General features: G+C 71.9%; 58 protein-coding genes (2 of these 58 cut by a window edge). 29 read left to right on the top strand and 29 right to left on the bottom strand.

All coding sequences use genetic code 11. The annotated features are described in order from the left end of the window. Together ASD16_RS05480 and pknB are read left to right on the top strand one after the other, a co-directional pair. A protein-coding gene (locus tag ASD16_RS05480) for a LysM peptidoglycan-binding domain-containing protein (RefSeq protein ID WP_055913851.1) crosses the window boundary here: on the top strand, positions 1-199 show its 3' end. The gene continues 941 nt to the left of window position 1, outside the view; 199 of the gene's 1140 nt are visible here — the last part of the coding sequence; its start codon lies beyond the left edge, outside the window; it ends in the stop codon at positions 197-199. 48 nt (positions 200-247) lie between these two features. Continuing rightward, entirely contained in the window at positions 248-2284 is a 2037-nt protein-coding gene (pknB, locus tag ASD16_RS05475; RefSeq protein ID WP_055913848.1) for a Stk1 family PASTA domain-containing Ser/Thr kinase, read from the top strand. A 55-nt stretch (positions 2285-2339) separates the two neighbouring features. On the opposite strand, the gene ASD16_RS05470 is transcribed toward pknB, so the two are convergent. The 3 genes from ASD16_RS05470 to ASD16_RS05460 form a co-directional block, all read right to left on the bottom strand. Continuing rightward, positions 2340-3692, bottom strand: coding sequence for a class II 3-deoxy-7-phosphoheptulonate synthase (locus tag ASD16_RS05470; RefSeq protein ID WP_055913844.1), 1353 nt, complete (start codon positions 3690-3692; stop codon positions 2340-2342). Beyond that, positions 3689-4909 (bottom strand): pyrophosphate--fructose-6-phosphate 1-phosphotransferase, encoded by a 1221-nt coding sequence (locus ASD16_RS05465; RefSeq protein ID WP_055913841.1) that lies wholly within the window; start codon positions 4907-4909, stop codon positions 3689-3691. Before ASD16_RS05465 ends, ASD16_RS05470 begins: the two co-directional genes overlap by 4 nt. A gap of 79 nt (positions 4910-4988) precedes the next feature. After that, complete coding sequence (locus ASD16_RS05460; RefSeq protein WP_235523116.1) at positions 4989-5789, bottom strand: 1-acyl-sn-glycerol-3-phosphate acyltransferase; 801 nt, start codon at positions 5787-5789, stop codon at positions 4989-4991. 134 nt (positions 5790-5923) lie between these two features. Between ASD16_RS05460 and ASD16_RS05455 the strand changes: the two genes are divergently transcribed. Next, entirely contained in the window at positions 5924-6562 is a 639-nt protein-coding gene (locus tag ASD16_RS05455; protein WP_055913835.1) for a hypothetical protein, read from the top strand. 36 nt (positions 6563-6598) lie between these two features. Here the strand turns inward: ASD16_RS05455 and ASD16_RS05450 are convergent, their stop codons facing one another. Further along, a complete protein-coding gene (locus tag ASD16_RS05450; protein ID WP_055913832.1) occupies positions 6599-7546 on the bottom strand; it encodes an ROK family glucokinase in 948 nt (315 codons plus the stop codon). Positions 7547-7755: 209 nt separating this feature from the next. Here ASD16_RS05450 and ASD16_RS05445 point away from each other — a divergent pair, with 209 nt between their 5' ends. Next, positions 7756-9570 (top strand): long-chain fatty acid--CoA ligase, encoded by a 1815-nt coding sequence (locus ASD16_RS05445; protein WP_055913829.1) that lies wholly within the window; start codon positions 7756-7758, stop codon positions 9568-9570. Positions 9571-9574: 4 nt separating this feature from the next. On the opposite strand, the gene ASD16_RS05440 is transcribed toward ASD16_RS05445, so the two are convergent. The 4 genes from ASD16_RS05440 to ASD16_RS05425 all read right to left on the bottom strand — a co-directional run bounded on the left by ASD16_RS05440 (position 9575) and on the right by ASD16_RS05425 (position 13757). Then, positions 9575-9805, bottom strand: coding sequence for a hypothetical protein (locus ASD16_RS05440; RefSeq protein ID WP_055913826.1), 231 nt, complete (start codon positions 9803-9805; stop codon positions 9575-9577). Positions 9806-9840: 35 nt separating this feature from the next. Next, positions 9841-11133, bottom strand: coding sequence for an NYN domain-containing protein (locus ASD16_RS05435; RefSeq protein WP_055913823.1), 1293 nt, complete (start codon positions 11131-11133; stop codon positions 9841-9843). 87 nt (positions 11134-11220) lie between these two features. Beyond that, complete coding sequence (locus ASD16_RS05430; RefSeq protein ID WP_055913820.1) at positions 11221-12714, bottom strand: S1 family peptidase; 1494 nt, start codon at positions 12712-12714, stop codon at positions 11221-11223. A gap of 77 nt (positions 12715-12791) precedes the next feature. Further along, positions 12792-13757, bottom strand: a complete 966-nt coding sequence (locus tag ASD16_RS05425; RefSeq protein WP_055913817.1) for a LysR family transcriptional regulator — start codon at positions 13755-13757, stop codon at positions 12792-12794. Positions 13758-13863: 106 nt separating this feature from the next. On the opposite strand from ASD16_RS05425, the gene ASD16_RS05420 reads away from it, so the two are divergent. Continuing rightward, positions 13864-15789: a DEDD exonuclease domain-containing protein gene (locus tag ASD16_RS05420; RefSeq protein WP_082570702.1), complete on the top strand. Its 1926-nt coding sequence runs from the start codon at positions 13864-13866 to the stop codon at positions 15787-15789. 8 nt (positions 15790-15797) lie between these two features. Beyond that, positions 15798-16079 (top strand): Lrp/AsnC family transcriptional regulator, encoded by a 282-nt coding sequence (locus tag ASD16_RS05415; protein WP_055915755.1) that lies wholly within the window; start codon positions 15798-15800, stop codon positions 16077-16079. A gap of 278 nt (positions 16080-16357) precedes the next feature. Here the strand turns inward: ASD16_RS05415 and trpD are convergent, their stop codons facing one another. Both trpD and ASD16_RS05405 read right to left on the bottom strand, forming a co-directional pair. Continuing rightward, entirely contained in the window at positions 16358-17425 is a 1068-nt protein-coding gene (gene trpD, locus ASD16_RS05410; RefSeq protein WP_055913814.1) for an anthranilate phosphoribosyltransferase, read from the bottom strand. Beyond that, a complete protein-coding gene (locus ASD16_RS05405; protein WP_055913811.1) occupies positions 17422-17853 on the bottom strand; it encodes a response regulator transcription factor in 432 nt (143 codons plus the stop codon). Before ASD16_RS05405 ends, trpD begins: the two co-directional genes overlap by 4 nt. 301 nt (positions 17854-18154) lie before the next feature. On the opposite strand from ASD16_RS05405, the gene ASD16_RS05400 reads away from it, so the two are divergent. The 5 genes from ASD16_RS05400 (at position 18155) to ASD16_RS05380 (ending at position 23175) form a co-directional block, all read left to right on the top strand. Further along, the gene (locus ASD16_RS05400) at positions 18155-18802 is read left to right on the top strand and encodes a heme-copper oxidase subunit III (protein ID WP_082570603.1); all 648 of its coding nucleotides are present in this window, start codon (positions 18155-18157) and stop codon (positions 18800-18802) included. 69 nt (positions 18803-18871) lie between these two features. Further along, positions 18872-19657 carry a cytochrome c gene (locus ASD16_RS05395; RefSeq protein WP_055913808.1) on the top strand — a complete coding sequence of 262 codons (786 nt, stop codon included), beginning with the start codon at positions 18872-18874 and terminating at the stop codon, positions 19655-19657. After that, entirely contained in the window at positions 19654-20694 is a 1041-nt protein-coding gene (locus ASD16_RS05390) for a ubiquinol-cytochrome c reductase iron-sulfur subunit (RefSeq protein WP_055913805.1), read from the top strand. Before ASD16_RS05395 ends, ASD16_RS05390 begins: the two co-directional genes overlap by 4 nt. Beyond that, positions 20691-22427, top strand: coding sequence for a cytochrome bc complex cytochrome b subunit (locus ASD16_RS05385; protein ID WP_055913802.1), 1737 nt, complete (start codon positions 20691-20693; stop codon positions 22425-22427). Before ASD16_RS05390 ends, ASD16_RS05385 begins: the two co-directional genes overlap by 4 nt. Before the next feature lie 121 nt (positions 22428-22548). Beyond that, positions 22549-23175, top strand: a complete 627-nt coding sequence (locus ASD16_RS05380; RefSeq protein WP_055913800.1) for a superoxide dismutase — start codon at positions 22549-22551, stop codon at positions 23173-23175. Positions 23176-23243: 68 nt separating this feature from the next. Here the strand turns inward: ASD16_RS05380 and ASD16_RS05375 are convergent, their stop codons facing one another. The 5 genes from ASD16_RS05375 to coxB form a co-directional block, all read right to left on the bottom strand. After that, positions 23244-23630, bottom strand: a complete 387-nt coding sequence (locus tag ASD16_RS05375; protein WP_055913796.1) for an META domain-containing protein — start codon at positions 23628-23630, stop codon at positions 23244-23246. Continuing rightward, entirely contained in the window at positions 23627-24004 is a 378-nt protein-coding gene (locus ASD16_RS05370; protein WP_162250281.1) for an META domain-containing protein, read from the bottom strand. The genes ASD16_RS05375 and ASD16_RS05370 overlap by 4 nt, the downstream gene beginning before the upstream one ends. Positions 24005-24095: 91 nt before the next feature. Next, on the bottom strand, positions 24096-24494 hold the full coding sequence (locus tag ASD16_RS05365) for a cytochrome c oxidase subunit 4 (protein WP_055913790.1): 399 nt from the start codon (positions 24492-24494) through the stop codon (positions 24096-24098). Then, positions 24491-26299 carry a cytochrome c oxidase subunit I gene (gene ctaD, locus ASD16_RS05360; RefSeq protein ID WP_055913787.1) on the bottom strand — a complete coding sequence of 603 codons (1809 nt, stop codon included), beginning with the start codon at positions 26297-26299 and terminating at the stop codon, positions 24491-24493. The genes ASD16_RS05365 and ctaD overlap by 4 nt, the downstream gene beginning before the upstream one ends. Then, positions 26299-27180 (bottom strand): cytochrome c oxidase subunit II, encoded by an 882-nt coding sequence (gene coxB, locus ASD16_RS05355; protein ID WP_055913784.1) that lies wholly within the window; start codon positions 27178-27180, stop codon positions 26299-26301. Before coxB ends, ctaD begins: the two co-directional genes overlap by 1 nt. Positions 27181-27426: 246 nt before the next feature. Between coxB and ASD16_RS05350 the strand changes: the two genes are divergently transcribed. Then, positions 27427-28620 carry a cysteine desulfurase family protein gene (locus ASD16_RS05350; RefSeq protein WP_369817918.1) on the top strand — a complete coding sequence of 398 codons (1194 nt, stop codon included), beginning with the start codon at positions 27427-27429 and terminating at the stop codon, positions 28618-28620. Beyond that, a complete protein-coding gene (locus ASD16_RS05345) occupies positions 28617-28838 on the top strand; it encodes a sulfurtransferase TusA family protein (RefSeq protein ID WP_235523115.1) in 222 nt (73 codons plus the stop codon). The genes ASD16_RS05350 and ASD16_RS05345 overlap by 4 nt, the downstream gene beginning before the upstream one ends. A gap of 46 nt (positions 28839-28884) precedes the next feature. Here the strand turns inward: ASD16_RS05345 and erpA are convergent, their stop codons facing one another. Next, positions 28885-29247, bottom strand: a complete 363-nt coding sequence (gene erpA / locus ASD16_RS05340) for an iron-sulfur cluster insertion protein ErpA (RefSeq protein WP_055913781.1) — start codon at positions 29245-29247, stop codon at positions 28885-28887. Between the two features lie 112 nt (positions 29248-29359). Next, positions 29360-30550 carry a glycerate kinase gene (locus ASD16_RS05335; RefSeq protein WP_055913778.1) on the bottom strand — a complete coding sequence of 397 codons (1191 nt, stop codon included), beginning with the start codon at positions 30548-30550 and terminating at the stop codon, positions 29360-29362. A 54-nt stretch (positions 30551-30604) separates the two neighbouring features. Here ASD16_RS05335 and nadA point away from each other — a divergent pair, with 54 nt between their 5' ends. From nadA to ASD16_RS05315, 4 genes are read left to right on the top strand one after another with little or no spacing between them, the layout of a single operon-like run. Then, positions 30605-31795, top strand: a complete 1191-nt coding sequence (nadA, locus tag ASD16_RS05330) for a quinolinate synthase NadA (protein ID WP_055913775.1) — start codon at positions 30605-30607, stop codon at positions 31793-31795. Between the two features lie 2 nt (positions 31796-31797). After that, positions 31798-32397: a DJ-1/PfpI family protein gene (locus tag ASD16_RS05325; protein WP_235523114.1), complete on the top strand. Its 600-nt coding sequence runs from the start codon at positions 31798-31800 to the stop codon at positions 32395-32397. Beyond that, entirely contained in the window at positions 32394-32723 is a 330-nt protein-coding gene (locus ASD16_RS05320) for an antibiotic biosynthesis monooxygenase (RefSeq protein ID WP_055913772.1), read from the top strand. The genes ASD16_RS05325 and ASD16_RS05320 overlap by 4 nt, the downstream gene beginning before the upstream one ends. Positions 32724-32733: 10 nt before the next feature. Continuing rightward, positions 32734-33276: a thioesterase family protein gene (locus ASD16_RS05315; protein ID WP_055913769.1), complete on the top strand. Its 543-nt coding sequence runs from the start codon at positions 32734-32736 to the stop codon at positions 33274-33276. A gap of 38 nt (positions 33277-33314) precedes the next feature. Here the strand turns inward: ASD16_RS05315 and ASD16_RS05310 are convergent, their stop codons facing one another. Then, entirely contained in the window at positions 33315-34697 is a 1383-nt protein-coding gene (locus ASD16_RS05310) for a dipeptidase (protein ID WP_055913766.1), read from the bottom strand. Positions 34698-34729: 32 nt separating this feature from the next. Between ASD16_RS05310 and ASD16_RS05305 the strand changes: the two genes are divergently transcribed. Together ASD16_RS05305 and ASD16_RS05300 are read left to right on the top strand one after the other, a co-directional pair. Then, positions 34730-35311, top strand: coding sequence for a DUF3043 domain-containing protein (locus ASD16_RS05305; RefSeq protein WP_055913763.1), 582 nt, complete (start codon positions 34730-34732; stop codon positions 35309-35311). 21 nt (positions 35312-35332) lie between these two features. Continuing rightward, positions 35333-36343, top strand: a complete 1011-nt coding sequence (locus ASD16_RS05300) for an aldo/keto reductase family protein (RefSeq protein ID WP_055915745.1) — start codon at positions 35333-35335, stop codon at positions 36341-36343. Between the two features lie 37 nt (positions 36344-36380). Here ASD16_RS05300 and ASD16_RS05295 read toward each other — a convergent pair whose 3' ends face one another. Next, positions 36381-37019, bottom strand: a complete 639-nt coding sequence (locus tag ASD16_RS05295; RefSeq protein ID WP_369817916.1) for a YitT family protein — start codon at positions 37017-37019, stop codon at positions 36381-36383. Between the two features lie 32 nt (positions 37020-37051). Further along, the gene (locus ASD16_RS22010) at positions 37052-37204 is read right to left on the bottom strand and encodes a hypothetical protein (RefSeq protein WP_200942847.1); all 153 of its coding nucleotides are present in this window, start codon (positions 37202-37204) and stop codon (positions 37052-37054) included. Between the two features lie 63 nt (positions 37205-37267). Here ASD16_RS22010 and ASD16_RS05290 point away from each other — a divergent pair, with 63 nt between their 5' ends. Then, positions 37268-38728, top strand: coding sequence for a PLP-dependent aminotransferase family protein (locus ASD16_RS05290; RefSeq protein WP_055913760.1), 1461 nt, complete (start codon positions 37268-37270; stop codon positions 38726-38728). 3 nt (positions 38729-38731) lie between these two features. Here the strand turns inward: ASD16_RS05290 and ASD16_RS05285 are convergent, their stop codons facing one another. The 4 genes from ASD16_RS05285 to ASD16_RS05270 are packed head-to-tail and all read right to left on the bottom strand — an operon-like array spanning position 38732 to position 40807. Continuing rightward, positions 38732-38944: a hypothetical protein gene (locus ASD16_RS05285; RefSeq protein ID WP_055913757.1), complete on the bottom strand. Its 213-nt coding sequence runs from the start codon at positions 38942-38944 to the stop codon at positions 38732-38734. Beyond that, positions 38944-40008 carry a quinone-dependent dihydroorotate dehydrogenase gene (locus tag ASD16_RS05280; RefSeq protein ID WP_055915742.1) on the bottom strand — a complete coding sequence of 355 codons (1065 nt, stop codon included), beginning with the start codon at positions 40006-40008 and terminating at the stop codon, positions 38944-38946. The genes ASD16_RS05285 and ASD16_RS05280 overlap by 1 nt, the downstream gene beginning before the upstream one ends. Positions 40009-40013: 5 nt before the next feature. Beyond that, entirely contained in the window at positions 40014-40451 is a 438-nt protein-coding gene (locus ASD16_RS05275) for a hypothetical protein (protein WP_055913754.1), read from the bottom strand. Continuing rightward, complete coding sequence (locus ASD16_RS05270) at positions 40448-40807, bottom strand: hypothetical protein (RefSeq protein ID WP_055913751.1); 360 nt, start codon at positions 40805-40807, stop codon at positions 40448-40450. Before ASD16_RS05270 ends, ASD16_RS05275 begins: the two co-directional genes overlap by 4 nt. Positions 40808-40878: 71 nt before the next feature. On the opposite strand from ASD16_RS05270, the gene ASD16_RS05265 reads away from it, so the two are divergent. Then, a complete protein-coding gene (locus ASD16_RS05265; protein ID WP_055913749.1) occupies positions 40879-42363 on the top strand; it encodes a leucyl aminopeptidase in 1485 nt (494 codons plus the stop codon). A gap of 4 nt (positions 42364-42367) precedes the next feature. Here ASD16_RS05265 and ASD16_RS05260 read toward each other — a convergent pair whose 3' ends face one another. Then, a complete protein-coding gene (locus ASD16_RS05260) occupies positions 42368-42706 on the bottom strand; it encodes a hypothetical protein (RefSeq protein ID WP_055913746.1) in 339 nt (112 codons plus the stop codon). A 201-nt stretch (positions 42707-42907) separates the two neighbouring features. Between ASD16_RS05260 and lpdA the strand changes: the two genes are divergently transcribed. From lpdA to ASD16_RS05245, 3 genes are all read left to right on the top strand, one after another. Then, the gene (lpdA, locus tag ASD16_RS05255) at positions 42908-44293 is read left to right on the top strand and encodes a dihydrolipoyl dehydrogenase (RefSeq protein ID WP_082570601.1); all 1386 of its coding nucleotides are present in this window, start codon (positions 42908-42910) and stop codon (positions 44291-44293) included. 30 nt (positions 44294-44323) lie between these two features. Next, the gene (sucB, locus tag ASD16_RS05250) at positions 44324-46168 is read left to right on the top strand and encodes a 2-oxoglutarate dehydrogenase, E2 component, dihydrolipoamide succinyltransferase (protein ID WP_055913740.1); all 1845 of its coding nucleotides are present in this window, start codon (positions 44324-44326) and stop codon (positions 46166-46168) included. 110 nt (positions 46169-46278) lie between these two features. Next, positions 46279-47169, top strand: a complete 891-nt coding sequence (locus ASD16_RS05245) for a TIGR01777 family oxidoreductase (protein ID WP_055915741.1) — start codon at positions 46279-46281, stop codon at positions 47167-47169. A gap of 2 nt (positions 47170-47171) precedes the next feature. Here ASD16_RS05245 and ASD16_RS05240 read toward each other — a convergent pair whose 3' ends face one another. The 3 genes from ASD16_RS05240 to ASD16_RS05230 are packed head-to-tail and all read right to left on the bottom strand — an operon-like array spanning position 47172 to position 51815. Continuing rightward, complete coding sequence (locus tag ASD16_RS05240) at positions 47172-48452, bottom strand: hypothetical protein (RefSeq protein ID WP_055913736.1); 1281 nt, start codon at positions 48450-48452, stop codon at positions 47172-47174. A 55-nt stretch (positions 48453-48507) separates the two neighbouring features. Next, positions 48508-49533, bottom strand: coding sequence for a Gfo/Idh/MocA family protein (locus ASD16_RS05235; protein ID WP_055913733.1), 1026 nt, complete (start codon positions 49531-49533; stop codon positions 48508-48510). A 5-nt stretch (positions 49534-49538) separates the two neighbouring features. After that, the gene (locus tag ASD16_RS05230; protein ID WP_235523113.1) at positions 49539-51815 is read right to left on the bottom strand and encodes an MMPL family transporter; all 2277 of its coding nucleotides are present in this window, start codon (positions 51813-51815) and stop codon (positions 49539-49541) included. 50 nt (positions 51816-51865) lie between these two features. Here ASD16_RS05230 and ASD16_RS05225 point away from each other — a divergent pair, with 50 nt between their 5' ends. The 5 genes from ASD16_RS05225 to ASD16_RS05205 are packed head-to-tail and all read left to right on the top strand — an operon-like array spanning position 51866 to position 55441. Beyond that, on the top strand, positions 51866-52366 hold the full coding sequence (locus ASD16_RS05225) for a MarR family winged helix-turn-helix transcriptional regulator (protein WP_055913727.1): 501 nt from the start codon (positions 51866-51868) through the stop codon (positions 52364-52366). Positions 52367-52375: 9 nt separating this feature from the next. After that, positions 52376-53035 (top strand): lipoyl(octanoyl) transferase LipB, encoded by a 660-nt coding sequence (gene lipB / locus ASD16_RS05220; protein ID WP_055913724.1) that lies wholly within the window; start codon positions 52376-52378, stop codon positions 53033-53035. Positions 53036-53086: 51 nt separating this feature from the next. Further along, positions 53087-54088, top strand: coding sequence for a lipoyl synthase (gene lipA / locus ASD16_RS05215; RefSeq protein ID WP_055913721.1), 1002 nt, complete (start codon positions 53087-53089; stop codon positions 54086-54088). Between the two features lie 41 nt (positions 54089-54129). Then, positions 54130-54846 carry a DUF4191 domain-containing protein gene (locus ASD16_RS05210; protein ID WP_055913718.1) on the top strand — a complete coding sequence of 239 codons (717 nt, stop codon included), beginning with the start codon at positions 54130-54132 and terminating at the stop codon, positions 54844-54846. A 7-nt stretch (positions 54847-54853) separates the two neighbouring features. Further along, positions 54854-55441: a bifunctional 2-polyprenyl-6-hydroxyphenol methylase/3-demethylubiquinol 3-O-methyltransferase UbiG gene (locus ASD16_RS05205; RefSeq protein WP_055913715.1), complete on the top strand. Its 588-nt coding sequence runs from the start codon at positions 54854-54856 to the stop codon at positions 55439-55441. Positions 55442-55445: 4 nt separating this feature from the next. Here ASD16_RS05205 and ASD16_RS05200 read toward each other — a convergent pair whose 3' ends face one another. Continuing rightward, positions 55446-55615: the final stretch of an RDD family protein gene (locus ASD16_RS05200; protein WP_055913712.1), read on the bottom strand. The gene runs 331 nt beyond the window's last position; only the last 170 of its 501 coding nucleotides appear in the window; its start codon lies off the right edge, out of view — the gene reads right to left on this strand; its stop codon occupies positions 55446-55448.

Below are 55615 nucleotides of genomic sequence, written 5' to 3'. Positions count from 1 at the left end.
GCTCAACCTGGTGAACCCGGACGACAACGTCACCGCGGGCGTCGCCATCCTGCGCGCACTCGTCGGCAACGCCCCGGACCTGCCCACCGCGATCGCCGGCTACTACCAGGGCGCAGCGTCCGTGAAGAAGAACGGCATGTTCGCGGACACCCGGCGCTATGTCGCGAACGTCCAGACGCACATGACGCGGTTCCGCTGAGGCCCTGCCTGCCGCATCTGCGACATCTGCGACCGTAGACTCCCTGGCGTGGGAGCCACCATCACCGATCCGTTCGTCGGCCGCCTGGTCGACAGCCGGTACGAGGTCGTGTCCCGCATCGCCCGCGGCGGCATGGCCACCGTGTACCTGGCCGTCGACCGGCGCCTGGACCGGGACGTAGCGCTGAAGGTGATGCACGCCCACCTCGCCGAGGGCACGTCCGGCTCCGACTTCGTGGCCCGGTTCCGGCGCGAGGCCCGCACGGCCGCCCGGCTCACGCATCCTGGCCTCGTCGGCGTGTACGACCAGGGCGTCGACGGCGAGACCAGCTACCTGACGATGGAGTACATCGACGGGTGCAACCTGCGACGGCACATCGGCGAGCGCGGCGCGCTGACGGTCGGTGACGCGCTGCGCATCGGCGAGAGCGTGCTGGACGCGCTGGCGGCCGCGCACCGCGTCGGACTGGTGCACCGGGACATCAAGCCCGAGAACGTCCTGCTCGCCACCGACGGACGCGTGAAGCTCGCCGACTTCGGGCTGGCGCGCGCGGTCACCGAGGTCACCTCGACGACGACGGGCACCGTGCTCGGCACGGTCGCCTACCTGGCGCCGGAGCTCGTCGTCCGCGGGCTCAGCGACGCGCGCACCGACGTCTACGCCAGCGGGATCCTGCTCTACGAGATGCTCACCGGGAGGCAGCCCTTCACGGGCGAGACCCCCATCCAGGTCGCGTTCCAGCACGTCAACAACGACGTCCCGGCGCCCTCGGAGCTGGTCGACTGGCTCCCCATCGAGATCGACGACGCCGTGCGCGCCCTCGCCGCGCGGGACCCGGAGGACCGCCCGGTCGACGCCGCGGCCGCCCTCGCCCTGCTGCGTCGCACCCGCGCAGCGCTGGACGACGAGACGCTGGCACGTCACGCCTCCGTCACCCCGTCGATCGTGCTCCCCGCGGCCACCGACCCGGCCGAGACCGACCTGGACGCGGACGCCGACGAGTCGGACGACGACATCGACGCGTCGGGCGACGACGAGTCGGCGAGCGACGGCGACGAGACCACCCTCATCGAGACCGGAGACGCCCGGGGCACGACGGTCGCCCTGCCCATCGGCCTCGGCGTCGGTGTGGAGGTACTGACCACTCCCCCCGCCGAGCCCCCGCGGCGGCGCCACCGCGCCCGCTGGATCGTCCTGCTCGCCCTGCTGGCCGCGCTCGTCGGCGGCGGCATCTGGTGGTACCAGCAGATCGGACCGGGCGCCTACACGACCGTCCCGACGATCATCGGTCAGACCGAGGCGGAGGCGACGGCGATCCTCGCGCGCGCCGGGCTCGGCGCCGACCCGTCCTCCGCGTTCGACGGCGAGGCACCCATCGGCGAGGTCTTCGCGACGGACCCCGGCCAGCGTGACCGCATCCGCAAGGACGGCACCGTCGCGTTCACGATCTCCAAGGGCCCCGACTACGTGGCGTTCCCCGAGGGGGTCGTCGGCGCGGTCCAGGCCGACGCCGAGGCCACGCTCGTCGCCGCCGGGCTCACGGCCACCTATGCCGAGCCCGAGTACAGCGACACGGTGGGGAACACCAGGATCATCAGCGCGACGCTCCCCGACGGCACCCCCGCCGAGCCCGGGAACCAGACGATCCGGGACACCGAGGTCAGGCTCACGGTCTCGAAGGGCCCGGAGCCCGTCACGATCACGTCCGTCGTCGGGACGACGCTCGAGGACGCCACCGGTCAGCTGGAGCCGGACAACCTCACGCTCGCACCGACCGAGGTCTTCAGCGACACCGTCGCCGCCGGCCTGATCATCGACCAGAGTCCTGTCGCGGGCGCGGAGGGACACCGCGGCGACACGATCGCGGTCAACGTCTCCAAGGGCCCGGAGATGCTCCCCCTGCCCAGCACCTACGGCCAGAACGTCAAGACGGCAGAAGCCGCCCTGCAGGCTGCGGGATTCATCGTGAAGGTCGAGCACCCGCAGGGGATCTCGCCGCTCAACATCGTCTACTCACAGAAGCCCGAGGGCGGCGAGGGCAAGACGGCCCCCCGGGGCAGCACGATCGTCATCAACGTCTTCTGACAGCGCCGCCGCCCCGCCCGCGTGAGCGGACCAGGGCGGCGGCCGTCGTCAGTCGTCAGGACGCGCGGAGCAGCTCCACGACCTGGAACGCCATCTCCAGCGACTGCTGGTGGTTCAGGCGCGGGTCGACGAGCGTCTCGTACCGTCGCGCCAGGCCCTCGTCGTCGATCTCCTCGGACCCGCCCAGCACCTCGGTGACGTCGTCGCCCGTGAGCTCGATGTGCAGTCCGCCCGGGACGGTGCCCAGCCCGCGGTGCACCTCGAAGAAGCCGGCGACCTCGTCCATCACGTCGGAGAACCGTCGCGTCTTGTAGCCGGACGCCGACGTGATCCCGTTGCCGTGCATCGGGTCGCACACCCACGTGACGGGCCGGCCGTCCGCGGTCACCTTCTCGACGAGCGCGGGCAGCAGGTCGCGGACCTTGCCGGCGCCCATGCGGGTGATGAACGTGATGCGGCCGGCCTCGCCCTGCGGGTTCAGCTTGTCGATGAGCGCGAGCGCGTCGTCGCCCGACGTCGTCGGCCCCAGCTTGATGCCGAGCGGGTTCTGGACGCGCGAGAAGTAGTCGACGTGCGCCCCGCCGAGCTGACGCGTGCGCTCACCGATCCACACGAAGTGCGCCGAGCAGTCGTATGGCAGCCCCGTGCGCGAGTCGATGCGGGTCAGCGGGCGCTCGTAGTCGAGCAGCAGACCCTCGTGGCTCGAGAAGAAGTCGACTGACCGCAGCGCGTCGAAGTCGGCGCCGCACGCCGCCATGAAGCGGATGGCCCGGTCGATCTCGGCCGCGATCTCCTCGTAGCGCGAGTACGACGGGTTGGCCATGAAGCCGCGGTTCCACTCGTGCACCCGAAGGAGCGACGCGAAGCCGCCCGTGGTGAACGCCCGGATGAGGTTCAGCGTCGAGGCGGACGTGTGGTACGCCTCGAGCAGCCGCTGCGGGTCCGGCGTCCGGGCCTCGGTGGTGAACTCGTAGTCGTTGATGATGTCGCCGCGGAACGCAGGCAACGTCACGCCGTCGCGGGTCTCGGTGTCCGAGCTGCGGGGCTTGGCGTACTGCCCGGCCATGCGGCCCATCTTGATCACAGGCAGGCTCGCGCCGTAGGTCAGCACGACGGCCATCTGCAGGATCGTCTTGATCTTGTTGCGGATGTTGTCCGCCGTCGCGGTGCTGAACGTCTCCGCACAGTCCCCGCCCTGGAGCAGGAACGCCTCACCCCGACCGGCCGCGGCGAGCTGCGCGCGCAGGTGGTCGGCCTCGCCGGCGAACACGAGCGGCGGGAGCGTGGACAGCTTCGACGTCACGGCGTCGAGCGCGGTCGCGTCCGGCCACTGGGGCTGCTGGAGCGCCCCCATCGACCGCCAGGCGTCCAGGCCGGCGACGACCTGCGGGTCCGGCTCGACGCTCATGAGTGGCTCGCAGGGACCAGGGGCTGACCGATGTCCGCCAGGAGCGCGCCGAACCACGGCTGCGAGACGTCGAACGCCTTGCCGCCCGCGATCCGCGGGAACTCGATGGCACGCAGCACGTCGCCCTGCTCCTCGTCGTGACCGATGACGCCCGACTCGCCGCGCAGGGCGGAGTCGACGGCGAGGTCGGTCATCGACTTGATGAGCCGCAGGTCCTCGGCGTTCGCGGCCGCGGCGCGCGAGTAGTACCCGGACTTCTGCACCATCGTCTTCTCGGCGCCCAGCTTCTCGCCGAACTGCTTGGCGAACCACTGCCCCGGGTTCACGGTGTCGAGCTTCACGTGCCCGAACGGGTCGCGCTCGACGGGCGTGCCGGCGGCCTCGAGCTGCTCGACGATCTCGTGCATGCCGGCGCCCTCGGACAAGAAGATGTTGACGTTGCCCTGCTCGTCCATGATCGCCTTGAGGCGCGCCGCCTCGGCGTCGATGTCGAGCGCGAGCTCGGGCACGAAGACGGCGTGGATGTCCCAGCGCTCGCGCGTGAGACCGATCCCCGGGACCCACTCCTGCGTGTCGAGCCACTTGCGGTACTCCGCCGCTGCGGCTGCCGTGAGCCACCCGCAGTGCCGGCCCATGACCTCGTGCACGATCAGCATGCGCGGGCCGGACCGGTGCTCGCCGATGATGTTCGCGGCGAACCCGGCGGCCTCCTCGGCGGCGGTCCACGCGCCCAGGGACTGCTTGATGGGCACCACGTCGTTGTCGATCGTCTTGGGCAGGCCGACGACCGTCAGGTCGTAGCCGTTCTCGTGCAGGTAGGCGGCGAGGTCCGCGGCCGTCGTGTTCGTGTCGTCGCCACCGATGGTGTGCAGCACGTCGACGCCGTCGGCCTTGAGCTGCTCGGCGGCCACCTGCAGCGGGTCCTGACCCTCCTGGACGAGGCCGCGCTTGACGCAGTCCTTCGCGTTGGTGAGCTTGACGCGCGAGTTGCCGATGGGCGAGCCGCCGAACTTGTGCAGGATGCCGGCCTTCGCGCGGGTCTCGGCGTCGACGACGATCTTGTCGCCACGCAGCAGGCCGTAGTAGCCGTGCTGGTACGCGATGATCTCGATGTCGGGAGCGATCTCCGTGTACCGCTCGATGAGCCCGCCGACGGCGGACGACAGGCACGGGGCGAAGCCACCTGCGGTCAGGAGGGCGACGCGACGAACCGACATGAGACACACCTCTCGTAGACAACCTTCGGCGCGCACGCATCGGCGGCGCGCCACGATGTCGGCGCTGAGGCCGACCGCGTCATCCTACTGACGTCCCGCTCTCGTCCTGCGGCGGTACCGGCACCTGGACGTCGGGCACGGGACGACCGCCCGGTGCGGCCGGCAGGTGGTCGGCCGCGTCGCCCGCGACGGCCGGGTGACCGGTCGCGATGCGGGCCTTCTGCGTCGCCGCGTAGACGTCGACGTACTCCTGGCCGGACAGGCTCATCACCGCGTACATGATCTCGTCGGTCACCGACCGCAGGATGAACCGGTCGTTCTCCATGCCCTGGTAGCGGCTGAAGTCGAGCGGCTCTCCGATGACGACGCCGATCCGCATGACCTTCGGGATCCGTCGACCGGGAGGCTGCGCCTCGTCGGTGCCGACCATCGCGACCGGGATCACCGGGGCGCCGGACTCCAGAGCCAGACGCGCGATGCCCGTCTTGCCGCGGTACAGCCGCCCGTCGGGGCTGCGCGTGCCCTCCGGGTAGATGCCGAAGAGGTCCCCGTCCGCCAGGCGGCGCAGACCGGTGCGCAGCGCGGCCTCGCTGGCCTTGCCGCCCCCACGGTCGACGGGGATGGTGCCGACGCCGCGCATGAACCCCGCGGTGAGCCGGCCCTTGATCCCTGCACCGGTGAAGTACTCCTGCTTGCCGATGAACACGAGCTCACGGTCGAGGACCAGGGGCAGGAAGAACGAGTCGATCACCGCGAGGTGGTTGCTCGCCAGGATCGCGGCACCCTCCTCCGGCACGTTCTCGGCGCCGCGCACCCACGGCCGGTAGACCAGGTGCAGCAGCGGGCCCACGAACACCCGCTTCATCAACCAGTAGAACAACGGCTCACCTCTCGACCCGACACACGGACTGTCCGTCCACCCGAGCCCGGCGCTCGCTCCCGACGACACCTTGCGGCACACCTGGGCCGAGCGCGAACCACCCCGACTGCTCGGTCCGACTCTAGAGTGCTCTTATGGCACCCCGCCCTGACGACCCCGACGACGGCGTCCAGCCGACCGGCGCGGACGTCCCGCCGTCCTCGCCTGACGCGGCCGAGGACCTGCCCGACGGGCTGCCCGATCATGCCGCACCCTCGGAGCCCACCGACGACGAGGTGTGGGCCGCGATCGTCGCCGAGCTCGGCGAGCTCGACGGGTACGACGGCGCCGAGCCGTCCCCGGAGCCGGAGAGCGTCCCGCCCGCGGGTGCGAGCACGGAGCAGGCGTCGGGACTGTCGTTCCCCGTCGCGCCCTGGGTCGCCGACCGCCGCGTCGTGCGGCCCGCCGCGGACGCGTCGCCGGAGCTGAGCGGCCGGGACTGGGACGGCACCTCGCAGATCGACGACGCCGAGGCGAGCATCGACGCGGAGGAGCACTTCGTGCCGCCCGACCCGGGTCCTGTCCTCGGTGGCGACCCGTTGCTCACGATGGCGTGGTGCGCGGCCGCGGGCGTGCCCATCTTCCTGCTGATCGTGCTCGTCGTCTGGCGTGATGCTCCCCCGGCCCTCGTGCAGGCGGCCGCGGCGCTCTTCGTGGTCGGCGTCGGTGTGCTGCTGTGGCGGATGCCGCACCGTCGGGACCCCGACGATGACGACACCGGTGCGGTGGTCTGACCGGCGCAGGCGCCCGTCGTGTTCGGCACCCCGTCGTCAGCCGCGTGCGAGGTCGGCCGCGCCGACCAGGCCCGCGTCGTTGCCCATCGACGCCACGACGATCGCTGCCTCCGGCCGGTGGCCCCGGCCCGAGAGCTGCTCGGCGAAGCTCTTACGAGCCGGTGCCAGGAGCAGGTCCCCCGCGTCCGCCACGCCGCCGCCGACGACGATCAGCGCAGGGTCGAGGAGCGCCGCGGCCGAGGCGGCGCCTTCGCCGACCCACCGACCGAGCTCCGTGAGCAGCTCGACGGCGAGCGGGTCGCCCTCCTGTGCGGCCTGCGTGACCTGCGGGCCGGTCAGCTTCTCGGCGTTGCCGCCGGCCAGCTCGAGCAGCCGCGTCGCGCGCTCCGGGTGGATGATCACGGTCGCCTGGGCGTCCCGGACCAGTGCGCTGCCCGAGGCGTACTGCTCCCAGCAGCCCTCGTGCCCGCACCCGCAGTAGTGCCCGCCGGGGACCACGCGCATGTGCCCGACCTCGGCGGCAACGCCCCACGCCCCGCGCACGAGCTTCCCGTTGGACACGATCGCGCCGCCGAGCCCGGTGCCCACCGTGAGCATGAGCATGTCGTCGACGTCGCGCGCCGCCCCGAACTGGAACTCGGCCCAGCCGGCCGCGTTGGCGTCGTTCTCGACGACGATCACGACGTCGTCGTCCCCGAGGATCGCCTGGACCTTCTGCCGCAGCGGGTAGTCGCGCCACGCGATGTTCGGGGCGAAGAGCACCGAGGACCGGTCCGCGGAGACGAACCCCGCCGCGGCCACGCCGACGGCCCCGACCTCGTAGGACCCGCTGAGCTCCAGGTAGACCTCGGCGATCGCCTTGTCGATGCCCGCGACGTCGTCGGGCGACGTGTCGCGGCGCGTCTGGGCAAGGATCGTGCCGTCCTCGTCGACGACGCCCGCCGCGATCTTCGTCCCGCCGATGTCCACACCGATGGCGTGCATGTTCGTGTGTGCTCCTACGCGCTCGTACCCGTGCTCGCTACCGTTCGGTGCGGGCTCCCACGCTATCCGCCTGCGCGGCCCCGGGCTCACACGCCCGGCGACGCCGCCACCTGTCCGCCGCAGAGCGGACCCATTCGGGTGCTCCCGGCGTCGGGCCACACGTCCCGTATCCTCAGGGCACACTTCGCCCCTCTGTCACTGGAGCCAGCATGGACGAGTTCCACCTCCCGTTGCGCGTCGAGGTCGATCCCTCGAAGAACCTCAACGACCTGTTCGCCGAGCGCGTCGCCACCACGCCCGACGGAGTGCTCGTCGAGCACAAGTCGCAGCAGGACGGGCCCTGGATCCCCCTGACCGCGCGCGAGTTCGACGCGGAGGTCGTGGCGGTCGCCAAGGGCCTGGTCGCGCGCGGCGTGCAGGCCGGGGACCGCGTCGGCATCATGTCGCGGACCCGCTACGAGTGGTCCCTGCTCGACTGGGCCGTCTGGGCCGCAGGCGCCGTGCCCGTCCCGCTCTACGAGACGTCGTCGGCCGAGCAGGTCCTGTGGATCCTCACCGACGCGGACGTCTCGCTGCTGGTCGTCGAGTCCGCCGCGCACGCGGCTGTCGTCGACGAGGTCCGCGCCGACACGCCCCACCTGCGCGAGCTGCTGGTCATCGACGACGGCGCGATCGACGCGCTCGTCACCGGCGGCGCCGAGGTGGGCGACGACGAGATCGCCCGTCGGCGGGAGCTGGCCTCGTTGACCGACGTCGCGACGATCATCTACACGTCGGGCACCACCGGTCGTCCCAAGGGCGTCGAGCTCACGCACGGCAACTTCTACGAGCTCACGGTGAACGCCGTCGCCGACCTGCACGAGGTGTTCAGCGAGCCCGGCGCGCGCACCCTGCTCTTCATGCCCCTCGCGCACGTCTTCGCGCGGTTCATCGAGGTGCTGTGCATCCCCGCCGGCGCGGTCCTCGGGCACAGCCCCAGCACCGTGACCCTGATCGAGGACCTCGGCACGTTCCGGCCGACGTTCATCCTCGCGGTGCCCCGCGTGTTCGAGAAGGTCTACAACTCCGCGGAGCAGAAGGCCGCCGCCGCCGGCAAGGGCTCGATCTTCCAGCGGGCCGCCAAGACCTCGATCGTCTACTCGCGTGCCCTCGACAACCCGCGCGGACCGAGCCCGTGGCTGCGTCTCCAGCACAAGGTGGCGGACGTCCTCGTGCTGCACAAGCTGCGCAACGCGCTGGGCGGACAGGCACGCTGGGCCGTCTCGGGTGGCGCACCCCTCGGTGAGCGCCTCGGTCACTTCTACCGCGGCCTCGGCCTGAACGTGCTCGAGGGCTACGGCCTCACCGAGACCACCGCTCCCGCGACGGTCAACCGGCCCGGCCGGGGCACCAAGATCGGCACCGTCGGGCTCCCCCTGCCCGGCAGCGGGGTCCGGATCGCCGCCGACGGCGAGGTCGAGCTCCAGGGTGTCCAGGTGTTCCGCGGCTACCACAACAACGACGCGGCGACCGCCGAGGCCGTGCACGACGGCTGGTTCCGGACCGGTGACCTCGGGTCGCTCGACGACGACGGCTACCTGCGGATCACCGGACGCAAGAAGGAGATCATCGTCACGGCCGGCGGCAAGAACGTCGCGCCCGCCGTGCTCGAGGACCGCATCCGTGCGCACCCCCTGGTCAGCCAGGTGGTCGTGGTCGGCGACCAGCGGCCCTTCATCGGCGCGCTCATCACGCTCGACCCCGAGGGCGTGCCGGGCTGGCTCGCCGCGCACGGGAAGCCGGAGATGACCCTGGCGGAGGCGAGCAAGGACGCCGACGTCCTCGCGTCGCTCGACAAGGCCGTCGAGAAGGCCAACAAGGCCGTGTCCCGTGCCGAGTCGGTGCGCAAGTACCGGATCCTCGACACGGACCTCACCATCGCGAACGGCTACCTGACGCCGAAGCTCAGCATCCGTCGCAACGAGGTGCTGAAGGACTACGCGGGCGAGGTCGACGCGCTCTACGACGGCCCGGCGCAGGACTGACGGCTCACACCGCGCGCACCAGACGCAGGGGCGGGACGAGACCCGACGCCGCGAGGACGCCGATGGCGTGCTGCTCCGCGGCATCGAGCTCGACCGCCCCTGCTGCTGTGCCCGGCCCGGTGTCGGCGAGGACCGGCGCGGGTGCCGACGCGCGCACGGGGATGGTCAGGAACGTCACGACGCAGTCCGCGCACGCGGTGGCGCGCGCCGTGCAGGTGTCGCAGTCGATGATCATGCGTCGGACGCTAGCCACGACCACCGACAACGGCGTCAGAGGCGCTGCAGGCGGGCGACCAGCGTGCTCGACGGCACCACCCACGCTCCGGCAGCCTCGACGTCCCGGGCGACCTCCCGGTCGCTGGTGACGACGACGAGCACCCGCCCGGGCGGCTCCGCCTGGACGAGCCGGCGGATCAGGTCGTCGGCGATCTCCCCCACCGCGAACAGCACCCGCACGACGCGCGAGTATCCGCCGCCGGACGGCTGGGCCTGACCTTCCTGGCCGTCGAAGCAGCACGTCACCTCGGCTCCGGTCCGGGCCACGATGCCGGCGAGCCCGTCGACGAGACGGCGACGCTGCTCCGCCAGGGACAGGTCCCCGAAGCCGGTCTTGGAGACGTTGTAGCCGTCGACGACCAGGTGCGCCCAGGGCTGGCGCAGCAGCTCGTCGAGGAGAGCCGGGTCGTCCACCGAGCGGCCGCGCGACCCGGGGCGCACCGCGGCGCGCTCGGTCGGCGGGCTGACCAGGTCGGCGGGCAGGTCCGCGACGGGCGGCAGGGCCAGCTCGGACCGCAGACCGCTCGCGGCGTCGACGATGGTGTCGAGCAGCAGGCGCACGCGGACGTCGGCAAGCTTGCGGGCCGCACGGAGCTCGGCGCGCGCCGCCGTCCGCTCCGCCTGGGCGGACCGTCGCTCGTCGTGCGCCTGTCGCAGGTCGTCCTCGGCGCGCGCCCGCGCGAGCTCGGCTGCATCGAGCGACGCGCGTGCCTCGTCGGCCGCACGCCTGCCCTCGCTGCGGGCACGGTCAGCGTCCGACCGGAGCCGGCGCAGCTCGCGCTGCAGGGCACCGAGCTCGTCCTGGGCTGCTCGCGCCTCCTCGCGCGCCACGGCGGCGTCCGACCGGAACCGTTCCACCTCGTTCTGGGCGCGCTCGAGCCGCGCCTGCACCTGCGCGGCGCCGGCACCCTCGCCGGCCTCGTCCGGGGGCAGCAGGTCGCGCCACCGTGCGGTCCCGAGCAGCCAGCCGCCGACGGCAGCCTGCACCGACGGCGGAACCGGCTCCGACGCGTCGGGTGCGACGGAGGCGGCGAGCTCCGGGTGGGACTGCGCCCACACGCGGGCGACCTTGGCCCGGAAGGCATCGTCCTGCAGGGCCAGCCACAGCGGCCCGGCGCCGGCGGTGGCCCGACGCCGGGGGGCGAACCTGTGCACGGCCCGTAGCGACGGAGGCACGTCGACCGGATCCGTGGCGCCCAGGACATCCGAGGCGACCTGCACGAGCGCCGACCGCAGCGCCGTCGGCACCTCGCCGGCGTCGTCGCCGGTCCCCGCGTCACCACCCATGTCCAGCACCCTAGGTGGCGGCTGGACGAGACGCGGCCCGACACCCACCCGTGAGGGTGAGCGTCGGGCCGCGTGTGTCGTCCGACGTCAGGGCGTCGTCGCGCCCAGGACGTAGGAGCCGGAACCGGAGTACGCCAGCACGACGTACCGGTAGGTGCCGGCCGTGCCGTTGTAGGTGAACGCCTCGTTGTTCGACGAGGACGTGCCCTGCGCGACGGTCGACCACGCCGACCCGTTGCGCTTCTGCAGGTACAGGTCGAAGTCGGCGCCCGACGGACCTGCGAGGCACAGCCGGAAGGTGCCGCTGCGCGTCACGCTCACCGAGCCGCCGGACGGCTGCGCGACCGCTGCCCCGGAGCTCAGGGAGCCCTGGTAGCTGGCGGCGTAGCCCGAGCACGCGGTCGTCGGGGGCGGTGTGGTGCCGCCTCCCGTGGTCAGCGTGAGGCCGTAGGCGGACAGGATCTCGTTGACCGGCTGGAAGTACGTGGTGCCGCCCGAGGAGCAGTTGCCGGACCCACCGGACGTCACACCCTGCGCCTGGGTGCCCGCGATGAGCGAGCCGCCGGAGTCACCGGGCTCCGCGCACACGTTCGTGCGGATGAGCCCGCTGACCGTGCCCTGCGCGTAGGTGACGCTCGCGTTGCGGGCCTGGATGGTGCCGCAGTGCCAGCCCGTCGTCGAGCCGGACCGGCAGACCGAGGCACCGATGGCCGCGTCGGTCGACCCGGCCACGGTCACCCGGGTCCCGTCGTAGCGGTTCACCGCACCGACCGGCGTGTTCCCCGAGGCCGCGGCGATCCAGGAGTAGTCGTTGCCGGGGAAGCTCGACCCGCGGAAGGTCCCGCTCGGCGACGTCGTCGTCGCGCCCGTCGTGCCGCAGTGCCCGGCGGAGACGAACCCGCCGGTCACGGCGAACCCGACGGAGCACCGCGCGCCGCTCCCGATGTAGTAGGCGTTCCCGCCGACGATGTCGATGTACGTCCGAGGCGCCTCCTGCGTGGCCTCGAACGTCACGGACGTGGCCGGCACGCCCGCCTGCTCGATCAGTGCCTGGGCCGTGGCCTCGCCGCCGGGACGCACCGAGACGACGACGGAGTTGGTGGCGACGTCCACGAACCAGCTGGGCACCTGGTCGGCCGCGACGGGGCTCGCCGCGTCGAGCGACGCCTGCCAGCCCTGGAGCTCGGCCAGCGTGTCGTCGACGACGACCGCCTTCGCGCCCGCGGCCTGGACCGCGGCGGCGGCGCCCTGGTCGGCCACGCCGACATACAGCACGTTCTTCGTGGGATCGACCCACGCCCCCGCGAAGGAGGCACCGAGGCGCCGCTCGAGGGCGTCCTCGATGCCTGCCGCACGGGCCTGGAAGGTCAGGCGCGCGGCTGCGTCGGTGCGACTGATGCCGAGGTCGCGCTCCAGGGCTCGGGCGATGCCGGGGTCGACCTTCTGCTCGATGCCGAGCTCGTGCGGGCTGGTGGATCCGGGGTCGGATGCTGCGGCAGTCGATCCGACCGCCAGCGGTCCGACGAGGAGCGCGCCGGCCGCACAGGCCGTCACCGCCCCTCTCCAGGTGTGTCGCGTCATGTCTGTCGTCCCTCCGTCGTCACATCGGCCGGGTAGGCCGCTTGTCACGATAGGGATGACAGGTGTCGAGCAACAGATCACTCGCGGGGCATAGCACCGCGGTTATGCCCCGGGGCCAGCCAGTCGACGAAGCGCGGGCTGCTCCGGCTGACCGCCTCGGCATGCGCCCCGGCCGCGGCGTCGACGAGGCCCTCCACCGGCAGCGCTGCACGCTCCTCGTGCCACCCGACGTGGTGCGCCCACTGCAACGGTGCGCCCGCGAGCGGGACCACGGAGACCCCCGGCGTGTCCGGGAAGGTGGGCTGCACCAGCGCCACGCCGTGGCCGGCACGCACCAGGTCGACGCACGCCGCCCGGTCCGCCTCGCTCACCTTGACCGGCGTGAACCCCGCCCGCGCGCAAGCGGTGACGAAGCAGCGCTGGAAGCAGCCCGCGCCGGTGACCCCGAACCACTCGGCGTCCGCGAGGTCGCCGAGCGTCACGACGGCACGCGCAGCGAGCGGATGGTCGTCCGGCACCAGGAGGAACACGGGGTCGGTGCTCACCCGCGACCACCGGACCCCGTCCGCGGCGGGCGGCTCAGCGTTGCCGCACAGCCCCACGAGCGCGACGTCGAGCGCCCCGGTCGCCAGCTGGTCGGTGACCCCGTCGACGTCGGGCAGCGTCACGCTCGTCACCTCGACATCGAGCTCCGAGATCAGCCGGTTGACGAAGAGGCCGCCCAGCGCGGTGCTCGCCGTGCCGACGCGCACCGAGCGCGTCCGCAGGTCAGTGCCCGCCACGATGCGGTGCGCGTCCTCGACCAGCGCCGCCATCGCCGGGAGCAGGACCTTGGCCCGCCCGAGGACGAACTCGCCCAGCGCCGTGGGTCGCGCCCCGCGCTGGTCGCGGGTGAACACCGCGGCCCCGAATGCCCTGTCGATGCGGTTGAGCTGGGCGGTCAGGGCAGGCTGCGTGAGGCCGAGAGCTGTAGCCGCACGCGTGACCGAGCCCTGCTCCGCGACGGTGACGATGAGGCGCAGGTGACGCAGCTCGAGCTCCATCAGTCGAAACTATCGACCTGCCGCGCCCCAGGGGAGGTTGGCGGGGGCGGCGACGCACCGGGCGGAGATCCCGGTCGTGTGGGTGGCCGTGGGTAGCGTCCGCGTCATGTCGACCGTCCGCCGCCTGCGCCCCGTCTGGGCGGACGCCACCCCGGACCCGGCCGGCCGACCGGTCCAGCTGACCCTGGAGGACCTGGGGACGCCGCTGTCGGACGTCACGTTCGTCGTCGTCGACCTGGAGACCACCGGCGGCACCCCTGCGGACTGCGCGATCACCGAGATCGGGGCGGTCAAGGTGCGCGGTGGGGAGGTCCTCGGCGAGTTCCAGACGCTCGTGGACCCCGGAGGCCCGGTCCCGCCGTTCATCCAGGTGCTGACCGGGATCACCACCACCATGCTGATCGGTGCCCCGCCGATCGAGCAGGTGCTGCCCAGCTTCCTCGAGTTCTCCCGCGGCGCGGTGCTCGTCGCGCACAACGCCCCGTTCGACATCGGCTTCCTCAAGGCGGCCGCCGCGCGGACGGGTCACGCGTGGCCGGGCAACCAGGTGGTGGACACGGTCCGGCTCGCCCGGCGCGTCGTCACCCGCGACGAGGCACCGAACCACAAGCTCTCGTCGCTCGCCAACCTGTTCCACGCCACCGTGACGCCCAACCACCGGGCGCTGTCGGACGCGCAGGCGACGGTTGACGTGCTGCACGCCCTCCTGGCGCGGCTCGCGCCCCTGGGCGTCACCCACCTGGAGGATCTCGCCACGGCGACGGACCCCGTGCCACAGGACGTGCGCCGCAAGCGCACCCTGGCGGACGGGCTGCCGGACACCCCTGGCGTCTACCTGTTCCGCGGACCCGGCGACGAGGTCCTGTACGTCGGGACCTCCACCACGTCGCTGCGCCAGCGCGTGCGGTCGTACTTCACGTCCGCCGAGAAGCGCAGCCGGATGATCGAGATGGTCCGTGTCGCCCACCGCGTCGACCCCGTCCCGTGCGCCACACCGCTCGAAGCGCGCATCCGGGAGCTGCGGCTCATCGCCGCCCACTCCCCCCGGTACAACCGCCGCTCCCGGTTCCCCGAGCGCATGCCGTGGGTCCGGCTCACCTCCGAGCCGTACCCGCGGCTGTCCGTCGTCCGGGAGGTCAAGGACGAGGACGGCGCCACCTACATCGGCCCGTTCTCCTCGGCCTCCACCGCGCAGCTGGCCGTCGAGGCGCTGCACGAGAGCTTCCCGATCCGGCAGTGCACCCGCCGGCTCCCCCTGGTGGCTCTGGCAGGCTCCTCCGCCTGCGTGCTCGCCGAGATGGGCAAGTGCGGAGCGCCCTGCACGGGTCACCAGGGCGTCGTCGACTACGGGGACGTGGTCGACCGGGTCCGGCACGCGATGCTCGCCGACCCGGCCGCGGTGGTCGAGGCCCACGCCGACCGGATCGCGTGGCTCGCAGCGCAAGAACGCTTCGAGGAGGCTGCGACCGTCCGGGACAGGCTCGGCGGATTCCTGCGCGGCGCAGCACGCGCCCAGCGGTTCGCTCCGCTCGCCACCTGTCCCGAGCTCGTGGCCGCGCGTCGCAGCGACGACGGCGGGTGGGAGATCGTGCTCGTGCGCTACGGGCGCCTCGCGGGGACCGCACGCGTCGACCGCCGCACGGATCCTCGCCCGACGATCGCCACCCTCCAGGCCACCGGCGAGCAGGTCGAGCCTGCGGTGGCGCCCGCGACGGCGGCGCACCCGGAGGAGACCGACCTGATCCTCGCGTGGCTCGAGAAGCCGGGCGTGCGGCTCGTCGCCGTGGACGTGCCCTGGGCGTGCCCCGTGCGGTCGGCGGAGTCGCTCGGGGACGCCACCACGGCCGTCGCCACCCTGGTCCGCCCTCGTCTCGCGACCGCCGACGACGGCCGCGTCGTGCAGCTGGTGCCGGCGTCCGACGGCTCCGCCGGGGAGCGTGAGCTCGACATCACCGAGGCTCGGCCGGTGACGCTCGACCTCGACGACGCGCGGGTCATCCCGATCAGCGTTCGCCCTCCGCGCACGGCATGATGGCGAGCATGCTGACCGCCATCGTGCTCATCGACTCGGACGCCGCGAGGATCCCGGAGGTCGCCGCCGCGATCGCCGACCTGCCCGGCGTCAGCGAGGTCTACTCCGTCACCGGAGAGGTCGACCTGATCGCCATGGTCCGCGTGCGCGAGCACGACGACCTCGCGGACGTCATCGCGGACAAGGTGAGCAAGATCGAGGGCGTCCTGCGCACCCAGACCTACATCGCGTTCCGCACGTACTCCCAGCACGACCTGGAACAGGCGTTCGCGCTCGGGTTGGAGGACTGACCTGGAGCGGAGCGCAGGCTGAGGGGCGCGGAGCGTCACTCGGCCGGAGCGGAGCGCAAGGTCAGTCCGACCAGAGGGGCGCGGAGCGTCACTCGGCCGGAGCGGAGCGCAAGGTCAGTCCGACCACAAGCACAGGGACTGACCTGGAGCGGAGCGCAGGCTGAGGGCGCGGAGCGTCACTCGGCCGGAGCACAGCGCAAGGTCAGTCCGACCACAAGCACAGGGACGTCCGGTGACGTGCCCAGGCAGCCCGACCACGAGGAACCGGGACTGACCCCTCAGCGCTCGCTGGCTGCCCGCCAGCGCGCCAGCGCGTCCGCGGCCGCGCCGCTGTCCAGCGCCGCGCGCGCATGCTCGCTCCCGGCAGCCAGGCGCTCGACGAGCGTGCCGTCCGAAGTGCCGGGCAGCGTCCCGTCCGCCACGAGAGCGGCCGCCACGTTGAGCACGACGGTCTCGCGCACGGGGCCCGTCTGTCCGTCGAGCAGACGCCGGGCGACGTCGGCGTTGTAGTCCGCCTTCGCGCCCCGCAGTGACTCGAGCGAGATCCGCTCGACCCCGAGGTCCGTCTCCCAGTCGATCACCGACTCGGTGACGCCGCCGCCCCGGACCTCCCAGATGCGGGTGGGACCGGTCGGGGCGATCTCGTCGAGACCGTCCTCGCCGCGGAACACGAGCGCGCTGGCGCCCCGTCCGGCGAGCACGCCGGCGAGGAGCGGTGCCATCCGGGCCTCGGCGACGCCGATGGCGGCGGACCTCGGCTGGGCCGGGTTGGTGAGCGGCCCGAGGAAGTTGAAGGCCGTCCCGATGCCCAGCTCGGTGCGAGCCGCGGCGGTGTGCCGGAACGAGGGGTGGAACACCTGCGCGAAGCAGAAGGTGATGCCGACCTCGGTGGCGAGCTCGGCGATGCGAGCGGGCGAGTGGTCCAGCCGGATCCCGAGCGCCTCGAGCACGTCTGCCGACCCGGAGGACGACGATGCGGCGCGGTTGCCGTGCTTGACGACGGTCAGCCCGGCTCCTGCGATGACGAGGGCGGACATCGTCGAGATGTTCACGGTGTGGGACCGGTCGCCGCCGGTGCCGACGATGTCGAGCGTGCGGCCGGGAACCTCGATCCGGACGGCGTGCGCGAGCATCGTGTCGGCCAGCGCCGTGAGCTCACCGACGGACTCACCCTTGGTCTTCAGCCCGAGGAGGAACGCGGCGATCTTCGGGGTCGACGCCGCGCCGGTCATGATCTCGGACATGGCCCACGACGTCTGGTCGGACGAGAGGTCCCGCCGGGACGCGAGCGTGGCGAACAGGTCGGGCCACGTGGGCGAGGTCGGTGCGGTGGGGGCGTCCGTCATCGGGTGACGGCCGACGACTCGACGATCGCGGCGACGGCCCCGTGCAGCTCGACCGGGTCGAGGGGGCGGCTGACCACGGCGTCGGCGTTCGACCAGGACGCGAGCCAGGCGTCCTGCGGGCGTCCGGTCAGGACGAGTGTCGGCGGGCACCGGAAGATCTCGTCCTTGAGCTGGCGCGCGAGACCGAGGCCACCGACCTTGTCGGCCTCGCCGTCGAGGATCAGCAGGTCCAGCCCGCCCGACTCGGTCTGCGCGATGACGGCGGCGGCGGTGGCCACCTCGACCCACTCGATGTCCGGGGCGCCGCGCCGGAGCCGACGACCGACCGCGAGCCGCACCTGCGCGCGGGCGTCGACGTCGTCGCTGTACAGAAGGATCCGCGGGCCGGGGGTGGCGGCTCCTGCGTTCTCGGGCTGCGCCGTGCTCATGGAAGGTCCCTCACTCGTCGTCGACGTGCGTCCGTGGGGATTCTGGCACGGCTCGTCCCACCGGCGTGGGCAGGCCCGCCATCGGGTCGCCGGAGCGCATAGCACGGGCCGTGCGGCGCGCCCGCGCACGACGATCTGGTGGACCTCCTGCGACCCCGTCCGCACTCCCCCGACGGCGCGCCAGATCCGCATGATCTCCCTGTCTCTGCTCGCGCGCGAGGGTCCGGATCATGACGGTGTGACATTTACCTGAGGCCACGCTGAGCGTCCGACGTCCCACAGGGGTGCGTCATCAGCCATAATGACGATCGTGTCGACCGCAACGGCTGCCCCGCGCACCAGCCCCCACGTGAGCGTCAACCGACCCAACCCCGTGTCGGTAGGGACGATCGTCTGGCTGGCCAGCGAGCTCATGTTCTTCGCCGGCCTCTTCGCCATGTACTTCACGCTGCGTGGCGCAGACCCTGAGGCCTGGGCGGAGAACACGCCGAAGCTCAACATCACCTTCGCCGCGATCAACACCACGGTGCTGGTGCTGTCCTCGGTGACGTGCCAGATGGGCGTGTGGGCCGCGGAGCGGTTCCAGCCCGTGCGCACCGGTTCGCTGATCCAGGTGAACCGGTGGGGCATGAACGAGTGGATGGCCCTCACGTACCTCATGGGCGCCTTCTTCATCGGCGGCCAGATCTACGAGTACGCCGCGCTCGTCCAGGAGGGCCTGACCATCGCGTCGAGCCCGTACGGCTCTGTCTTCTACCTGACGACCGGGTTCCACGGTCTGCACGTCGTCGGCGGTCTGCTCGCCTTCCTGTTCCTGCTGGGCCGCTCGTTCAGCGCCAAGCGCTTCGGCCATCACGAGGCCACCACCGCGATCGTCACGTCGTACTACTGGCACTTCGTCGACGTCGTGTGGATCGCGCTCTTCGCCATCATCTATCTCCTGAAGTAGCGGCGGCGGGCGCCCCCGCCCAACGCTTCGTAGTCCCCTATCCCCCATGTGCGAGACGAGGATCGATCCGTGAAGGCACTCGCAGCCCGCAGGCAGGATCGGCGTGCGCCGATCGTGCTGCTCCTGCTGGCGCTGCTGCTCACCGGTGGCCTGTACGCGGTGCTGGCACCGACGTCGGCCGACGCGACGCCTGTGCAGGCGAGCACGAACGACATCGCGACCGGCGAGAAGCTGTTCCAGGCCAACTGCGCCTCCTGCCACGGACCGGCCGCGTCCGGCACGGCGAGCGGCCCGTCCCTCATCGGGGTGGGTGCTGCCGCCGTGGACTTCCAGGTCGGCACCGGTCGGATGCCCATGCAGATGAGCGGACCGCAGGCGCAGGTCAAGCCGGTCCAGTTCGACCAGGAGCAGATCAACCAGCTCGCCGCGTTCGTCGCGTCGCTGGGTGCCGGGCCGGCCATCCCGACCGCGGAGCAGGTCGACCCCGCCCTCGGTGACGTGTCCAACGGGATGCTGATCTTCCGCACCAACTGCGCGATGTGCCACAACGCCGTCGGCGCGGGCGGTGCGCTCTCCCAGGGCAAGTTCGCGCCCAACCTGTGGGAGACCACCCCCACCCACCTGTACGAGGCCATGCTGACCGGCCCGCAGTCGATGCCCGTGTTCAACGACGCGAACATCACCCCCGAGGAGAAGCGCGACATCATCGCGTTCATCGACAAGCAGGGCGGCACCTCGCCCGGCGGTCTCGACCTCGGCGCCCTCGGTCCGGTGAGCGAGGGCCTGTGGGCCTGGGTCGTCGGCATGGGCCTGCTCATCGGCGCAGCAGTCTGGATCGGAGCGAAGTCCTCGTGAGCAACCACGACACGGGCCACGAGGCCGGGAACGAGATCGTCACGCACGCGCCGGGCGCGCTGCCCGACCGGTTCGAGGACCCGGGCCACCCGGAGCACCACGACCGCATGGGCGACAACGACCCGAAGGCGAACAAGCGGGCCGAGCGTCAGGTCGTCGCCCTGTTCGCCGTCTCGGTGCTCGCCACGCTCGGCTTCCTGGTCGCGTACTTCGCGCTCCCGCCGGGCGACACGCCGGAGTCGATGCTCCGCTCCAACCTCGCGCTGGGCCTCGGGCTCGCGCTCAGCCTGCTGGGCATCGGCTTCGCCGCCGTCCACTGGGCCAAGGCGCTCATGAACGACCACGAGAAGTCCGAGGACCGGCACCTGCAGCGCAGCTCGGACGAGAACCGCGAAGCCGCGGTGACCGTCCTCAAGGAAGGCGCTGCGGACTCGGCCATCGGTCGGCGCGGCGTGCTCCAGGGCGCGATGATCTCGGCCCTCGCACTCTTCCCGCTCGCGATCGTCGTGCCGTTCGTGGGCAACATCGGTGACGACTGGAACGTCTCGAAGTTCCGGCACACGATGTGGAAGAAGGGCACCAAGCTCGCCACGGACCCGTCGGGACGGCCGATCAAGGCCGCCGACGTGACTATCGGCTCGGTGTTCCACGTCATCCCGGAGGACCTCCACGAGGCGGAGCACCCGCTCGACGAGAAGGCCAAGGCCGTCGTCCTGCTGGTCCGCCTCGACCCGGCCGACCTCACCGAGGCCGAGGACCGCAAGGGTTGGTCCTATGACGGGATCGTCGCATACTCGAAGATCTGCACCCACGTGGGTTGTCCGGTCGCGCTGTACGAGCAGCAGACTCACCACCTCCTGTGCCCGTGCCACCAGTCGACGTTCGACGTGGCGGACGGAGCAAAGGTCGTGTTCGGACCGGCGAAGCGGCCCCTGCCGCAGCTGCCGATCACTGTCGATGACGAGGGCTACCTGATCGCGCAGAGCGACTTCACCGAGCCCGTCGGCCCGAGCTACTGGGAGCGTCTGGCCCGATGACGACCACAGCCACCCCGACCCCCGTCGAGAAGATCGCCGCGGGTACAGCGGACTACCTGGACCAGCGCACCGGCATCGGGACGTTCGTCAAGACGTTCGCGCGGAAGATCTTCCCGGACCACTGGTCCTTCCTGCTCGGCGAGATCGCACTGTTCAGCTTCATCACGATCCTGATCTCGGGTGTCTTCCTCACGATCTTCTTCGTGCCGAGCATGACCGAGGTGCACTACGAGGGCCCCTGGGCCGCCATGAACGGCGTCGAGATGTCCGAGGCGTTCGCCTCGACCCTGCGGCTGTCGTTCGAGGTGCGCGGCGGTCTGCTCATGCGGCAGATCCACCACTGGGCCGCCCTGATCTTCATGGCCGCGATCGTCACGCACATGATGCGCGTGTTCTTCACGGGCGCGTTCCGCAAGCCGCGCGAGGTCAACTGGGTGGTCGGCTTCCTGCTGCTCATCCTCGGCCTGGCCGCCGGCTTCTCGGGCTACTCGCTCCCTGACGACGTCCTGTCGGGCAACGGTCTGCGGATCACCGACGGTGTCGTGCGAGCCATCCCGATCATCGGCAGCTACACGTCGTACTTCATCTTCGGCGGCGAGTTCCCGGGCCAGGACCTCATCCCCCGCCTGTTCACGGTGCACATCCTGCTGGTGCCGGGCATCATCCTGGCGCTCATCGGGCTGCACCTGTTCTTCGTCGTGCTGCACAAGCACACGCAGTACCCGGGCTCGGGTCGGTCCGACAAGAACGTCGTCGGCTACCCGCTCTTCCCCATCTACGTGGCGAAGGCGGGCGGCTACTTCTTCACCGTCTTCGGCGTCATCGCGCTCATGGCGGCGACGATGTCGATCAACCCGGTGTGGAACTACGGTCCGTACGACCCGTCACCGATCTCGGCGGGAGCCCAGCCGGACTGGTACATGCTCTTCCTCGAGGGATCCCTGCGCCTGATGCCAGGGTTCACCGAGATCGTCATCGGGCACTACACGCTGTCGCTCAACGTGATCATCCCGGCGATGGTCGTGCCGGGCATCCTGTTCACGCTGCTCGCGGCGTACCCGTTCATCGAGGCGTTCGCCACGGGCGACAAGCGTGAGCACCACGTCCTGGACCGCCCCCGCAACCGGCCGTTCCGGACCGCGTTCGGCGTCTCGCTCCTGACCGCGTTCTTCATCCTGATCCTCGCGGGCTCCAACGACCTGATCGCGACGCACTTCCACATGTCGCTCAACGACATCACGTGGGCGTTCCGTGTGCTGATCTTCCTCGGCCCCTGGTTCGCGTTCTGGGTGACCAAGCGCATCTGCCTCGGGCTGCAGCGCAAGGACCGTGAGCTGGTCCTGCACGGCCACGAGACGGGCCGCATCGTGCGGTTCGCCAACGGTGAGTACATCGAGGTGCACAAGCCGCTGGACGCCCACGAGCGCTGGCTGAGGGTGCAGCACGACGCGATCCGCCCGCTGGAGATCGAGCCGGCGGAGGACTCGCGTGGCGTCCGCCGCAAGGGCTACGGGCTGGACCGGATGCGGCAGCGCCTCTCGCAGACGTTCTACGAGGACCGCATCGAGCCGGTCACGCCCGCTGAGCTGGCCGCATCGCACTCGCACGGGGAGCACGACGCGATCGCGCCCACGGGCGAGCACGCGCCGGCCGAGCTGACCAGTGCCGTGGGCGGCGGGCAGCACCTGGTCGATCCGCAGGATGAGACGGCCCCCGACGGGCGGAATCGCTGATCCTGAGCAAGAGTTGACCGTGGAGTCGGGCGGCTCGCCGTAACGGCGAGCCGCCCGTTCCTTTGTACAGAGCGGACCGCGACAGTGGTCCCAGACCGACGCAGGAGAGGTGTACTCACGCATGGCTGACTACTCGCTTCCGGATCTGCCCTACGACTACGCGGCACTCGAGCCGCACATCTCGGGCCGGATCATGGAGCTGCACCATGACAAGCACCACGCCGCGTACGTGACCGGCGCCAACACCGCGCTCGAGAAGCTCGCGGCCGCCCGTGCCGCCGACGACTTCGCCGCCGTGAACCTCCACGAGAAGAACCTCGCGTTCAACCTCGGCGGTCACGTCAACCACTCCGTGTTCTGGCAGAACCTCTCCCCCGACGGCGGCGACAAGCCGACCGGTGAGCTGGGCGCCGCGATCGACGAGTTCTTCGGCTCGTTCGAGGCGTACCAGAAGCACTTCGCCGCCAACGCGCTCGGGATCCAGGGCTCCGGCTGGTCCATCCTCGCGTGGGACTCGATCGGCCAGAAGCTCGTGATCGTGCAGCTGTACGACCAGCAGAGCAACATCGCGCTCGGCCTCGTGCCGGTCGTCGTCCTGGACATGTGGGAGCACGCCTTCTACCTCGACTACGTCAACGTCAAGGCGGACTACGTCAAGGCGTGGTGGAACATCGTGAACTGGGCCGACGCCGCCGCACGCTTCGACCGTGCGCGGACGCAGACGGCGGGACTCATCGTCGCCGTCTGACACGCTGCCTGAACGCCTGAGGGCCGCCTCCCCGTCCGGGAGGCGGCCCTCAGGCGTTTCGCGCGCCCTCAGGAGTTCGGCTGCAGGGTGCCGATCTCGATGCCGTTCTCGTCGACGAAGATGAGGTTCTCGCCCTCGAGCGTCGCCTTCACCGACAGCGACAGCCAGGTGTCGACGCTCTGGCAGGCCATTCGTGTCGTCGCCCACTCCCCGAACGCCACCTGGGTGTCGTTCTGCTCCCAGGTGCCGACCATCTGGTTGCACCCGTCGGTCCCGGTCGCCGTCCCGTCCTCGGCGAGCTCGAGCGAGGCGATCCCCTCGGTGTCCTGCATGCCCCAGACACCCGCGACGTCGTCGACAGGCGCACTGCTCGCGGCGTCGTCGGCGCACGCCCCCAGCGACGCACAAGCGACCGTGACGAGCACGAGCGCCGCGGTCACCCGGATCCGGTTCACTCAGACTTCTCCAGGGTCCCGATCTCCTTGTCGCCCGAGCCCAGGACCGTCATCTCGTCGCCGTCGACGGTCGCCGACTCGGCGCCGGAGAGCCAGGTGTCGACGTCCTCGCAGGCCATCATGGTCGCCGCCAGGTCGCTGAAGGCGACCTCGGTCCCGTCGACCTCCCACGACCCTGTGAGCTGGTTGCAGCCGTCGCTGCCGGTGAGGCCGCCGTCCTCGGCGAGCTCCAGGTAGACCCGCGGCTCCGAGTCCCCCTGCGCCCACTCGCCTGCGACGTCGGTCGGGGAGAGCTCAGCGCCTGAGCCGGAGCTGCTCGCACATCCGGCGAGCACACCCCCGGCGGCGAGAACGAGCACGAAGGATCGAGCCACGGAGGTGCGCGAAAGCCTCATAACGGCGACGTTATCGCAGAGCACACAAGAAAACCCCCACCTGTCGGCAGGGGCTCTCTCGACGTGTCGGTCAGTGGGCGTGCTGGCCGCGGGAGAACTCGAACACCCAGCCGACCAGGCCGATGACGCCGAGGGCGATGCCGATGTACGACAGCCACCAGCCGATCGCCAGGCCGGCGAAGGTGATCGCGCCGGAGACGCCGAGCACCAGCGGCCACCAGCTCCACGGGCTGTACACGCCTTGGTCGCCGGCCCCCTGCTCGATCTCGCCGAGCGGGTCGTCCTCCGGGCGGTCGTCGATCCGGCGGGACAGCAGGGCGAAGTAGGCGCCGATCATGCCGACGAGACCACCGACGAGCGGGATCCCGACGGTGCCGACCGCCTCACCACCGCTCCACGCCGCGTAGATCAGCCCGACGGGGACGAAGAACAGGACGCCGTACAGGAAGAGCTTCGTCTCGAGCTTCATCGGGTGCCCTCCTCGTCCGTGCCCGGGCGCTCCTCGACGATCGTCGCGGTCGACTGCTCCGGCTCACCCTTGTCGTTCACGACGCGGTCGGCCGCGACCTCGCTCTCGCCGCGGCGGTCCGCCTCCCAGTCGAGCGGCCCAGGGTTGGGCTCGACGTGGTCCATGGCGGCGACCTCGGGGTGGTGCAGGTCGAACGCGGGGCGCTCGGAGCGGATGCGGGGCAGCGACGTGAAGTTGTGCCGCGGCGGCGGGCAGCTGGTGGCCCACTCGAGCGAGGCACCGTAGCCCCACGGGTCGTCGACGGTGACCAGGGGCGCGTTGCGCCACGTGGTGTAGACGTTCCAGAGGAATGGCAGGGTCGACGCGGCGAGGATGACCGCACCGATCGTGGAGAGCTGGTTCATCCACGTGAAGCCGTCGTCGGGCGAGTAGTCCGCGTACCGACGCGGCATGCCCTTGACGCCCAGCCAGTGCTGGATGAGGAACGTCGTGTGGAAGCCGATGAACAGCATCCAGAAGTGCACCTTGCCCAGGCGCTCGTCGAGCATCCGGCCCGTCATCTTGGGCCACCAGAAGTAGAAGCCCGCGAACATCGCGAACACCACGGTGCCGAACACCACGTAGTGGAAGTGCGCGACGACGAAGTACGAGTCGGACAGCGGGAAGTCGAGGGCCGGGCTGGACAGGATGATGCCCGTCAGACCACCGAACAGGAACGTGACGAGGAAGCCGATGGTCCACAGCATCGGCGTCTCGAAGGTGAGCTTGCCGCGCCACATCGTGCCGATCCAGTTGAAGAACTTCACGCCGGTCGGGACCGCGATGAGCATCGTCATGAAGGCGAAGAACGGCAGGAGCACCGAACCGGTGACGTACATGTGGTGCGCCCACACGGTGACCGACAGGGCCGCGATCGCGATCGTCGCGTACACCAGACCCTTGTAGCCGAAGATCGGCTTGCGGCTGAAGACCGGCAGGATCTCCGTGATGATGCCGAAGAACGGCAGCGCGATGATGTAGACCTCGGGGTGCCCGAAGAACCAGAACAGGTGCTGCCAGAGGATGGCTCCCCCGTTTTCGGGGTTGAACACCTGGGCACCGAGGCGCCGGTCCGCGCCGAGGGCGAACAGGGCCGAGGCCAGCGGCGGGAACGCCATGAGCACCAGCAGCGACGTCACCAGGGTGTTCCAGGTGAAGATCGGCATGCGGAACATCGTCATGCCGGGCGCGCGCATGGTGACGATCGTGGTGATGAAGTTGACGGCACCGAGGATGGTGCCGAAGCCGGCGAGCGCGAGGCCGAAGACCCACAGGTCACCGCCGACACCCGGTGAGTACACGGTGTTCGACAGCGGTGCGTAGGCGAACCAGCCGAACGACGCGGCGCCCTGCGGTGTGAAGAACCCGGCGCCCGCGATGGTGCCGCCGAAGAAGAACATCCAGTACGCGAGCATGTTCAGCCGCGGGAACGCGACGTCGGGCGCGCCGATCTGCAACGGCATGATCACGTTGGCGAAGCCCGCGAACAGGGGTGTCGCGAACAGCAGCAGCATGATCGTGCCGTGCATGGTGAACGCCTGGTTGTACTGCTCGCGGGACTGGAAGATGTCCATCCCCGGCGCGAAGAGCTCGGCACGGATGAGCAGCGCCAGGACGCCGCCGATGGCGAACCAGACGAACGACGTGATCAGGTACAGGTACCCGATCGTCTTGTGGTCGGTCGAGGTGATCCACTTGATCACCGTGCGCCCGAGGGTCTGACGCGAGGGCGCCAGGCCGGGGATGTGCTCCGCGACGGCGGCCATCAGTTCTCACCCTCCTGCGGAGTGCTGTCCAGGTCCTGCTGGCGGCTGTACTCGAGCCCGAGCGAGCCTTCCTGGCCCTTGGCCTTCAGCTCCTCGATGTGTGCCTCGTACTCCTCGCGCGACACGACCTTCACGTTGAACAGCATCGACGAGTGGTACTCGCCGCAGAGCTCAGCGCACTTGCCCAGGTACTCGCCCTCTTCGTTGGGGGTGACCTGGAACGTGTTCGTCTTGCCCGGGATCATGTCCATCTTGAAGAGGAACGCGGGCACCCAGAACGAGTGGATGACGTCGCGCGAGTCGAGCGTGAACTCGACCCGCTCGTCGACCGGCAGGTACAGGGTGACCTGGTCGCGCAGCACGCCGGTGCCGGCGGAGCCGACGTCCTGCGCGTGCTGGCCGGTGTCGTACGCGTCGTCGTCGAGGTAGTTGAAGTCCCAGCTCCACTGCTTGCCGATGACCTGCACATGGACGTCCGCCTCGGCGGAGGTGTCGACGATCGCGGAGGTGTCGCGGTTCGTGTAGTAGAAGAGCACCCCGACCATGATGATCGGCAGGATCACGTACATGACCTCGAGCGGAACGTGGTACCGCAGCTGCACGGGGAGGGTGTCGTCACCCTTGCGCTTCCGGTAGACCGCGACGCACCACAGCATCAGGCCCCACGTGATGAGGCCGACGATGAGTGCGGCGATCCAGGAGCCGACCCACAGGTTCGTGATGCGCCCTGTCTGGTCGGTGATCTCGGCGTCGGAGTTGCCGGGGAGCCAGCCGCGCTGCACCTCGGCGGAACAACCGCTGAGTACGACGGCGACGACGCCAAGCAGACCGGCCAGCAGCACGGCTGGTCGCCGCGTGCGACGGGGGGTGTCCGGGTGCAACGGGGGGACCTCTCACTCGCGTCCCGTCGACACCCCAGCGTTGCAGCAGGGCGCCATGCGGGACCTTCGTCCTCGACCTGTGCAGCCTAGCGCGCCGACCAGATCCTTTCGTGCTGACGACACCCGTTGACGACACGGTGTCAGCACCATCACAGCGCGCGTCCTTCACCGGACCCGACCGTCGCCACCGCGCCGATCCCGGTGGTCCCGCGCCTGGTGACGGCTCTGCGGGGTTACGGTGCCCCGGTGAGCAGCCCGTCCGACCGTGATCCCGCCGCCGGCTCCGCGGCGGCCGCTGTGACGCACGCCACTGCCGGCAGGGTGGTTCTCGACGCCGGCGGCCGGGCGCCGCTGCTGCCCGAGGCGCGCAGCGCGTTCCTGGAGGCCCTCGACCAGGGCTGGGCGGATCCTCGGCGCCTGCACGCCGAGGGCCGTCGCGCGCGCATGCTGCTGGACGGTGCACGGGAGGCGATCGCCGCATCGGTCGGCGCCCGCACGCCCGAGGTCGACCTGGCTCCGTCGCACACCGCAGCGCTGCACGGCGCGGTCCGGTCCGTCGCCCGCGGGCGTCGACGGACGGGGTCGCAGGTCGTGGTCAGCGCGGTCGAGCGCGCGGCGGTGCTGAATGCGGCGGACTTCACCGGGGACCGCGCGACGGTCGGCGTCGACCGGTACGGGCAGGTGGACGCCCAGGAGTTCTCGGCTGCGCTCGCCCGTCCGGGGGTGGCACTCGCCGCGCTGCAGCACGCGAACGGCGAGGTGGGCACGCTGCAGCCTGTCGGCGCCGTGCACGACGCTGCGCGGACCGCGGGTGTCCCGCTGCTGGTGGACGCGGGCGCCAGCCTCGGCCACGTGGACGTCGGCGACGCGTGGGACCTGCTCGCGGCGGACGCGGGCGACTGGGGCGGCCCCGGAGGGCTCGGCGTCCTCGTGACGCGGTCCGGGGTCCGGCGTTCGCCCGACTGGCCGGAGGACGAGGACCGGTGGTTCCCGGGCGGGGTGAGCGTGCCCGCCGCGCTGGCGGCCGCGGTCGCGCTCCAGGTGGCCGTCTCGACGAGGTCTCGGGACGACGCCGCTCGCCGCGCGCTGGTGGACACGCTCCGCTCGCGCGTCGCGGCCGAGGTGCCGGACGTGGACGTGGTCGGGCACCCGGTGGACCGTCTCCCCCACGTCCTGACGTTCTCGTGCCTGTACGTCGAGGGCGAGGCGCTCCTGGCCGCGCTCGACGCGCGCGGCTTCGCGGTCGGCTCGGGGTCGGCGTGCACGTCGAGCGCGCTGGAGCCGAGCCACGTGCTGGCGGCCATGGGGGCGCTGACGCACGGGAACATCCGCCTGGCGCTCCCCCGCGGCACGTCGGCCCAGGACGTCGAGCGGTTCCTCGCCGAGCTGCCCGGGATCGTCGTCGGCGTCCGTCAGGCCTGGGGGGTCGGCGGCCTGTGACGACCGTCGACGCGCGCGGGCTGCGCTGCCCGGCACCGGTGATCCGCCTCGCACGGGCCGCCGCGGAGGCGCCGCCGGGCACCGAGCTGACCGTGCTGGCCACCGACCCCGCCGCGGTGCACGACGTGCCCGCCTGGGCCCGCATGCGTGGCCACGAGATGGTCGGAGCCACCGAGCAGGACGGCGTGCACGCGCTCACCGTCCGGACGCACGCATGACGAAGGCCCGGCTCCCCTGAGGAAACCGGGCCTGCGTCGCGTCAGATCAGCTGAACGAGCCGCCGCACGCGCACGCGCTGCCCGCGTTCGGGTTGTCGATGGTGAAGCCCTGCTTCTCGATCGAGTCGGCGAAGTCGATCGTCGCGCCGTCGAGGTACGGCACGCTCATGCGGTCGACGACGACCTCGACACCGTCGTAGTCCTTGACGACGTCGCCGTCGAGGACCCGCTCGTCGAAGTAGAGCTGGTAGATGAGGCCGGAGCAACCACCGGGCTGGACGGCGACGCGCAGACGCAGGTCGTCGCGGCCCTCCTGCTCGAGCAGGCTGCGGACCTTCGAGGCGGCGAAGTCGGTGAGGAGGACGCCGTGCGTCTCGGTCGCGCTCTGCGTCGCGGTGGTCTCGCTCATTGGTCTCTCCTGGGTGCTCGCTGGACAGCAGTTCTGGTGCGTCAACCTCGGCAACAGCACCGAACCCGAGGTTGTTCCCGTCCAGGGTACGACTCCGACGGCGGACTTCCGCTCAACGTGACCAGGTTCTCGCTACCCGGGCGGCACGCGCCGCGAGGGTCTGCGCCGGCGCAGCGAGCGCGGCGGCCACCTGCTCGGGGTTCTCGCCGACCGCGTAGGCGGCCGTGATCCCCGCTGCGGACAGCTCACGACGCCCGACCAGCACCTCCCCCGCGAGGACGACCGTGGGGACGGCGGCCGGGAGCGCGCGCGAGGCCACCTCGGACACGACCTTCCCGTGCAGGGACTGCCAGTCGAACCTGCCCTCGCCGGTGACGACGACGTCGTGGTCGGCGATCAGGTCTACCAGGCCGACGGCGTCCGCCACGAAGACCGAGCCGGGCACCAGCCGGGCACCGAGCAACGCCAGCCCGAAACCCAACCCGCCCGCCGCACCGGCGCCGGGCGCGGCCGTCAGCCGGGACGCGGTCGCCGCGGGACGGGCTCCCGCGAGCAGGTCCGGGCGGACCGCGTCGCCGAGGGCAGCGGTGGCGGCGTGCGCGAAGTGCCCGAGCGCCCGCTCGAGGTCCTGCGCCTGCTCGGGCGTCGCCCCCTTCTGGGCCGCGAACCCGGCGCTCGCGCCGTGCAGGCCCAGCAGCGGCACGTCGACGTCGGTGGCGACGACGAGCTCCACGTCGTGCAGCCGGTCGCGGAGCTCCCGCAGTCCGAGAAGGTCGTCCGCTGTGACCTGGCCGAGCGTCCCGCCGCCCGCACCGAGGACGTCGGCCGGGCTCTGCAGTCCGAGCGCGCGGGCCAACCCCACCAGGGCCCCCGCGCCGGCGTCGTTCGTCGCGGAGCCGCCGAGCCCGACGACGACCCGTCGGGCACCTGCGTCGAGGGCGGCGGCGAGCAGCTCCCCCACCCCGCGGCTGGAGGTGCGGGTGGGGTCGCGCAGCCCGTCGGGGACCAGCGGGAGGCCGACGGCCTGTGCGGACTCGACGTAAGCGGTCGTGCCCACCAGCAGGATCACCGCCGGAACGGGCGTGCCGACCGGCGACTCGACGGTCACCGGGAGGAGCTCACCGCCGAGTGCCGACTGCAGCGTGGCGACGAAGCCGGGGCCACCGTCCGACAGCGGGCACACGGTCACATCGTCGTGCGGTGCCGTCGTGCGCCACGCCCCGGCGATGGTCTGGGCGGCCTCGGCGGCCGTCAGGCTCGAGCCGAAGCTGTCGGGGGCGATGAGCACGCGCACGGCGTGCATCGTGACACGGTCCGCGGCGGTGAGCGTGCAGGCCCCGTGTGCGAGGATCGCCGCGTGAGCGTGAGCACCTTCTCCGAGCCGGCTCCGTCGGCCCTCCTGCTGCTGGGCCGCGGTGTCGACCTGGCCTCCGAGCGCGGCGTCGAGTGCGTCGGCGGCCTGCCCGCACCGAGCGACCCGGACCTCGTCGAGCGAGCCCGTGCCGCACGCGCTGCCCTGGGGTCCCGCGCGTTCGTGCTGGGCCACCACTACCAGCGCGACGAGGTCATCGAGTTCGCCGACGTCACGGGCGACTCGTTCAAGCTCGCGCGTGAGGCCGCCGCCCGGCCCGAGGCCGAGTTCATCCTGTTCTGCGGCGTGCACTTCATGGCCGAGTCGGCCGACATCCTCACGTCCGACCACCAGCAGGTGATCCTCCCGGACCTCGCCGCCGGTTGCTCCATGGCGGACATGGCGGCGATCGACCAGGTCGAGGACGCCTGGGACGTGCTGGTCGAGGCCGGCGTCGCGGAGTCGACGGTGCCCGTGACCTACATGAACTCCGCGGCGTCGATCAAGGCGTTCACCGGGCGCCACGGCGGCACCATCTGCACGTCGTCCAACGCGCACGTGGCGCTGAGGTGGGCGTTCGACAAGGTGGGTGGCGTCGACGGCACCGGCAAGGTGCTGTTCATGCCCGACCAGCACCTCGGGCGCAACACCGCGGTCCAGCAGCTGGGCCTCTCGCTCGACGACTGCGTCGTGTTCGACCCGCGCAAGCCCGGCGGCGGTCTGACCGCTGAGCAGCTGCGGGACGCTCGCATGATCCTGTGGCGCGGCCACTGCTCGGTGCACGGTCGGTTCTCGGTCCGGAACGTCACCGACATCCGCGCGGCCGTCCCTGACGTGACCGTCATCGTGCACCCGGAGTGCCAGCACGAGGTCGTCCTCGCCGCGGACCTGGTGGGCTCGACGGAGTACATCGTCAAGGCGCTCGACGCCGCCGCGCCGGGCAGCTCCTGGGCCGTCGGCACCGAGCTCAACCTGGTCCGCCGGCTCGCGGCCGCGCACCCGGACAAGAACATCCACTACCTCGACTCGACGGTGTGCTTCTGCTCGACCATGAACCGCATCGACCTGCCGCACCTGGTGTGGGCGATGGAGTCCCTGGTGGCGGGCCGGCCGGTCAACCGGATCGTCGTGGACGCCGACGACGCCCACTGGGCCCGGGTCGCGCTCGACCAGATGCTCGCCCTGCCGGGGTACTGACCGTGCCGACCGGGCACCACATGCGGGTGGGCATCTTCGTGTTCGACGACGCCGAGGAGCTCGACGTCGTCGGCCCGTACGAGGTGCTCGCCTACTGGGCGCGGCACTCGGAGCTGCGGCCCGAGGTCGTGACGTTCTCGCTCGACGGCAGCGGCGTCCGGTGCGCCAAGGGCCTGCGGCTGGTCCCCGACCTGAGCGCGGACGAGGTCGGCCCGTTGCACGTCCTGGTGTACCCCGGGGGCTTCGGCACCCGGGCGCTCCTGCGCGACCCGGCCCACCTGGACTGGGTGCGTGGGATGCGGGCCTCGACGCCGCTGATGACCAGCGTCTGCACGGGTGCGCTCGTGTACGCCGCGGCGGGTCTGTTGTCCGGGCGCCCGGCGACGACGCACTGGCAAGCCTTCGACGAGCTGGCCGTGCTCGACCCGAGCGTGCTGGCGGACACCGAGGCCCGGTTCGTCGACGACGGCGACATCGTCACCTCGGCCGGGGTCTCCGCGGGCATCGACATGGCCCTGCACCTGGTCGCCCGGCTGGAGTCGGTCGACGCCGCCCGCGCGGTGCGTCGCGGCATCCAGTACGACCCCGAGCCTCCCGTATGACCGGTCTGCTCGACGCCCCCGTGCTCGAGCACGCCCTCCTGCCGGTGCGCGCGGGCGAGCACGAGGCGTTCGAGGCGGCGATGGCCGAGGCGGTGCCGCTCGTCTCGGGCATGCCAGGCTTCCGCGGGATCCGCGTCTCGCGCGGTGTCGAGCAGGAAGGGACGTACCTGCTGCTGATCGGGTGGGACTCGGTGGAGGCGCACGAGGTGGGGTTCCGCGGGTCGCCGCAGTACGCCCGGTGGCGCGAGCTCCTGCACCACTTCTACGACCCGTTCCCGGTCGTCGAGCACTTCGTCCCGGTTCCGGTCGAACCTACTCGCGAGTAACATCGCGCGAATGACCAGGATGATCCAGCTCGCACTGGCCACCACCCGCCCTCGCCGGGCCGTTCCCGGCCGCGGGGTGCTCGACCCGTCGGTCACGCAGCTGCGGGTCCACCTCGGCGACCTGGACTTCTACCGCCACGTGAACAACGGCGTGTACCTGCAGATGATGGACGTCGCGCGGAGCAACTTCCTGGCGGACCTCGGAGCGTTCGGCCTGCTGAACGAGCGCGGCTGGTACCCGGTCGTCGCGTCGTCGACCGTCTCGTACCGCCGTTCGCTGACCCTCGGCCAGCGGTTCGAGATCACCACCCGCCTGCTGGGCTGGGACCCGCGCTGCGCATACCTCGAGCAGACGTTCACGCGCGGCGGTCAGCACGTCGCCCGCGGGGTGATCGCCGGTCGGTTCCTCAGCCGTGACGGGTCGCGCGTGCCCGCACCGGACGTCATCGACCTGCTGGGCACGCACGACGGCCCGTCGCCCGAGCTCCCCGCCGACGTGCAGGCGTGGGCCGAGGCGGTCGGTGTCGCGCACAGGGACCAGCCCGCCACCTGACGCCGGGGGCTGCAGGGCACGGCACGCGTGGGCGACCTCTAGCTGCCCGAGGCCAGCCGCTCCAGCAGCAGCGCCTCGGCGAGCACGACCTTCTCCAGCTCTCCGAGGTGCACCGACTCGTTGGCGCCGTGCGCGCGGCCGTCCGGGTCCTCCACACCCGTGACCAGGATCGCCGCCTCCGGGTAGACCTCCAGCAGGTCGGCGATGAACGGGATGGACCCGCCGACCCCGATGTCCACAGGCTCGGTCCCCCACGACTGCGCGAACGCCCACCGGGCCGCCTGCATCGCCGTCGAGTCGGTCGGCGCCTGGAACGGCTTGCCCTTCTCGCCGTCCGTCACGGTGACGCGCGCGCCGAAGGGCGCATTGCCGACGAGGTGCGTCCGCAGCGCGACCATGGCGGCGTCCGGGTCCTGGCCGGGTGCGAGGCGGACGGAGAGCTTGGCCGACGCGCGCGGCGTGATCGTGTTCGACGCGCTCGCCACCCGCGGGGCGTCGAAGCCGATGACACCGATCGCCGGGCGGGTCCACAGCCGGGCCGTGATGGGTCCCGTGCCCGCGAGGCGGACACCGTCGAGCACGCTCGCGTCGGCACGGAACGTCGCCTCGTCGTAGTCGACGGTCGGGTCGGATGCCTGCACCAGGCCGTCGACGGCGACGTTGCCCTCGTCGTCGTGCAACGTGGTGATCAGCCGCGCCAGCAGCGTGGGCGCGTCGAGGATCGCGCCGCCGAACATCCCCGAGTGCACGGCGTGCTCCAGCACCGCCACCTCGACGACGCAGTCCACCAGGCCACGGAGCGACGTGGTGAGGCCCGGCACCCCGATCGCCCAGTTCGAGGAGTCGGCGACGACGATCACGTCGGCGCGCAGAAGGTCCTGGTAGGCGTGCAGGAACTCGGTGAACGTCGGCGAGCCGATCTCCTCCTCGCCCTCGATGAACACCGTGACACCGACGCCGAGCTCGTCCCCCAGCACGCGCAGGGCTCCCACGTGCGCGATCACGCCGGCCTTGTCGTCGGCGGCACCGCGCCCGTACAGGCGTCCGTCGCGCTCGGTGGGCTCGAACGGCGGGCTGTCCCAGTCGGCGTCGTCCCCGGGCGGCTGCACGTCGTGGTGCGCGTACAGGAGGACGGTCGGCGCACCCTCCGGCGCTGGGCGGCGGCCGACGACCGCGGGAGCACCCGACGGCACGGACAGGACCTGGACGTCGTCGAGGCCGGCGCCGCGCAGCAGTGCCACGACGGCATCGGCGCTCGCCGCCACGTGCGTCTGGTCGAACTCGGCGTTGGACACGCTCGGGATGCGGACGAGGGCCTCCAGGTCGGCGCGCAGCGCGCCGAACGCGGCGGCGGTCCGCGCGCGCAGCGCGTCCGTCCGGTCGCCGGGGAGGATGGGCGAGGAGGGGGCGGCGTCGGTCACGGACCAGCACGCTACTCGACTACCCTGGCGGGGTGTTCGGACGCAGCAACGACCCCCAGCCCGTGACTCCCGCACTGACGGAGAGCACGCCGCCGCCCACGGATGCGGGCAAGGGCCGCCCGACGCCGAAGCGGAAGGTCTCCGAGGCGGCGAACAAGCGTCCCCTCGTGGCACCGGCCACGAAGAAGGCCAGCCGCGAGCGGGCCAAGGCGCAGCGTGACATCGAGTACCGGGCGATGCAGACCGGTGACGAGCGCAACATGCCGGCGAAGGACCGCGGGCCTGTGCGTCGCTTCATCCGTGACTCGGTCGACGCCCGCTGGAACCTGGGCGAGTTCTTCCTGCCGGTGGCTGCCGTGTTCCTGGTCATCCAGTTCGCCCTGGCCAAGACCGAGTTCGCCGTCTTCGCCATCCTGGCGCTGTACGTCTACATCATCGCGGCGGTCATCGACGGCTGGCTGATGTGGCGCGGCCTGAAGAAGCGCCTCGTCGCCAAGTTCGGGATCGAGCAGATCCCGCGCGGCGCGGCCATGTACGGCGTCCTGCGGGCGTTCCAGATCCGCCCGTCCCGCATGCCCAAGGCACAGGTCAAGCACGGACAGCGACCCGTCTGACGCCGCCGTAGGGTGGCGGGCATGGTTTCCTACCGCTACCTGGGCCGCTCCGGCCTGAAGATCACCGAGATCACCTACGGCAACTGGCTCACGCACGGCTCGCAGGTGGAGAACGACACCGCGAAGGCCTGCGTGCGCGCCGCGCTCGACGCGGGCATCACGAGCTTCGACACCGCGGACGTCTACGCGAACACCAAGGCCGAGACCGTCCTCGGCGAGGCGCTGAAGGGCGAGCGGCGCCAGTCGCTCGAGATCTTCACCAAGGTGTACTGGCCGACCGGCCCTGGCGGCGCCAACGACATGGGGCTGTCGCGCAAGCACATCCTCGAGTCGATCGACGGCTCGCTGCAGCGCCTCCAGACGGACTACGTCGACCTGTACCAGGCGCACCGCTATGACGAGTCGACCCCGCTCGAGGAGACGATGCAGGCGTTCGCCGACGTCGTGCGCTCGGGCAAGGCGCTCTACATCGGCGTGAGCGAGTGGACCGCCGACCAGATCCGCGCCGGCCACGCGCTCGCCCAGGACCTCGGCTTCCAGCTCATCTCGAACCAGCCGCAGTACTCGGCCCTCTGGCGGGTCATCGAGGGCGAGGTCGTCCCGACGTCCGCGGAGCTCGGGGTGTCGCAGATCGTCTGGTCGCCGGTGGCGCAGGGCGTGCTCACCGGCAAGTACAAGCCGGGCGAGGCGCCGCCCGCCGGGTCCCGCGCGACCGACGAGAAGGGTGGCGCCCGGTTCATCGGCCGCTTCCTGGAGCAGCCCGACGTGCTGCAGCGGGTGCAGGACCTCACCCCGGTCGCCGACGAGCTCGGCCTGTCGCTGGCCCAGCTGGCCGTGGCATGGGTGCTGCAGAACGAGAACGTCGCCGCCGCGATCATCGGCGCGTCGCGGCCCGAGCAGGTCACCGAGAACGTCAAGGCCTCCGGCGTGACGATCCCGGCCGAGCTGCTCACCCGGATCGACACGGTCCTGGGTGACTCGGTGGTCTCCGACCCGGCCGAGACCGCGAAGAACGCGCCGCCCGCACGCTGAGCGAGGACCCGGCCCCAGCGATGGGGCCGGGTCTGCCTCACACCGTGACGAGTTCCTCCGTCGCGACCGGGACCGGGACCGTCAGGCGCGCCAGGAACAGGTGCACGAGCGGCCCGATGGCCAGCGCGTAGGCCAGGGTCGCGAACCCGACCGTGCCGCCCAGCAGCCAGCCGACCGACACGACGGTGACCTCGATGGTGGTGCGGACCAGCCGCACGGAGCGCCCGGTCCGGCGGACGAGCCCGGTCATGAGTCCGTCGCGCGGGCCCGGCCCGAGGCGGGCACCGACGTACAGGCCCGTCGCCAGGCCGTTGAGCACGATGCCGGAGGCCGCCAGCGCGATGCGCACGCCGAGCGCGTCCGGGAGCCCGTCGAGCAGTGTGAGGAACGGGTCCACGAGTGCGCTGATCACGATGACGTTCGCGACGGTCCCGACACCGGGCCGCTGCCGCAGCGGGATCCAGCACGCCAGGACGACCAGCCCGGTCAGCAGGGTGACGACACCGAACGACAGGTCCGTGCGGAGCACGATCCCCTGGGTGAGGACGTCCCACGGCATGCTGCCCAGGCCGGCGTCCACCAGCATCGCGATCGACGCCGCGTACAGGACGAGGCCGACCAGCAGCTGCACGCCTCGACGCACGGGGCGCGCGTCGGGACGCATCCAGGGCAGCACCGCGCGAGCATACGTCCGCCCGCCGTCGCGGCTCACGTGAGCAGCTCGGACTGCTCGGACCATGCCCGCTGTGCCGTCGGCGGAGGCCTGTGTCCCAGCCCGTCTCGCCGGACCGTGCGCCACAGCGCCACGACGAGCCCCGCGAGCAGGACGACCGCTATCCCGAACCACAACCACATCTCCATGGGACGCAACTCTGGCTCCTATGTGGCCTCGCTTGGAATAGCCACTTCTGCCATAGTGGCCCTATGACCACGGAGGAGCTGCCCACGGACCGCCGGATCAGCGGCCTCCGCCTGGACGCCGTGCTGGGCGCATGGCAGCGGCCCGGCCCGGCCTACGTCGCACTCGCGGACGCACTGCGGGCCGCGATCCTCTCCGGATCCGTCCCGCTGAGCACTCGCCTACCCAGCGAGCGCGAGCTCGCCGATGCCGCCGGTGTGTCCCGAACGACAACCACCGCGACGTACGGGCTGCTTCGTGACGAGGGCTACCTCGTGAGCCGACGGGGCTCGGGAACGGTCACCACCCTTCCGACGGGACCTGGCGCTCGCGTGTCGATGGCGGAGTCCGTAGGGCACGAGCCGGGCGTCGTCGATCTGGCGATGGCGGCTCCGTCGGCACCCTCGTCCCTGCACGGCGCCTACCTCGCGGCGCTCGACGCACTCCCCCGCCACCTCTCCGGAACCGGCTACTCCCCCCTCGGTCTCCCGGTGCTGCGTGAGGCCGTCGCCCGCTGGTACACCGGGCGCGGAACTCCCACGAGCCCGGACCAGGTCCTGATCACGACGGGGGCGCAGCAGGCGATCCACCTGCTGGTCACAGCGCATGCCGGCCCCGGCGACCGAGTCGTCGTCGAGCACCCCACCTACCCGCTCGCGATCGACGTGGTGCGGAGCGTCGGTGCCCGCCCGGTACCGGTCCCGTCAGGCAGCTCCGGTCTGGACATCGACCTGCTCGAGTCGACCCTGCGGCAGGTGTCGCCCCGGCTGGTCTACCTGATCCCCGACCACCACAACCCCACCGGGACCAGCCTCGACGACGAGGAGCGCGCCCAGGTGCGTGCCCTGGCCCGGCGGTATCGCACGGCGATCGTCGGCGACGAGGTCCTGACCGAGCTGACCATGGACGGCCCGGCGCCCCGCTCGTACGCAGACGACGGCACGGCGTCGGCCTACGTCATCTCGATCGGCTCGGCGTCCAAGAGCTACTGGGGCGGGTTGCGGGTCGGCTGGGTCCGCGCGCACCCGGACCTGGTCTTCCGGCTCGCCTCCACGCGTGCGCACACCGACCACGGGACAGCGGTGCTGGAGCAGCTGGTCGTTGCCGAGCTGCTCGCGCAACCGACCGATCTGCTGGACCGTCGACGGACCGAGCTGCGCGCCCGGCGCGACCTGTTGGCCGGCCTGCTGCTCGACCAGCTGCCCTCCTGGCGGTTCGACGTGCCGGCGGGCGGGCTGTCCCTCTGGGCGGATCTGGGCGCTCCCGTGTCCAGCGCCCTGGCCGCTTTCTCCACCCGGCACGGGGTCCGCGTCGTCCCCGGCACGGCGTTCGGCGTGGACGGCAGCTTCGAGCGCAACCTGCGGCTGCCGTTCACCACGTCACCCGACGACCTGCGCCGAGCGGTCGCCGGGCTGGCCTCCGCGTGGGCGGGGCTCGGGATCACCGCACCGGTCACCGGACCCGACCGGGTGCACGCGCTGGTGTGACGCTCAGATCAGCGGCAGCGTGAGAGTGGGCGTAGCCTGGGTGCCCTCGTGCAGCAGACCCACCGCGTGCACACCCTGGGCGGCCAGCGTGCGCCAGTGCTCGCCGAGCCACTGCTCGGCGTCGTACTGCGTGGTGAACACCGGGCTCACCGGCCGGTCGAGCACCGACCCGTCGGCACCGTCGAAACGCCACTCCCACTGCGGCCGCACGACCATCACGCGACCGCCTTGCGTCGAGCCGGACCGCGCAACGCCTCGTCCGCCGCGAGGGCGCGGGTGATCCGCGACGCATACGCCGGACCCTCGTAGATGAGGCCCGTGTAGCCCTGGACGAGGGTCGCGCCGACGGCCACGTACTCGCGCGCGTCGGCGGCGGTCGTGATGCCACCTACGCCGATGATCACCGCGTCGGGGCCGAGCTGGTTACGCAGCCGGGCCACGACGTCGAGACCGCGGGCCAGCACGGGAGGGCCGGACAGCCCGCCGGGCCCGAGGTCGTGGCCGATGGTCGTGTTGACCGCGACGATCCCGTCCAGACCCAGCTCGGCGGCGAGCTCGGCCACCGCGTCCACGTCGTCGTCGGACAGGTCCGGGGCGATCTTGACCAGCAACGGCACCGGGGCGAGCCCTGCCGACGCGGTCGCCTCGTCGGCGGCCACCCGGGTGGCCTCCAGGATCGGGCGGAGCGCCTCGACCGACTGCAGGTCGCGCAGGCCCGGGGTGTTCGGGGACGACACGTTCACCACCAGGTAGTCCGCGTACGGCGCGAGGCGGCCGGCACTCGTCGCGTAGTCGGCCGGCGCCTGCTCGGCGGGGGTCACCTTGGTCTTGCCGATGTTGACCCCGACCACGAGCCGACGGCCCGCCGGAGTAGCACGCAGGCGCCGCAGCCGGTCCGCCACCGCCGCCGAGCCCTCGTTGTTGAAGCCCATCCGGTTGCGCAGCGCGCGCTGCTCCAGGACGCGCCAGAGCCGGGGCGGCTCGTTGCCCGGCTGCGCGTGCGCCGTGACCGTACCGACCTCCACGAACCCGAAGCCGAGCATCGTCAGGCCCGCGACCCCGACCGCGTTCTTGTCGAACCCGGCCGCCAGCCCGAACCTCGAGGGGAACCGTCGCCCCCAGACGTGCACGACTCCTGCGTCGGAGGCCCGGAAGACCCGGTGCACCGCGTCGCGCAGGAACGGGACCTGCGCCACCGCCCGGATCAACCGGAACGCCACCTCGTGGGCGCGCTCCGGATCCATGCGACGGAACACGAGGTCGAACAGCAGTCGGTACACGTTCTTCACCCTAGGTCGTCCGACGCGGGCGGCACGTCGGGCGTCCGCCGCGTGCGCCACAGCCACACCAGGCCGAGGAACGGCAGCACCAGCGGGACGTACCCGTAGCCCTGGCCGAACGCCGACCACACCGTCTCGTCGGGGAAGTCCCCCACGTCGACGAGCGACAGCAGCCCGACGGTCAGCACGCCGACCATCTCGATCGACACCGCCCACCACGCCAGCGTGCGCCGGTCCGTGGCCAGCGCGATCGTCGCGACGACGTACACGAGGCCGGCGGCGAGCGAGAGCAGGTACGCGACCGGCGCCTCGTCGAGCTTGGTCGCCACCTGGTAGATCCCGCGGGCCGTCGCGGCGAGCGCGAGGATCCCGTAGACCGCCACGAGGAGGCGGCCCGGGCCGCTCCCCGTCGGTCTCTGCGTTGCCGTCGGTCGGTCGGTCACACGGTCCCCCAGATCTGGAGCAGTCGGAACTCGAGGAACGCCACGGTCACCGCCGCCACGAGCAGCACCACCGAGCTCCAGCGGGAGCGCTCGGCGAACGCCCACGCGGCGGCGATCGGCAGGATCAGCGCCTGGGTGAGGACGTAGCCCCAGAGCAGGACACCGTCGACGTCGGGCGAGCCGGTCGCGGCGAGGATGCCGGCGATCGCGGCCTGCAGGACGAGCACACCTTCGATGACGGCGGCGCCCCACAGCTGGCGCAGCACCACGGCGCGGTCCCGGACGACGAACCAGGCGGCCCATGCACCCAGGGCGAGGCACAGGGCGCCGACGAGGAGCGCGAGGGGGACGATCACGGTGCCCCACCGTACCGGCGCAGAGCACCAGAGCCGACCGGCCCGACAGTGCCCATGCCTATCATCGACGCGTGACCGTCTCGCTGACCTCCCACGACCCTGCCCGCCTCGCCGTCGACGCCCTCGTGGTCGCTGTCGCCCAGCAGGACGGGGCACCGACCGTCCTCGGCATCGACAGCCTCCCCAAGGAGCTGCGCGCCCAGCTGGCCGATGCCGCAGCGCTCGGCATCACCGGGGCGGCGGACGAGGTCCGCCGGCTTCCCGGCACCGCGCTGGCCGCCACGGTGCTCGTGCTCACGGGCGTCGGACCGGCCGACAAGATCACCCCCGAGACGCTCCGCCGCGCAGCCGGGGCGGCGACGCGCGAGCTCGCCGGCACCGCGAGCGTCGGTCTCGCGCTCCCGGCAGACGACGCGGAGTCCGTGGCCGCGGTCGCGGAGGGCGCCCTGTTCGGCGCGTACTCCTACATGCGCTACCGCGCCTCCGAGGCGGCCAAGCAGGCGCCCGTGAGAACGATCCAGATCGTCACCGCGCACCCGCGGGACCGCGCGACGCTGTCAGCGGTCGCCCGCGCCGAGATCGTCGCCGCCGCCGTGCACGGCACGCGCGACCTGGTCAACGCTGCGCCGAACGACCTCTACCCGGCCGCGTTCGCGGAGGCCGCCAAGGCCGCCGTCAAGGACTCGGGCGCCAAGGGCCTCAAGGTCACGGTGCTCGACGACAAGGCGCTCGCCGCCGGCGGCTACGGCGGTCTGATCGGCGTCGGTCAGGGCTCCGTGCGTGGTCCCCGGCTGGTCAAGGTGTCGTACTCGCCGTCGCGTCCGAAGGTCAAGGTCGCCCTCGTCGGCAAGGGGATCACGTTCGACTCGGGTGGCATCTCGATCAAGCCGGCCGCCGGCATGGAGGCCATGAAGTCCGACATGGCCGGTGCTGCCGCCGTGCTGCACACCGTGGTCGCGGCCGCGCGCCTCGAGCTGCCCGTCGCGGTCACCGGCTGGCTCTGCCTCGCGGAGAACATGCCGTCCGGCACGGCGCAGCGCCCGTCCGACGTGCTGACCATCCGCGGCGGGAAGACCGTCGAGGTGCTGAACACCGACGCCGAGGGCCGCCTCGTGATGGCCGACGGTCTGGTCGCCGCCATCGAGGAGAAGCCCGACGTCGTCCTCGACATCGCCACCCTCACCGGTGCCCAGCTGGTCGCGCTCGGGCACCGCGTGTCCGCGGTGATGGGCACCGACGACGTGCGCGGTGAGGTCGTCGCGGCCGCCGAGGTCAGCGGCGAGCAGTTCTGGCCGATGCCGCTCCCCGCGGACCTGCGGGCGGGCCTGAAGTCGAAGGTCGCGGACATCGCGAACATCGGCGACCGGTTCGGCGGCATGCTCACCGCGGGGATCTTCCTGCAGGAGTTCGTCGGTCAGACGCCGTGGGCGCACCTCGACATCGCGGGCCCCGCGTACAACGAGCGGACCGCGCACGGCTACACGCCCGTGGGCGGCACCGGCGTCGGGGTGCGGACGCTGCTCGCCCTGCTCGAGAGGCGTGCGCCGACGGCCTAGGACGCTAGGCGTGCTTGCGCTTGCCGGCGAGCCGCTGGCGCGAGTTCCAGTCCCGGACGCGCTGCGGGTAGCCGGTCCGCTGCACGTCGTACACCGGGATCCCCATGTCTCGGGCCAGCTCCCAGGCCGTCTTCGGGTCCGGCACCCGGCGGCGGGTCCACTCACCGTCCGTGGCGACGAGCATCATCGTCGTCGGCGTCGAGTTGGTCTGCGGCTCGACGTACGCCTCGACGCCGACGCGGGTGGCGACGAAGTCCTTCAGGTGGGCGAGCGTCGCCTCACGCGCGCCCCGGTCCGTCGGGGCGTCGGTGGCGGCCGGCTTGCGGCGGGAGAACAGGCCCATGGCGCACGAGGGTAGCCTGCGAACCTGTCGATCTGCGGGGTGGAACCCGGACGTGACGCACGAGACGGAACACCAGTCATGGGACGACTGTTCTGAGTGTCACATGGGCGCGTCCGCCGTCCGGGTCGTTCCATCCCTGCGGGGATGACAGGATGGTCGGCGAGCTCGAGACCACCAAGTCTGCGTATGAGGAGTCTGCACGTGGCCGACACGAACGGCACCGCTTTCGACATCGTCGTCCTGGGCGGAGGCAGCGGCGGCTACGCAGCCGCACTGCGCGCCGCACAGCTGGGCAAGTCCGTCGCCCTCATCGAGGCCGACAAGGTGGGCGGCACCTGCCTGCACGTCGGCTGCGTACCCACCAAGGCGCTGCTGCACGCCGCCGAGCTGGCGGACAACGCCCGCGACGGCGCCCACTTCGGCGTCCACACCAGCCTCGACCACATCGACATGAACGGTGTGAACGAGTACAAGGCCACCGTGATCGGTCGCCTCTACAAGGGCCTGCAGGGACTGATCAAGTCCCGCAAGATCACCGTCTTCGAGGGCTACGGCAAGCTCGTCGCCAAGGACACGGTCGAGGTCAACGGCGAGCGGGTCACCGGCGAGTACATCGTGCTCGGCACCGGCTCGTACGCGCGCTCGCTGCCTGGCCTCGAGATCGGCGGCCGGGTCATCACCTCGGACCAGGCCCTCCAGCTCGACTGGGTCCCGAAGTCGGTCATCGTGCTCGGCGGCGGCGTCATCGGGTCGGAGTTCGCCAGCGTCTGGAAGTCCTTCGGCGCGGACGTCACGATCATCGAGGCGCTCCCCCACCTCATCGCCAACGAGGACGAGTCGCTGTCCAAGGCGTTCGAGCGCCAGTTCCGCAAGCGCGGCATCAACTTCAACCTGGGCGTCCGGTTCGCCGGCGTGACCCAGGACGACAACGGCGTGCACGTCTCGCTCGAAGACGGCAAGACGTTCGACGCCGACCTCCTGCTCGTGGCCGTGGGTCGCGGACCCCGCACCTCCGGCGTCGGCTACGAGGAGCAGGGCATCACCCTCGACCGCGGCTTCGTCATCACCGACGAGCGCCTGCACACCGGCGTCGGCAACATCTACGCCGTGGGTGACATCGTCCCCGGCCTGCAGCTCGCGCACCGCGGGTTCGCGCAGGGCATCTTCGTCGCCGAGGAGATCGCCGGGCTCAAGCCGGCCGGCATCGTCGAGTCGGGCATCCCGCGCGTGACCTACTCCGACCCCGAGGTCGCCTCGGTCGGTCTCACGGAGGCGCGCGCCAAGGAGGTCCACGGGGCCGACGGCGTCGAGACGCTCGAGTACAACCTGGGCGGCAACGGCAAGAGCCAGATCCTCGGCACCCAGGGATTCGTCAAGCTCGTGCGCCAGAAGGACGGACCGGTCATCGGCGTCCACATGATCGGCGCGCGAGTCGGCGAGCTCATCGGCGAGGGCCAGCTCATCGTGAACTGGGAGGCCTACCCCGAGGACGTCGCCTCCCTCGTGCACGCCCACCCCACGCAGAACGAGGCCCTCGGGGAGGCGCACCTCGCGCTCGCCGGCAAGCCGCTGCACGCCCACAACTGACCTCACGAATCGAAGGAGACACGAGCGGTCATGTCCGACAACGTGCAGCTGCCCGCACTCGGTGAGTCCGTCACCGAGGGGACCGTCACCCGCTGGCTGAAGAACGTGGGCGACACGGTGGAGGTCGACGAGCCGCTGCTCGAGATCTCGACCGACAAGGTCGACACCGAGATCCCCTCGCCGTTCGCCGGCGTCCTGGAGCAGATCCTGGTCCAGGAGGACGAGACCGTCGAGGTCGGCGCGACGCTCGCCGTCATCGGTTCCGGCGAGGGCGCGTCCTCGCAGGACGCCGCTCCGGCCGAGGAGTCGGCCCCGCAGGCGGCCGCCGAGGAGGCTCCGGCCGAGCAGGCTCCCGCAGCGGAGGCGCCCGCCGAGCAGGCTCCCGCGGAGGAGCCCGCTGCGGAGACCGCTGCCGCGGAGCAGTCCGTCGAGGAGCACGAGGAGCCCGCCGCCGCACCGGCTGCCGTCGAGCAGGGCGGGACCGGCGAGAACGTCACGCTCCCTGCGCTGGGCGAGTCCGTCACCGAGGGCACCGTCACCCGCTGGCTCAAGGCGGTCGGCGACGAGGTCGCGCTCGACGAGCCGCTGCTCGAGATCTCGACGGACAAGGTCGACACCGAGATCCCGTCCCCGTTCGCCGGCACGCTGCAGCAGATCCTGGTCCAGGAGGACGAGACGGTCCAGGTCGGTGCGGTGCTCGCCGTCATCGGCTCCGGGTCCGCCCCCGCCGCCGCGCCCCAGGAGTCGGCGCCGGCCGAGGAGAAGGCGCCCGAGCCCGCTCCGGAGCCGGAGAAGACCCCCGAGCCGGAGCCRGAGCCGGCCGCCGAGAAGGAGACCACGCCCGCTCCCGTCCCGGCGACACCGACGCCTGCGCCGGTGCCCGCCACGCCCGCAGCCTCCCCCGCCCCTGCTCCTTCGGTGTCGGGCACCTACCTGACGCCGCTCGTCCGCAAGCTCGCGGCCGAGAAGGGTGTCGACGTCGCGTCGCTCGTCGGCACCGGTGTGGGTGGTCGGATCCGCAAAGAGGACGTCCTCGACGCCGCGGCCAAGGCCGAGGCGGAGAAGGCTGCCGCCGAGGCCGCCAAGGCCCAGCCTGCTGCCGCAGCGCCGGCCGCACCCGCCGCCAAGCCCGCCGCCGCAGTTCCGGCGGTCTTGCCGCTGCGGGGCACGACGGAGAAGGCCAGCCGGCTCCGTCAGATCATCGCCGAGCGCATGGTCGACGCACTGCACTCGCAGGCGCAGCTGACCACGGTCGTCGAGGTCGACGTGACGCGTGTCGCCCGGCTCCGAGCGAAGGCCAAGGAGGACTTCAAGGCACGCGAGGGCGTCAACCTCACGTTCCTGCCGTTCTTCGTGCTGGCCGCCGTCGAGGCGCTCAAGGCGTTCCCGAAGATCAACGGCGTGCTCGAGGGCAACCAGATCACGTACCACGCGCAGGAGAACGTCGGCATCGCCGTCGACACCGAGAAGGGCCTCCTCGTCCCGGTGATCCGCGACGCGGGCGACCTGAACCTCGCCGGCATCTCGCGCAAGATCGTCGATCTGGCGGGTCGCACCCGCCAGAACAAGGTCACGCCGGACGAGCTCAGCGGTGCCACGTTCACCGTGACCAACACGGGTTCCGGCGGCGCGATCATCGACACCCCGATCGTCCCCGGCGGCACGTCCGCGATCCTGGGCACGGGCGCGATCGTCAAGCGCCCCGTCGTCATCCAGGACGCCGACGGCGCCGAGGTCATCGCGATCCGGTCGATGTGCTACCTGTCGCTGTCGTACGACCACCGCCTGGTCGACGGCGCCGACGCGTCCCGCTACCTCTCCGCGGTCAAGAGCCGCATCGAGGAGGGCTCGTTCGAGTCCGAGGTCGGCCTCTGACCCGCAGCACCTGACCCACCACGACGGCCCGGTACCCCGCGAGGGTGCCGGGCCGCCGTGCGTCGGCGCCCGCCGGGCCGGCGACGCGGACCGACCGTAGGGTGAGCGCCATGCAGGTCGTCATCGCCGGGTCGCACGGCTTCATCGGGTCCGCTCTCGTCCCCCACCTCCAGCGCGACGGTCACGACGTCCGCGTCCTGGTGCGGGGTTCTGCGCGGGGCCCGTCGCAGATCTCCTGGGACCCGGACGCAGGGCGCCTCGACCCCGACGCGATCGCCGGCTCCGACGCCGTCATCAACCTCGCGGGGGTCAACCCCGGCTCCCGACCCCTCACGACGGCCCGCAAGCGTGAGGTCCTCTCGTCCCGCCTGAACACCACCGGTCTGCTCGCCCGGACGCTCGCTGCCCTCGACGACGGCCCGCAGGTGCTGCTCCAGGCGTCGGGGATCGGCGCGTACGGCTCGCGCGGCGAGGACCTGCTGGACGAGGACGAGCCGATCGGGACGACGTTCTTCGCCAACGTCGTGCGGCACTGGGAGGCGGCGACCGCTCCCGCGCAGGACGCCGGCGTGCGGGTGGTCCACCTGCGGACCGGCATCGTGCTGGGCCAGGGTGGCGGTGCCCTCGGCCGGCTGCTCCCGTTGATCCGGCTCGGCGTCGGAGGGCGGCTCGGGTCGGGGCGGCAGTTCTGGCCGTGGATCACCCTGCTCGACCACGTCCGGGCCGTCGAGCACCTGCTGACCGCACCGGTGCACGGCCCCGTCAACCTGGTGACCGCCCCGGCGCGCAACGCCGAGGTGGTCGCGGCGCTCGCCCGGGCGATGCACCGGCCCGCGGTCGTGCCGGTGCCCGCGTTCGCGCTCCGCGCGGTGCTCGGAGACTTCTCCTCCGAGGTCCTCGGGTCCATCCGCGCTGTTCCCGCCGTGCTCGACGCCAGCGGCTTCGTGCCGGTTCACGCCGACCTTGCCACCGCGGCGGAGTGGGTCGCCCAGCGCGACTGACGTCACGGCTCCACGACGTCCCAGACGCGCCAGCCGTCGTCGGTCCACCGCAGGCCCAGCACCACGGTCCGCGCCTCGGACGCCGCCACCTGCACCGCGGCACCACCGTCGGCGGGAACCCGGACGTGCGCGGACATCGCGGACGTCACGGCGACGTCCGTGGTGTCGCGTCGTCGGCCGTCGTCCTCGACGAGACGCGCGTCCCGCACGTCGATCGACAGCCCGTCGACGCGCGCGCCGTCGAGGCCCGCCAGGACCTGCGCGTCCGCCGCCGCCGCCGGCCCGTCGGGGACGTCGACCGTCCCCAGCTGGGACACGTCGCCGGTCTCGATGACCTGCGCCCGGACCCGGCTCAGCTCGATGGCGGCCCGCACCGGGTCGTCGGCCACGGGTGCCGGCTCCGGCGGTCTGCCGACGAGGTGCACTCCCCCGACGCCCGCTGCCACCACCGCGACAGCGACCAGCACACCGACAGAGATCCGGGCCGTGCGCCGCCTGCGCCGCGCCCTGTCCTGCCGACGGGTCGTGCTCAGCACCCGCGCGGGATCGCCCTCACGGGCCATGGCCGTCAGCGCCGAGGAAGCCCGGGCGCCCGCGTCGGGGAGCCGCACAGGTTCGGGGTCCGCGGTCGCATAGCAGGCGTCGACCACGTGGTCGGCGTCGAGCCCGGGCCGGGCCAGCAACCCGGCGAAGGCCTCCCGCAGACTCCTGTCGTCCTCCTGGTCGGACACCAGGTGCACGTCCGCGCCCGGCATCTGGTCGAGCACGGTGGCGACCAGGCACCGGACGTCCGTCTCGGTGTCGGCGCCGCCGGAGAGGGCACCGCGCAGGTCGACCAGGGCCGGGCGGCCATCGGGTCGGACCACGACCGTCGACTCGCTCACGGCCCCGTGGGACAGCCCGGCGTCGTGCAGCGCGGCAAGGGCACCGGCCACGGGGATGGCCACCGTCGCAGCCTCGCCGTCGGCCAGCGGTGCTCGGGCGGCGCGGATCTGCGCGAGGGAGAGGCCGTCCACGTGCTCGACGACGAGGCCGAGCCGACCGGACGACAGCTCGATGACGTCGAGGACCTGCGGAAGGTGCTCGTGCCGGACCGCGCACAGCCGCGCGGCGCGGTCGGACGTCCCGGCGTCGACCACTGCCGGGACGACGTGCAGCTCCAGCCGTCGGTCAGAGCCGTCGAGAGCCACGGCGAGCCACCCGGATCCGGCGACCTCGACGGGATGGAACCCGGCGTCCACGAGGGCGGTCTCGACATCGGTCGGCACGACGAACCTGTCCATCGGGACATCCAAGCCTGGTCGGCTCACCCCGGTCGGCGGTCGTCCACAGGCCGCGTCAGGACAGCTGGACCACCCTGCGCTCGGCAGCCGACAGCAGCGCCGCGTCGAGCACCCGGGCGGTGCGGGCCGCGTCGGCCGGGTCGACCGGGGGCGGGCCTCCGTCGACGACCCACCGCACGACCGCGTGGTACAGGTCGACGTGCCCTCCGGCGGCCTGCGGCACCGGCTGACGGTCGGCCCCACGCACCAGCCAGCCCTCGTGCACGGCCTCGCCGGGCCGGCGGGTCTCCTCGTAGGCGTCGTCGAGCGCACCGAACGGGGTCGGCTCGCCCTCGAAGCTGGTCACGAGGTACGCGCCACCGTCACCGAGCACCCGCGTGCGCGGCCCGGGGGCACCCACGACGGCGCCGGCCTGCAGGTGGCTCACGACGCCGTTGGCGGCGTGCACGAGCGCCAGGAAGACGTCGTCGACGGCGGGCGTGGTGCGAGCGTGGAGCTCGGCGTACACCTGCGCGACAGGCCCGAACAGCTGGACGGCCGAGTCGACCAGGTGCGCGCCGAGGTCGAGCAGGAGCCCGCCCGAGTCCGGGTCGTTCTCTTTCCAACGGTCCTGCGGTACGGGACGGAACCTCTCCCACCGCCGCTCGAACCGGTGCACCGTGCCCAGCTCCCCGCTCGCGATCACCCCGAGCAGGGTCAGCTGCTCGGGGTCCCAGCGGCGGTTCTGGAACACGGTGAGCCGCCCGTCGCCGCGCGATGCCAGCAGCTCGGCGTCGTCGGCGGTGGTGGCCAGCGGCTTGTCGACGAGCACGTGCAGCCCGGCGTCGAGCGACGCGAGGACGTGCGCCACGTGCTCACCCGTCGGGCTGGCGATGACCACGAGGTCGAGCTCGTCAGCATGCGCGAGGAGACCGTCGACGTCGGGGACGACGAGGGCGCCGGGCCAGTCCGCCTCGACCTGCTCCGCCCGGCTGCGCGTGACCACGCACATCACCTGCTGACCGGCCTCGCGCAGCAGCCGGGCGTGGATCCCCCGGCCCGCTCCCCCGTACCCGACCAGCCCGACCCGCAGCGCCTCCATGCGCCTCACTCTAGGTCGGGTGCGACCTTGTGCAGACCGTGCTCCTGGTGCCGGGACAGGGCGCTCGGCCACCACGTCCGGCGGCCGAGGTCGTGCACGAGCGCCGGCACGAGCAGGCTGCGGACGACGAGCGTGTCGAGCAGCACACCGAACGCGACGATGAACGCGATCTGCGCCAGGAACAGGAGCGGGATGACGCCGAGCGCGGCGAACGTGGTGGCCAGCACGACACCCGCCGACGTGATCACGCCGCCGGTCACGGCGAGCCCGCGGACCACGCCGGCGCGCGTCCCGACCTTCAGCGACTCCTCACGGACGCGCGTCATCAGGAAGATCGAGTAGTCGACGCCGAGCGCGACGAGGAACACGAACGCGAACAGCGGGACCACCGGGTCGGCACCGGCGAAGCCGAAGACGTGGTTGAAGAAGATGGCCGAGACGCCCAGCGCGGCGGCGAAGGAGAGCACGTTGGCGGCGAGCAGCAGCGCCGCAGCGACGACCGACCGCAGCAGGAACATCAGGATCACGCCGATGACCAGGAGCACGACCGGGACGATCACGCGCAGGTCCCGCTCGCTGGCCAGGTTGGTGTCCAGCGTCTCCGCGGCGGCGCCACCGACGACCGCGGTCGGGCTGACCTCGTGGACGGCCGTGCGCAGGTCCTCGACGGTGTCGACGGCGGCCTGCGTGTCGGCGGACGCCGTCGTCGCGACGTCGAGACGGACGCGTCCGTCGACCGCGAGCGGCGGGGCGTCGCCGGCAGGCGCTCCAGCGGGGGCTCCCGTGTACGGCGTCACGGACTCGACGCCGTCGACGCCCTCGGCCGCGGCCGTCACGGCGTCGACGTCGGCCTCGTCGACGATGAGGATCGCGGGCTGGACGGAACCCGCCGGGAAGTGCTCGGCGAGCACCTCCTCGCCGGCGACCGCGTCGACGTCGGTCAGGAAGATGTCGACCTGGTTGGTCCCGGACGCGTTCAGGGTGGGCAGGAACGCCGCCCCGACACCGAGGGCGACGGCCGTGATGATCCACACGGGCCGGGCCTTGCGGCCGACGAACCGCGCGAGCCGGGGCCACAGACCCGTCCCGTCGGCGGGGTCGGGCTCGACCGTCGTGTCGACGTGCGGGTGCCCGGTCTCCGGGGCGACGACGACCGCAGCGGGGCGCGGGGCGCGCGGCCAGAACAGGATGCGCGAGTGCTTGCCGAAGACGAGCAGGAGCGCGGGCAGCAGCGTCAGTGCACCGAGCAGCGCGGACGCGATGCCGATCGCGGCGACCGGGCCGAGGCTGCGGTTGGAGCCGAGGTCGGACAGCAGGAGACACAGCACGCCGGCGATGACGGTGCCGGCGCTGGCGGCGATCGGCTCGACGCAGGCCCGCAGGGCGCGCCCCATCGCCTGCGCGGGGTGCTCGACGTGGGCCAGCTCCTCGCGATATCGGGCGACCAGCAGCAGGGCGTAGTCCACGGACGCACCCACCACGAGGATCGACAGGATCCCCTGCGACTGCCCGTTGAGCACGAGCGTGCCGTTCGCGGCGAGGGTGTACACGACGAGTCCCGCCAAGCACAGTGCGAAGACAGCGGTGAAGATCACGACGAAGGGCAGGAACGGCGAGCGGTAGACCAGCACGAGGATCAGCAGCACGGCACCGAGCGCGACGAGCAGCAGGACGCCGTCGATCCCCCCGAACGCCGTGACGAGGTCGGCGACGAACCCGGCGGGGCCGGTCACCCAGGCCTGCAGCCCGAGCTCCCCGGCGGACGTGGCGGTGGCGCCGAGCTCGGACTCCAGGGATGCCCGCAACGCCGTCACGAACGACTCGGTGACACCCTCGTCCTCGGCCAGCAGCTCGTCCGCCGTGGCGCCGTCCAGCGAGTACGCGACGAGCACGGCCTCCCCGTCCTCCGACGGCACGACCGCCACCTCACCGACGAGGTAGTCGGACCAGGTCCCCTCGTTGCCCGGCGGCAGCGCCTCGTCCGGGAACGCCAGCGCCCAGTCCTGCACGGCGGTCAGCTGCTCGGGGGTGACGTCGCTGCCGTCGGCGGGCTGAAGCACGACGAGCGCGGGTAATGTCTCGGTGTCGACGAAGCCCTTGCTCTCCTCGGCGGCCTGGGTGGACTCGGCCGACGACGGCAGGAACGCGGAGGCGTCGTTCGTCTGGACCTGCGACAGCTTGCCCTGCGCCATCCCGCCGACCGACCCGATGCCGAGCCACACGACCAGGGCGACGCCGACGAGCACGGCGCGGAGAACGGTGGACCGGCGATTACTCAGCATGCTGAGTATCATTGGGGCTATTGCTCCGATGAGCAAATGGAGGCAGGGACGTGGTGCAGGACAGCCGGGCGGCGCAGTCCATCGACCCGGCCTCGCCCGACCCCGCGCACTGGCCGGTCGGCCGCCTCCTGTCGTCCGCCGCGCGCCGCGTCGAACGGGACTGGAACGCCCACCTCGCCGCGTGGGACCTGAACCACGCCAGCCAGGCGGTCCTGGCACATCTCCTGCGGGCGCCCATGTCGCAGCGCGAGCTGGCCACGGCCAGCGGCGTGACCGAGCAGACGATGAGCCGCGTCCTCGCCCGGATGGAGCGCAGCGGCTACGTCACGCGGACGCCGCACGACGACGACCGGCGCCGGCACGTCATCACCATCACGGATGCGGGGCGTTCCGCCTTCTTCGTCGCGTCCGACCGCGAGCTCGCCGAGGCGATGGTCACGCGTGGGCTCACGCCCGAGCAGGCCGAGCAGCTGCGGCAGCTCCTCGCTGTCGTCGCCGGCGAGCCGGACAAGGGCGGCGACGCAGACACCCCTCGAGGCTCCCCGGGTTAGCCTGACCGCATGCGGTTCGACGAGCTCGACCTCGGTGCACGCCTGCTCCCCTACGAGCCGACGTGGCAGCTGCAGCGCGAGGTGCACGCGGCGGTCGCCGACGGGACCCGCGAGGACACGGTCCTGCTGTGCGAGCACGAGGACGTGTACACGGCGGGCCGACGGACCGCGACCTGGGACCGCCCGGTCGACGGCACACCCGTCGTCGACGTCGACCGCGGCGGCCGCATCACGTGGCATGGACCCGGCCAGCTCGTCGGCTACCCCATCGTGAAGCTCGCCACGCCCATCGACGTCGTCCGCTACGTGCGCGTGCTCGAGGAGGCGCTCATCCGGACGTGCGCGGACCTCGGGCTGACCGCGATCCGCGTGGACGGGCGCAGCGGGGTCTGGTTCGCGGCCGACGACACCCGACGGGAGCGCAAGGTCGCCGCGATCGGCGTGCGCGTCTCCCGCGGCGTCACGATGCACGGGTTCGCGCTCAACTGCGAGCCCGACCTGGCCGCCTTCGACCGCATCGTGCCGTGCGGGATCGAGGACGCCGACGTCACGTCGCTCTCGGTGGAGACCGGTCGGCGCGTGACGATCGCCGAGGTGCTGCCGCTGGTCCGCGGTCACCTGGTCGACACCCTGGTCCCGATCCTCGACGCCCGCGCCGTCGCGGTGTGACGCGCGACTCCCCCGCAGCCGTCGGCCCGACGGCGGGTTAGTCTGACCGGCGTGACGATCGCAGCCGATGGCCGACGCATGCTCCGCATCGAGGCGCGCAACGCCGAGACGCCCATCGAACGCAAGCCGGAGTGGATCCGCACGCGCGCGACGATGGGGCCCGAGTACACCGAGCTCAAGGGCCTGGTGAAGCGTGAGGGCCTCAACACCGTCTGCGAGGAAGCCGGCTGCCCCAACATCTTCGAGTGCTGGGAAGACCGCGAGGCCACGTTCCTCATCGGCGGCGACCAGTGCACGCGGCGCTGCGACTTCTGCCAGATCGACACGGGCAAGCCGGCCGACTTCGACGCCGACGAGCCCCGCCGCGTCGCCGCGTCCGTGCAGGCGATGGGCCTGAAGTACTCGACCGTCACCGGCGTGGCCCGAGACGACCTGCCCGACGGCGGCGCCTGGCTCTACGCGGAGACCGTCCGCCAGATCCACGCGGTCAACCCGGGCACCGGCGTCGAGCTGCTCATCCCGGACTTCAACGCGACGCCCGAGCTGCTGGACGAGGTCTTCTCGTCGCAGCCCGAGGTCCTGGCGCACAACCTCGAGACCGTCCCGCGCATCTTCAAGACGATCCGCCCCGGCTTCCGGTACGACCGGTCGCTGTCAGTGATCACCCGGGCGCACGAGCAGGGTCTCGTCACCAAGTCGAACCTCATCCTCGGCATGGGCGAGACCACCGACGAGGTCGTCGAGGCGCTCGCCGAGCTGCACGAGGCCGGCTGCGACCTCATCACGATCACGCAGTACCTGCGTCCGTCCGTGCGTCACCACCCCGTGTCGCGGTGGGTGCGTCCGGAGGAGTTCGTCGAGCTGTCGGCCGAGGCCGAGCGCCTCGGCTTCCTGGGTGTCATGTCCGGGCCCCTGGTGCGGTCGTCGTACCGCGCCGGCCGGCTGTGGGGTCAGGCGATGCGACGCTACGGGCGACCGATCCCCGAGGCCCTCGCGCACCTCTCCGAGCCGACGACGTCACGCCAGGAGGCTGCGAGCCTGCTCGCACGCTGAGGGGTCAGGCACGACCCGATCCGTCGGTAGACTTCGGGCCCATGGCCCGCGACAAGACCTCCGACGCTGCATCGACGCCCAAGGTGAAGAAGACCCGCTGGTACCACCAGGTGTGGCAGGCGTACCAGATGACCCGGAAGAACGACCCGGCGGTCACCTGGATCATCCTGGCGGTGTTCGTCGGCATCGTCGCGCTCGGGCTCGTCATCGGGTTCCTGGTCCACGCGGTGATCTACGTCCTGCTGCTCAGCATCCCGTTCGCGCTGCTCGCGGCGATGTTCGTCCTCGCCCGCCGCGCGGAGACCGCCGCGTACACGCAGATCGAGGGGCAGCCCGGTGCGGCCTACGCGGCGCTCGGCACCATCCGCCGCGGCTGGACCTTCACGCAGGAGCCGGTCGCCGTCGACCCCCGCACGCAGGACCTCGTGTTCCGTGGCGTGGGCCGCCCGGGCGTCGTCCTGGTCGGCGAGGGCCCCGCACCCCGCATCGCCAAGCTCCTCGAGGCGGAGCGCAAGCGCACCGCCCGCGTCATCTCCGGTGCGCCGATCACGCTCATCCAGGTCGGCGACGGCGAGGGTCAGGTCGCGCTGCGCAAGCTGCCGCGCGCCGTCCAGAAGCTCCGCCCCAAGCTGAGCAAGCAGGAGGTCGCCGAGGTGAGCAAGCGGCTCACCGCACTCGGCGGCGTCCGGCTCCCCGTGCCGAAGGGCGTCGACCCGATGCGCGCACGCCCCGACCGCAAGGGCATGCGCGGCCGCTGACCAGCAGATGAGCGACGGGCACTGGAACCACAACACCCACTATCACCGGCTCGCCCTGCGTGTCGCAGGCAGCGCATCGAGCGCGCTCGACGTCGGCTGCGGCGAAGGCCTGCTGACGCGTGAGCTGCACGCGTCCGGGGTCGCGCGCGTCACCGGCGTCGACCTCGACCCGGACCAGGTCGCGCGCGCCCGTTCGCAGGCCGACGACAGCCTCCGGTACCTCGTCGGCGACGTCCTCGAGGTTCCGCGGGACGAGCAGTTCGACCTGGTGACGTGCTTCGCGACGTTGCACCACCTCGACCTCGACGTCGGGCTGCGGCGTCTGCGCAGCCTCGTCGCCCCCGGCGGCCGCCTGGTCGTCGTGGGGCTCGCCCGCGTCGGCTCGCCCACGGACGCTGCACTCAGCCTGGCGGCCGTGCCGGCGGCGATGGTGGCCGACCGCGCACGAGGGGTCTGGGAGCACGGCGCGCCGGTGCGGGACCCCGAGCACAGCTACGGCCAGGTGCGGGCGGCAGCGCGGTCGATCCTGCCGGGCGCGCGCTGGCGACGACACCTCTACTGGCGGTACAGCCTGGTCTGGCAGTCCCCCGCCTGAGCGGTCACCGCCGGACGATCGCCGTCCCCGCCACGCGGTCGTGCAGTCCCCGCCCGTCCGAGTCCCAGACGACGGCCGGGACCACGAGACACAGCAGAAGGGTGCGAGCCAGCGCGCTGATGAAGCCGGGCGCCATCGTCGCCCACGCCGCGTCGTCCCGCTTCTGCCCCGGGA

Source organism: Cellulomonas sp. Root485 (assembly GCF_001426705.1).
Lineage (GTDB): Bacteria > Actinomycetota > Actinomycetes > Actinomycetales > Cellulomonadaceae > Cellulomonas.
The sequence above is the reverse complement of the archived record's forward strand: the minus strand, read 5'-3'. Positions and strand labels throughout refer to the sequence as shown.

Bases quoted from the DNA above. Each gene is read 5' to 3' on its own strand.
- ASD16_RS05470 (WP_055913844.1), bottom strand. From the start codon at position 3,692: ATGAGCGTCGAGCCGGACCCGCAGGTCGTCGCCGGCCTGGACGCCTGG.
- ASD16_RS05465 (WP_055913841.1), bottom strand. From the start codon at position 4,909: ATGTCGGTTCGTCGCGTCGCCCTCCTGACCGCAGGTGGCTTCGCCCCG.
- ASD16_RS05455 (WP_055913835.1), top strand. From the start codon at position 5,924: ATGGCACCCCGCCCTGACGACCCCGACGACGGCGTCCAGCCGACCGGC.
- ASD16_RS05450 (WP_055913832.1), bottom strand. From the start codon at position 7,546: ATGCACGCCATCGGTGTGGACATCGGCGGGACGAAGATCGCGGCGGGC.
- ASD16_RS05445 (WP_055913829.1), top strand. From the start codon at position 7,756: ATGGACGAGTTCCACCTCCCGTTGCGCGTCGAGGTCGATCCCTCGAAG.
- ASD16_RS05440 (WP_055913826.1), bottom strand. From the start codon at position 9,805: ATGATCATCGACTGCGACACCTGCACGGCGCGCGCCACCGCGTGCGCG.
- ASD16_RS05435 (WP_055913823.1), bottom strand. From the start codon at position 11,133: ATGGGTGGTGACGCGGGGACCGGCGACGACGCCGGCGAGGTGCCGACG.
- ASD16_RS05430 (WP_055913820.1), bottom strand. From the start codon at position 12,714: ATGACGCGACACACCTGGAGAGGGGCGGTGACGGCCTGTGCGGCCGGC.
- ASD16_RS05425 (WP_055913817.1), bottom strand. From the start codon at position 13,757: ATGGAGCTCGAGCTGCGTCACCTGCGCCTCATCGTCACCGTCGCGGAG.
- ASD16_RS05420 (WP_082570702.1), top strand. From the start codon at position 13,864: ATGTCGACCGTCCGCCGCCTGCGCCCCGTCTGGGCGGACGCCACCCCG.
- ASD16_RS05415 (WP_055915755.1), top strand. From the start codon at position 15,798: ATGCTGACCGCCATCGTGCTCATCGACTCGGACGCCGCGAGGATCCCG.
- trpD (WP_055913814.1), bottom strand. From the start codon at position 17,425: ATGACGGACGCCCCCACCGCACCGACCTCGCCCACGTGGCCCGACCTG.
- ASD16_RS05405 (WP_055913811.1), bottom strand. From the start codon at position 17,853: ATGAGCACGGCGCAGCCCGAGAACGCAGGAGCCGCCACCCCCGGCCCG.
- ASD16_RS05400 (WP_082570603.1), top strand. From the start codon at position 18,155: ATGACGATCGTGTCGACCGCAACGGCTGCCCCGCGCACCAGCCCCCAC.
- ASD16_RS05385 (WP_055913802.1), top strand. From the start codon at position 20,691: ATGACGACCACAGCCACCCCGACCCCCGTCGAGAAGATCGCCGCGGGT.
- ASD16_RS05380 (WP_055913800.1), top strand. From the start codon at position 22,549: ATGGCTGACTACTCGCTTCCGGATCTGCCCTACGACTACGCGGCACTC.
- ASD16_RS05365 (WP_055913790.1), bottom strand. From the start codon at position 24,494: ATGAAGCTCGAGACGAAGCTCTTCCTGTACGGCGTCCTGTTCTTCGTC.
- ctaD (WP_055913787.1), bottom strand. From the start codon at position 26,299: ATGGCCGCCGTCGCGGAGCACATCCCCGGCCTGGCGCCCTCGCGTCAG.
- erpA (WP_055913781.1), bottom strand. From the start codon at position 29,247: ATGAGCGAGACCACCGCGACGCAGAGCGCGACCGAGACGCACGGCGTC.
- ASD16_RS05335 (WP_055913778.1), bottom strand. From the start codon at position 30,550: ATGCACGCCGTGCGCGTGCTCATCGCCCCCGACAGCTTCGGCTCGAGC.
- ASD16_RS05320 (WP_055913772.1), top strand. From the start codon at position 32,394: ATGACCGGTCTGCTCGACGCCCCCGTGCTCGAGCACGCCCTCCTGCCG.
- ASD16_RS05315 (WP_055913769.1), top strand. From the start codon at position 32,734: ATGACCAGGATGATCCAGCTCGCACTGGCCACCACCCGCCCTCGCCGG.
- ASD16_RS05300 (WP_055915745.1), top strand. From the start codon at position 35,333: ATGGTTTCCTACCGCTACCTGGGCCGCTCCGGCCTGAAGATCACCGAG.
- ASD16_RS22010 (WP_200942847.1), bottom strand. From the start codon at position 37,204: ATGGAGATGTGGTTGTGGTTCGGGATAGCGGTCGTCCTGCTCGCGGGG.
- ASD16_RS05290 (WP_055913760.1), top strand. From the start codon at position 37,268: ATGACCACGGAGGAGCTGCCCACGGACCGCCGGATCAGCGGCCTCCGC.
- ASD16_RS05285 (WP_055913757.1), bottom strand. From the start codon at position 38,944: ATGGTCGTGCGGCCGCAGTGGGAGTGGCGTTTCGACGGTGCCGACGGG.
- ASD16_RS05260 (WP_055913746.1), bottom strand. From the start codon at position 42,706: ATGGGCCTGTTCTCCCGCCGCAAGCCGGCCGCCACCGACGCCCCGACG.
- ASD16_RS05245 (WP_055915741.1), top strand. From the start codon at position 46,279: ATGCAGGTCGTCATCGCCGGGTCGCACGGCTTCATCGGGTCCGCTCTC.
- ASD16_RS05240 (WP_055913736.1), bottom strand. From the start codon at position 48,452: ATGGACAGGTTCGTCGTGCCGACCGATGTCGAGACCGCCCTCGTGGAC.
- ASD16_RS05235 (WP_055913733.1), bottom strand. From the start codon at position 49,533: ATGGAGGCGCTGCGGGTCGGGCTGGTCGGGTACGGGGGAGCGGGCCGG.
- ASD16_RS05230 (WP_235523113.1), bottom strand. From the start codon at position 51,815: ATGCTGAGTAATCGCCGGTCCACCGTTCTCCGCGCCGTGCTCGTCGGC.
- lipB (WP_055913724.1), top strand. From the start codon at position 52,376: ATGCGGTTCGACGAGCTCGACCTCGGTGCACGCCTGCTCCCCTACGAG.
- ASD16_RS05210 (WP_055913718.1), top strand. From the start codon at position 54,130: ATGGCCCGCGACAAGACCTCCGACGCTGCATCGACGCCCAAGGTGAAG.
- ASD16_RS05205 (WP_055913715.1), top strand. From the start codon at position 54,854: ATGAGCGACGGGCACTGGAACCACAACACCCACTATCACCGGCTCGCC.